Here is a 57,671-nt window from a genome sequence, read left to right as displayed (position 1 = left end):
CTTGCAGCAGTCATCTGTTCACCGCGTCATTATTGTCCTATTTTATCACCATTATCATGTACCAATCGTCGCAATGTGATTATTACGGTTATGCATCAATTGGGGCACATTACTCATGAGCAGATGCGTGATGCGCTTGCAGTAAAACTGGTTGTTAAGGATCTAGATACAACGGTATCAGCGCCCTATCTTAAAGAAACACTTCGGCTTTTTTTAGAAGATTTAGTTGGAAAGCGGGCATTGTATACAGGAGGCTTCCAGGTACAGACAACCATTAATAGGCAGGTGCAGCACCATGCACAAGCGGCATTTGATAAGCAGCTGACATCTTTGCGGTCTGGGGTATTGCCCGGAGTTGATGGTGCGCTTATCTCTTTGGATGTACAGACGGGGGCTATTAAAGCGTTGGTTGGAGGAGCTAATTTTCGAGAATCAAAATGGAATCGTGTTTTGCAAGCACGGCGTCAGATGGGGTCTACGTTTAAACCGCTTGTATATGCTATGGCTGTTCAGAAAGGTGCCAATTTTGCCCAAACGGAAGTTGATGAGCCTATTGCAATAGAAAATTATGGCCCAGTATGGAGGCCAAATAATGTGTATAACACCTTTGATGGCACGATGACATTAGCGCGTGCGCTTTCATACTCTAATAATATTATTACCATTAAAACGCTATTGAAAACAGGGATACAGCCAGTAGTAGACTTGGCAAAACAATGCCGGATAGCGGGGCCAGTGCATCCATATCCATCGATTGCATTGGGATGTGTTGATGCTACGTTACGTGAAGTTGCAGGTATGTTTAATCTCTTTGCCAACGATGGAGTGTATGTTGAACCGCATTATATTAAGTGGGTTAAAGATTGTTGGGGAAATAAAATATATAAAAGTAATCCAGAATGTGAGCGAGTGCTCTCGTCGCGAGTTGTTGGGCAGGTGGCAAAAGCATTAAGTTTAGGGTTAATACGGGCGCGTGATCGGCTTCCAAAAAAATGGGTTGAAGGGCATGCGATTAGCAAAACAGGAACCAGTGATTTTAGAACTTGTTGGTTTGTGGGTTCAACGCCAGAGCTGACAACGGCAGTATATATTGGATATGATGATGGTCGTCACATGGGTAAAGATATGTTTCCGTTACGTACAGCGTTTCCTATTTGGATTGGATTATATAAAGAGTTACCGGCAACGCAAAAGACGTTTGTGTTTGATCCGACGTTAAAAGAAGTGACTATTAACGAGCTTACGGGGCAAATGGTTACCCCAGGTGCGGATGCTCAAGGAATCACTATTTTAGTGTGAAATCGTTTTCTATTCACCTTTTGCCATCATAAACTGTTCGATTTTTGATTCGATCACTCTGAAATTATTAATCTTGTTTTGTGTTATCCATTCTTCTACTTTTTCTTGTGCTATCCCATTTCTTTTAATTGGTAATACTTTACTGTTTTTTATAACATGCAAAGCATGAGCAATTAACAATGTAGGGGTCGGAGTAGGATATTGAATAGTATCAAATCTACTTGCTAATGCGGTATCTTTTATTTCCTCATTACTTGCTACAAAAATAAGCATTGGTGGCAATTTTAAATTAATACCGGTTCCATCCATACCAGAACCAAAATAACTGGTAGATAGCTTTGACTGATTTCCATTAAATACGCGTTTTGCTGGGCTTATCATATCATCTTTATTAAGCCATGTTGCTTCATCCATGAATACAATTGATCCTCGCTTTTTGCCCATCAGTTGATTGCGCAGCACTCGTAGCATAGACCCTGGTTGTCTTTGATTTCCTTCTAACTCATCAGCGGAAGTAATAATTAGATCATTAAAGCGCGTTGTATCGGGTAAGAGCTCTTGGAACCATTGCGCCAGGGTACGTACAAAATGGGTTTTTCCAATACCACCAGGCCCATGGAGATATATATAACGAGGGCATATGTTTGTATCACCTGCAAGAGCAAGTACAAATTTTGCAATATTGATCTTTAGTGCTCGACAACATTCACCATCTGAAGCGTCGTTATAGTGAGCAAAGAAACTGTCGATTCGCTTATGAAGTTCATTGATTACTCCGTTTATTTTGTTGGCGTCCATAGTCATTGGTGCTGACGGCTGATAGGTAGTGAGTCCAAGAGCAAACTCAAGAAAGTTCATGGCATCACGTTGTTCAAATTGATTTTGACGCGCAATGGTAAATTTTTCAATAATAATTGGCCATAATGCTTTTGGAATAAAACATTGGTTTTTGGCAAAAAGATTCTCAAGCGGATTAAGGGGATGAGTTGGTGGAAATGCAAGATGAAAGCCAGAACGAATTACGCCAAGTGAAAGAAATGCAGCATGAGTAAAAGCATTAAAAATGCTAAAACTGCCTCCCATTGAGTCTTTGCTTGTCGCTTTAATAACGGCTGTTGTTGCCGTTGCAATTAATGCCATTAACGTCAGACTTTCGCGTGCGGGCTCCATGATAACCCATTTATGTGCCTTTTTAAGTTTATCAGTACACGCCTTTGTATATTCTTTTTGTAACTTTTTGACCTGTTCAGTATCTAATTTTGGTAGTGAGTCAGTTTTAGTTTGGCCGTCTATACAAACATTATCCTGGCAATTTAACATGACCATAAGATCTTTATACTGTTCATGAAGCTTGGTCTGATCAAATGCATCACGATAATTAATACACAAGGTCGACTTTTCAGGTTCTCCCTGTGCATAGCTTATTAGTGGGGTTAATAGAGCAAGACCTATTAATAGCAAAGAACCAGTTTTGAAATTATTCATTGAAAACCCCTATTTTGAATTAATAATTACCTATTGATAATATTATCAGAGCAGGGATTAATGTAAAACGGAGTGAGGAACGGGTACTGCTAGCGGATAAGAGATAAGTTGTTGGCTGTAGAAAAAGCCAAGAACGTGATATTCTCAAAGCTCAGCGGTATTGGCTTGATTATAAAGGGCAAATGGATGATACGAAAAAAAAGACAATTTAGAGACTTTCAAGATTTATTATTAGAACAGTTACAAGATCCACAAGAGACGGCAGCATATCTTAAAGCTGCACTTGCAGATCCAGACGAGCGTGTGTTCTTATTAGCTTTACGCGATGTATTGCAAGCACAAGGTGGTAATATTGCTGATTTGGCTGAAGAGACGGATTTAAACAAACAAAATTTGTATCGGATGTTATCCAAAAAAGGTAACCCTCGATTTACGTCTTTAATAACAGTGTTGAACGCAATTGGCTTTGAAATGGATATTCATCCAATAAAAAAGTAAGCACTTTGCAACATTGATATGTGACTAGTTAATTTCTGCCGACAGTGTCGGCAGTTTTGCTTTACTGCCGTTTGAGGATTTATCAATTCATTTTTTAGATTTTGAGCGATAACTGCTTTAACGGCAGCAACACTTACCTCCTCAAGTATTCCTTCAGCTTCAAGGAAGCTTTCAAAGCTTGATCCGATATGTTTATTTTTTTTCATAATATTCCCTATAGTTTTTTTGCTCTGTTTATAGCAAGATCAAGCTCGTTAACTATATTTTTTTATGGAATATAAATAACATACGAGATATAGAATGCCTCAGTGATTCGATTGAGTATTTTTGCTCGCATATGTCCGTATCAATTCTGCCACATGAGGCCGTATAGCAACCTCGTGCTGAAACCATTCGCGAAATGTTGTGGGTCCATAGCTATGATTGAAAGCACGTTGAATTGTCAGGATCCTATATATATGCGTCATTGCTACTTGGAATGGGATTGTATCCATGAGGAGCGGATTCAAGTATGCCGTAAATTCTGCTGAGAGATCCCATTGTTTCTTTGCTAATAGGTTGGGATAAATAGGGTGCGGATTTTTGAATATGTTCAGTCTAAAGCTTTCGGTGCTAGCATATTTTTACTCTATTTTGCCAATAAGCTTTGCGATTTGTTCAGCATTGGGAAGTTGATCTTTAAGTTCTTTGGGAAGCTTTTTGACAACTGTATATGATGCAACGCCGATAGGTTTATTTGATTCTTTCAAAGCATATTCTACGGTCATTTTACTTTTTGACTTACATAAAATAATTCCAATCGAAGGGTTTTCTTCGGCCGTTTTTACTTGGGCGTCAACAGCTGCAAGATAGAATTGCATTTTACCGATGTATTCGGGAATAAATTCACCAATTTTGAGTTCAATTATTACAAGGCATCTGAGTATACGGTGATAGAGTAAGATATCTAAGAAATATTCTTTATCATCTACTTCAAGGCGGTATTGTCTTCCTACAAAACTAAAAATGCCACCCATTTCTTTTAAAAAATCTTCTACTCTGGCGACTAAAGAATTTTCAAGCTGGCGTTCACTAAAATCGTCTCCAAGTTCTAAAAAATCAAATGTATATTCATCTTTAACAATAAGTTTTGCGTTATCTTGGATTTGAGCGGGTAGAGTTACATCAAAGTTACTTTGTCCTAAGAATGTTCTTTCGTAAGTTTGATTGGAAATATGATTAATGAGACTATTTTTACTCCATCCGTACTTGCGCACCATGCGCACGTAAAATTCTCGTTCTAGAGGGTCCTTGCACTTACCCAAAATGTAAATATTATTGGTCCAACTAATTTCTGCAACCAGTGGTTGCAGTTTTTCCTTAGAGCTGTACGAGACGTATAGATCGCGCATTTTCCAGAGATTTCTCGCGGAAAACCCCTTGATGCCTGGGAGAGCTTTTTGCAATTCAACAGCAAGCCCCTCTATTACTGAATCACCCCACCCATTTTTCTTTTGTTTTTCTACTATGTCTTTTCCTATACTCCAGTATAAAGATATGAGGTATTTATTAACTGATTTAAGTGCATTAGCTTGAGTGTCCCTGATGCGATCCTTAATCTCTTGTAAAAAATGTGCATACTCATTTGTTTTTTCAATATTCATTTTTTAACCTCTTTGGGTTATGTGTTTATATAACAATGTATTAATCATTGTGTAGAATTCCTGTGGATCACGCTTTATATCCTGCTCCCGCAGTACCGTGCACAGCTCAGGATATTGCAGCGCAATCGCGCGCGCATTGTCTAGTTGATGATCGGTAATAGCGGTTTCAAGAGGAATGATAATAGCAGGTTTTTTAAAATAGACGGTTTCAAATAAACTGCCGGCACCAGCGCGGCAAATAATCAGATCAGCTGCATTGTAGAGTGGTTCGATTTCATTAGTATATGCGCAGATATATGCTTGCATATTATGTTGAGCATAAATCTCGTGCCAGTTGGAAGTATCGGCGGCTCCCGTTTGATGAATGCATTGTACTGCGCGAAGATTTTCAATATGCGCAAGAGATTGTTTGATGATGGTATTGATGGAGACAGAGCCCTGTGATCCGCCAAGAACGAGTATTGTTTTTTTATATGGATCTAGATTGATCATAGTGCATGCCTGTTCGCGTGAAATCTGTTTTTCTGTAAAGCGTATTGGATACGCAGAAACAACCGTTTTTTGTTTTGGAAAATATTGTTTGCACGCATCAAACACAACATGAATTTTTGTTGCAAAACGTGCAAGAAGATGTGCAGAGCGGCCGGGGAGTGCATTGAGTTCCCACAGTTCTAGGGGAATGCGTAAAATCCATGCGGCAAAACAGACGGGTAGCCCGATGTATCCGCCGGTGCTAATCACGAGTGCAGGCTTATGTTTATAGAGCTGATAGAAGCTTGTGAAAAAAGAACGTGTCGCATGATACAGATATTTTGGAATGCGATACCATCGTTTCGGAATGTTATCCATAGGCAGTTGATAATAGGTATCAACAGAATTATCTGCGCTTATAATTGCAGTATCAAGGGGCGTATTGGTTGAAAAAAAGAGTACCCTGCTGGTTGGGTACTCTTTTTTATGTGCATGTGCAAGAGTTAATGCGGGTATGATATGTCCTCCCGATCGACCGGCTACAAAACATATCGTTTGGTTTTGATTCATGATGTTGTTTGGTTCCATTGATTTAAGATAAATTGTGCCTTATTTTTTTCAGATTCGGTTTGTGCTATGGCAGTCGCTTTTTGTATGGTTTCTACTGCTTTTGGACTGTCACCTAATCGATGATAGGTTTTTGCAAGATGTTTTAAGATAGTGAAGTCCTGAGGAGTTTGTTCTGTAATCGATTGTAAGATCTGGAGTGCTTGATCATATTTTTTTTGTTTATAGAGTACCAATGCATAGGTATCGAGAAAGTGGGGGTTGGTACTTTTTTCTAGGACAGTTTTAATCAGTTGTTCTGCCTTGGTAAGGTTTTTACTTTGCGTTGCATAATTATATGCAAGTAAATTAAGGAGCGGCAGGAAGTTTTGTCCCAGGGCATATCCTTGTTCTAATGCAGCCTCTGCTTTGTTAAATTTTTGTTTGCCATAGTACAGGCGTGCTAAGTTAAAGAGCACCTTAGTTTGCAACAGAGGGTCTTGCGTAATCTGTAATATTTTTTCGTGATAGGTGACTGCAGTTTGCAAAATTCCGGCACGACTGCAAAGATCCGCCAAGTATAAGTATGGTTTTATATTGTTAGGATATTGGTGTACGACGGCTTCTAAGACTTTAATTGCTTTTTTGGGCTCAAACCCTGAGGTGCAGAGCAGGCAAAGGGCCATGTACCATTCGTCTTCGCTTGGTTGTTCTAAGATCCATGTTTTAATTGTTTTAGCAGCATCATTGTATTTATTAAGAGCAGAAAGGATTTGGATCTTAAGTAATCGAGCTTGTGGATCGGCAGGTAGTTGCTTCAGGCATTGGTTAATCTGTTGCAGTGCGGTGTCATATTTTTTTTCGTCAAAAGAGGTGAGTGCTAGAGAAAAGTGTGTATTAATCGTTGGTTGTGAAGATTGGTTATTTTTTTGTAAAAAAGTTAGTTGCAATAGATGTTGATGGAGAGCAGGATCGCTTGATTTACTAATTTCTAAAAAATTTGTGTATCCGGTGATTGCTTCTTGTAATGCACCTTTTTGTTCTTGTAATAACGCAAAGAGCAACCATCCTTTATCAAACTGTTTGTGCATATCTAGGCATGCAGTTACTGCCTCTAATGCTTTCTCTTTATTTTGGAGTTGTAAATATATTTGCGCTTTTAAAAAGTGAAAAACGAAGTTATTTGGTCGTTTTGGCGTACTATTAAGAAATGTATCAATGGTGTGTAGAGCGCGGTCTATATCTTTGCGATTTACATACACTAACGCGGTTTGAAAAACAACGGTGGTATTTGTCTTAAATGTTTCATGTAACTTGATAAATCTTTTTTCAGCTTCTTGGTTGTTGCCCGTTTGTTGTAGCGCTTGGGCGAACTGGAGTTGTATATCAACGTCAGTGGTAAAATGGGGATCAAGTTGTGGCATGAGCGCAACAATGCGTTGAAATTGGCCAACACCCGTTAAAAAATCTAAATACCCTTTATACACGTAAATGGGAGGGTTATTTTGTAGAAGTTCTTGGTACCAGGTATTGGTTTGATGAGCATCACGATTAAATAATTGATAGTTCGCCCAAAAATATTGATGCAATTGCGTTGCTGATAAGGGCACAGCGGTCAACTGCACAGAGGGTAATAATAAGACGGTGATTACTGCACAATATCTAGAGCTCATCCGAAAGTTAAATAATTGATTAAATATCCTTAAAAAGGGAGTTTTTGCAATGCAAAAACCTACTAAGGTGCAGGTGGTATTCATTATCGTCGTCACGAGCGAATGCGTGGTGATCCAGGAAATTATGCGCTCAGTATGAGCGCGACTAAATAAATATTTTGTCCTGTTTTTACTAAAATACTCCTTTACTAAGCTGGATCGCCACGCACGCCAATGGCGGCTCGCGACGACGATCGGGAGTTGCTTGTTCTCGTTTCCGTTTATAAATAGTGAGAAATGTTCGAATAAGTTCTTATATATATGCTTCATGTATTCTCCTGATAACAACGAATAAGAAACTGCTCCAGAGCGCTACTTAAATGTGGGTCCTTAATTTTTTGTAATGCATCTTTTTCTGGTGAAGATAGCGTAACTTGTTTTGCATAATGAACAGTTTTTTTTTCTCGTTTAATTGATTTTTTTTTCTGTATACCGATTTGTTTGAAGCGTAGATGTTTTATGTGTGGCGTATCTAGATTTTTATTAATTTTTTTTAAAATAAGGTTAGAAAGCAGATGAAGCTCTTGCATCCAACAAGAATCTTGTACCACTAAAATAATGGTGTCGTCGTAAATAGTTTCAATCGATACATGTGCAGCGAGGTTGCCGATTATATCTGTCCAGTTATTCAGTAGCGCCATTTTCCAATGCTGTTTTGGACATATAAGTAGTTCAACAATAGATTTAATATTTTTTGTCATCTCATCGCATTAGTTATACCATACATCTGTTTGATTAGGATATTCTTAGGTTACTCTATTTCGTAAATTTATAAATATTGAAATTACCATGATTGTAGTAGTAGAGAGGCATATATGCAGAAAGATTTTGAATTGCTTCCCCATACGGCAGATATTAAAATTCGTGTGTATGGAACATCTCTTGAGCAAATTTTTATACATGCATTGATTGGCATGTTTCAATCGATTGGTCCTCAAGCATCAAATTGCAAGATGGTTGCAGATAGGCTTGTGTGCGATGTATTGCCCTATGCGCATACTCTTTCTATAGATTCACCAGATCGAGAAGCATTATTAGTAGATTTTTTATCAGATGCGCTGTATTTATCTGATGTTCACAATCAAGCATATTTAGGCGCAACAATTCATATGTTGACCGACACGCACATTGAAGTCACGGTGTATGGTGTTGCTGTACAGGGATTTGAAGTTGTTGAAATTAAAGCAGTTACTTATCATGATTTATATATCAAACAAACTGCTGATGGATGGCAAGCAGAGATAGTATTTGATATTTAGTGGTGAGTGAAATTATACATTAAAAAGGAATAATTATGGCTGAACGTCCAGTAACAAAATATGATTTAGTACAAGTTGATGAGTATACATGGGATATTCCGCAATCGTTTCGCAGTGATATGCGTGTACCCGCACGGGTATTTACGCATGAGTCTATGCTTGATGACATTTTAGATGATCGCTCTTTGTTGCAATTAACCCATGTGGCAACGCTACCGGGGATCCAAAAATATGCATATGCAATGCCCGACATTCATCAAGGATATGGCTTTCCGATTGGTGGTGTTGCAGGGATGGCAATCGATCAAGGTGGCGTAATTTCTCCCGGCGGTATTGGATACGATATTAATTGTGGCGTTCGTTTGTTGGTTGCCAATAAAAGTTATGAGGAGCTGAAACCGTACATGGAAAAGTTGGCAACGGCGTTATTTGATGCAGTGCCTTCAGGTGTTGGTCGTGGTGGTAATTTAGAGCTGTCCAAAAAGGATTTGGATAATGTCCTAATGCATGGCGCTGAATATATGGTGCAGCAAGGATTTGGCACTAATCGTGATTTAGCGTTTTGCGAAGAAAAAGGGCGCATGCGTGGAGCGGATCCGGATATGGTTTCTGAGTTCGCAAAAAATCGTGGCGCAGATCAATTAGGTACTTTAGGATCCGGTAACCACTTTTTGGAAGTGCAAAGAGTAGATCAGATCTATGATCAAAAAACGGCGCAAGCGTTTGGGTTATCTGAAGGTTCTGTGACGGTGATGATTCATTGCGGCTCTCGCGGTCTTGGTCATCAAATTTGCACCGATTATGTGCGTCTGATGATGAAAGAGGTGAAGAATTTTGGCATCACATTGCCTGATAGGGAATTAGTCTGTGCGCCCTTTGAATCTGCAATTGCTCGTAACTATTTTGCAGCAATGGTTGCAGGTTCCAATTTTGCCTGGGCCAATCGACATCTTATCGCCCACTCAGTGCGCAAGGCATTTAAATCGGTTGTTGGCAGAGATACTGATCTTGACCTTTTGTATGATGTTTCGCATAACATTGGCAAAGTAGAAGATCATATAATCGATGGCGCAAAAACACAGTTAATAATGCATCGCAAGGGAGCAACACGCGCATTTGGTCCAGGGTTTATCGAATTGCCTTCTGATTATAGAGATGTTGGTCAGCCAGTGCTTATTCCCGGTACTATGGGCACAGCGTCATATGTACTTGTGGGAACCGATACAGGTATGAACGTTTCTTTGGGTAGCTCATGTCATGGCGCAGGGAGAAGAATGTCTCGCATGGAAGCGAAAAATAATGTGGCAGGCTCTAATTTACGTCGAGAAATGGAGGCGCTTGGGATCATCATTAAATGCGAATCCAATGCGGGCCTGGCAGAAGAGGCACCAATCGCGTATAAAGATGTGGACAACGTGGTAGCGGTGGTGGATGGCGCTGGAATTGCCAAGAAGGTAGCTCGAATGGTGCCTTTAGCGGTTATTAAAGGGGGATAATAGGTCCTTGTTTTTTTCTTGCATCAGCGTGCCGATATTTCTTATTGCAACTATTGTTGATTTTAATGGTTTCAATCTGCTACTGTTATGGTAATTCTAGTGAGTTGTCATTAAGTGAGGAGTAGCGATGAAATCAAATAAAGTATATCTGGTAATCTGGGCAGCGTTATTGTTGCCATCTATGATTAATACGGCAGAAGAAGAAATAAAACAAACAGCAGCTGAGTTTAAAGCAGACCAGGAACGTTTGCGGCGAGAGCCGGAAATTGCAGAATTTAACCGTCAAACGGAGCAAGAGCTTGCCGCACAAAAAACTGAGAAAAGAGAATTGCAGGAGGCGCTTGAAGCATCAGTAGCTGATCAAGAGAAATCAAAACAGCCTGCTGCATCAGTAGCCGCAGCGGTGGAGGAAAAATCAGGGATTCCAGCTGTTAAAAAGAGTAAAGCGGTCAGATTAGGCAAAGTTGGTAGGAAAATAAAGGAACTTGATATTTTGCCGGATGTATTGTTAAGTATCGTAGAAGACTATATGGATGCACCCCGTGGCTTTTTGGATCCATCAATATTTATTCAATCAACACGCTTACATTTCAATGGTCCGGTGAGCTCAGTAGCGATAAGTCACGATAATAGCTTTATCGTTTCAGGATCTTGGGGGCAATCACCATCGCTACGATGGAATTTCGGGGCTAAGAATGGAACTGCAGCTATTTGGGATGCTAAAACCGGCAATATGAAGCATATACTTAGAGGTCATTCCCAAGCAGTCAATACTGCAGTGATAAGTAATAATGATAGATTTATAGTTACCGGATCTGCTGATAATACTGCGGCTATTTGGGATGTTACAACAGGTAGGCGTCGATATGTGCTGAGAGGGCATGAGCATCCGGTAGATTCAGTAGCGATAAGTAATGATGATACATTTATAGTTACCGGATCTCAAGATCATACTGCAGCTATTTGGGATGCTGCAACAGGTAGGCGGAGATATGTGCTCAAAGGACACACAGCCGGAGTAGCCTCAGTAGCGATAAGCAATGATGGTGCATTTATAGTTACTGGATCTAATGATAATACTGCGGCTATTTGGGATGTTGCAACAGGAAATCGGAAACATGTGCTCGAAGGACACACAAGGGCAGTAAAGTCAGTAGCGATAAGTCATGATGGTGCGTTTATAGTTACCGGATCTTATGATGAAACTGCCGCTGTTTGGGATGTTGCAACAGGAAATCGAAAACATGTGCTCGAAGGAGATAGGAATTCGATACATGCAGTAGCGATAAGTCATGATGATACATTTATAGTTACCGGATTTGATTATGGAGCTGCCGCTATTTGGGATGTTGTAACAGGAGAGCGGAAACATGTGCTCAAAGGAAACTCAAGGACAGAAAGTTCAGTAGTGATAAGCAATGATGATACATTTATAGTTATCGGATCTGATGGAAAGACAACGATTTGGGGTGTTGCAACAGGAGAGCGGAAACATGTGCTTGACGCAGGTTCAGTGACCTCAGTAGCCATAAGCTATGATGATAGCTATATAGTTACGGGAGAAGTCGATGGGCGTCTACTAATTTGGCGGCCAGATTCTCGTGAAGAAATGCTAAAACGCGCTCACCTATTTCAGGAAGCTGCTCGTGCAATGAGATACTTTCCACGTGCGCTGTTAGAGAAAATTGAGAGAGAAATTCCAAAATTACAGTCAGCTGATCGAACCGATCTACCGCAACATGCAATCATATATGGATCTATTGAAGAAGCATTTAACAAGGGAAAGCAAATAGCGATAGAGGAAAGTATGGTGAGTCCGGCAGCGGATTTAGGTCTTGGTGGAATTCCTTACTATTAAAACATCTTTATATAATGATTATGTTGCCCAAATGCGTACACGTGCGCGCGTTTGGGCATTTTCTTATTTGTCTTTCGCCAACCTCCTACGGAAATTGCCAAGAAGGTAGCGCGCATGGTGCCATTAGCGGTTATTAAAGGGGGATAATTGGTGCTTGTTTTTTTCTTACGTCAGTGCGCCAAAATTTCTTATTGTAACTATTGTTGATTTTAATGGTTTTGATTTGCTACTGTTATGGTAATTATAGTTAGTTGTCATTAAGGGGGCAGTAGCGATGAAATTAAATAAAGTATATCTGATAATGTGGGCAACGTTATTGTTGCCATCTATGATTAATGCGGCAGAAGAAGATTCAAAACAAACAGCAGCTGAGTTTGCTGCTTTTCAAGAAGGTCAAGGGCGTTTGCAGCGAGCAAGAGAGCTTGCAGAATTTGAGCGGAAGCAAGAGCAAGGGGCTGTTGCGCGAAGAATTGAGCAAGCGGAGTCAGCACAAGCTATTGAAGCATCAATAGGGCAAGCGCAGCGATCACAACCAGCGTCACCACGACGAGGATCTGCTGCGGCCGCAGCGGTGCAAGAAGCAGCTGCAACATCAGCTGTTAAAAAAAATAAAAAGACAGGGCTGGGGAAAGTTGGCAAGAAGGTATTAGAACATATAAATTTGCCAAAAGAATTAGTGGGTTTAATAGAGGGTTATACAGGCCATGCATTTTTGAATCCATTAATACGGATTGGGTCAACAGAGTTAATCGATAAAGGTGAAGTTCATGCAGTAGCAATAAGTAGTGATGATAGATTTATAGTTACCACACCTTGGGGTAATACTGCAACTGTTTGGGATGCTGCAACTGGTGTGCAACGGCATGAGCTCTATGGGCATAAAGGTCCTCTAACTTCAGTAGCAATAAGTAGCGATAATAGATGTATAGTTACCGGATCTCAAGATAAAACAGCAATTATTTGGGATGCGCAGACAGGCACATTACGGCATAGGCTTGAAGGTCATAAAGAGAGAGTTGCTGCAGTAGCAATAAGCAGCGATAATAGATTTATAGTTACCGGATCTGGAGATAAAACACTGTGTGTATGGGATGCGCAAACAGGCGAGTTACGACATAGGCTTGAAGGCCATAGAGGTGGAGTCGCTGCAGTAGCAATAAGTAGCGATAATAGATTGATAGTTACCGGCTCTTTGGATAAAACAGTGTGTATATGGGATGTGCAGACAGGCGAGTTACGACATAGGCTTGAAGGTCATAAAGAGGGAGTAACTTCAGTAGCAATAAGTAACGATGGTAGTTTTATAGTTACGAGAGCTCAAGATAAAACAGTATATATATGGGATGCGCAGACAGGTAAGTTACGGCATACGCTTGGAGGCGGTACAAATTGGATCATGTCAGTAGCGATAAGTGGTGATGGTAGTTTTGTAGTTACGGGGTCGTGGGATAAAACAGCATGCATATGGGATGTGCAAAGCGGCGATTTGGTACATAGGCTTGAAGGGCATACAAAACCGATCAATTCAGTAGCAATAAGTAGCGATGAGAGATTTGTCGTTACAGGATCCGGTGACAAAACAGCACGAATATGGCGGCCAGATTCTCGTGAGGCAATGTTAGATCGCGCGCAAATGTTGTCTCAAACTGCGGGTGCTATGCCGTATTTTCCATATACGCACTTGGAAGAAATTGAAAGTGGGATTAGAGAGCTACAATCAGCTAGTCCAGAAACTGAGGCACGAGATCTTGAAGATCGATACCAGCGTATTGAAGATGCGTTTAACAGAGGAAGAGGAATAGCTGCAGGAGAGGCTGCGATAGCGCCAGCAGCAGATTTAGGTTTTGGTGGTTTACCATCGAAATATTAAGCGGTTTAGAAAGATGAATAGTATTAAGGGGATAGTAATGAAAGTAAATAAAGTATATGTGTTAATGTGGTTAGGATTACTTTTGTCATCGATAGTAGAATCGGCAAGCCAAGGACCAAAAGAGCCAAACTGGCAGGAGGCACTTCGTGCATCTGCATCGCGTCGTCAGCGTGCTGCATCACCGACAGCAGCGGAAGAGCTGCCTGAAGGGCCAGAAGTAGCAGCAGTGGTGCAAGCGGCAGAGGAAGAATCAAAACAAACAGCAGCTGAGTTTGCTGAGTTTCAAGCCGGTCAGGAACGTTTGCGGCGCGAGCAAGAAATTGAACAATTTAACCGTGCAATGCAGGCTGATCTTGCTGCGCAAAGAACTGAAAACAGGGAGTTGCAAGAGGCTATTGAGGCATCGATAGCTGAAACAGAAAAATCAAGAACGTCTGCTGAGGCATTGGTTGCAGCTGCACAAGAAGAACACAAAGAGCGTGAAGAAAAAAACCCGAAAAAGCCTAAAAAATCAGAATTAGGGCCGGTAGGGCGGGAAGTAGCAATGCATACAGGTTTGCCGAAAGAGTTGGCAAAGATAATAGGACAGTATGCGCCAACAGTCACGTTTTCAAGTGTAAATTCATTCACTCCTGTTAGATCAATACTATTACAGCATCCAAATTTTACACCAAAAATACCACAGGAGCTGCATTGGATATCTTCAAGTTTAGAACAAACTGGTCCGAAGCGAAATCATGTACATTCAGTAGCAATAAGCGCAGACAGCAAGCATGTTGTTACGGGATCTCAAGATGGTATAGCGCGAATATGGGATGCAGAGACGGGGAGATTACAACATATGCTTACTGGTCACACAGCGCTGATATTCGGAGTGGCAATAAGCCGCAACGATACATTTATTGTTACAGGATCAGCAGATAGCAGTGCAATTATTTGGGCTATTAAAACGGGGAAATTGCAACATATATTGACTGGTCATAGTGGCGCAATCAATTCAGTGGCAATTAGTTCTGATAGTAAGCTTATTATTACCGGTTCTTCGGATAAAACAGTGCGAATTTGGGACGCAGCAACTGGAGGACAGATACGTGTACTCACTGGTCATAGCGGCATAATCAGTTCAGTGGCAATTAGTTCTGATAGCAAGTTTATTGCTAGCGGCTCTTGGGATAACACAGTGCGGATTTGGGATGTTGCAACTGGAGCACAGATACGTGTACTCACTGGTCATACAGGTTATGTAGCCTCGGTAGCGATAAGCTCTGATAACAAGTTTATAGTTACGGGATCAGAGGATGGAGCAGTGCGAATTTGGGATGTGGCAACGGGGGCAGAAGTGTATGTAATTACTGGTGATATACCGGTAACCTCTGTAGCAATAAGCTCTGATGGTAAACTCATTGTTATAGGGTATCGGCGTGATGAAGGGGTGTTGGTTTGGGGCACAGCCTCTAAAGTGGTATTACGTAAAATGAGGCATAGTGCGTATAGTGCAATAAACGCTGTGGCTATAGCTGCTCGGAATAGCTTTATTGTTTCAGGGGATTTAGACGGAACAGCCTGCATTTGGCGACCAGATTCATTGGAGGCGATGTTAGAACGAGTGGAAAAAATGAAAGCAATAGCGAAGAAGATGTCTTATTTTCCACATACACAATTAGATGAAATTAATCAGGGAATCCAATATTTAAAATCTGTTGAAGGAACGGCAACTTTAGCAAGCAATCTTGAGAAACGATATAAACAAATTGAAGACGCATTTAACAAGGGAATGGAAATAGCTTTAGGAGAAGCTGCAATAGCACCAGCGGCGGATCTTGGTCTTGGTGGTTTACCGTCGAAATATTAAGCGGTTTAGAAAGATGAATAGTATTAGGGGGATAGTAATGAAAGTAAATAAAATATATCTGTTGCTGTGGTCAGTGTTATTGTTGCCGCTGGCAATAGAATCGGCAAGCCAAGGACCAAAGGAGCCAAACTGGCAGGAGGCACTTCGTGCATCTGCATCGCGTCGTCAGCGTGCTGCATCACAGGATGAGGAAGAGCCGCAAGGGCCAGAAGTAGCAGCAGCGGCTCAAGCAGCAGAGGAAGAAGCAAAAGAAGAAGAAACAAAGGAAACAGAAAACAATTTTGAAGCCTATAAAGCTGCCCAGGAACGTTTGCGGCGAGAAAGAGAGATTGCAGAATTTAATCGTGCAACACAGCAGGATCTTGCGGCACAAAACATTGAGGAAGCAGAATTACAAGAGGCTATTGAGGCATCGGTTGCTGAAGCAGAGAAATCAAGTAGGTCTGCTAAAACATCGGCCGCGACTGCAGCAGCTGCACAAGAAGAAGAGATCAAAGAAGGTGTTGTAAAAAAACAACGCAAAAAAACGAGGATGGGTGAAGTTGGACGAAACGTGGAACTGTTTTTGCCGAAAGAGTTGGCAGGTATAGTGGAAGAATATGCGCAAGGCACCGTTTTTGACCCGTTAATACCTCTTAGATCAATAACATTATTACATCAAACTCCTGTATATGCAGTAACAGTAAGTGCTGATAACAAGTTCATTGTTACAGTAGATTGGAATACCATTGCACTTTGGAATGCTCAGACTAGACAATTGCAACGTACAATTGTAATAGATAATTTGTTATGGCTTGATAGCGGCCTAATATGGGCAGTAGCAATAAGTTCTGACAACAAGTTTATTGTGACAGGATCTAGTGATAAGACTGCGCGGATTTGGGATGTTGAGACTGGTAGGCAACTCCGTGTACTCACTGGCCATACAAGTAGAATAACATCAGTAGCAATAAGTTCTGATAACAAGTTTATTGTGACAGGATCTGAAGATTATACTGCGCGGATTTGGGATGTTGAGACTGGTAGGCAACTCCGTGTACTCACTGGCCATACACATAGCATACAATCGGTAGCAATAAGTTCTGACAACAAGTTTATTGTCACAGGGGCTTGGGATGGTACCGTACTAATTTGGGATGTTGAAACAGGTAAGCAACTCAGTCAAATTGCTGCACGCGATCCAGCAGTAATTAGCTCTGATGGTAAGTTTATTGTCGCAGCATCATCCGGGAGTAATAGTGCAGCTATTTGGGATATTGAGACAGGCGAACAACTACGTGTATTTGAGGGTTATATACATTCTATAACATCAGTAGCAATAAGCTCTGATGATAAGTTTATTGTCACAGGATTTGCTGATGCAACTGTGCGAATTTTGGATGTTGAGACTGGCGCACAATTACATTTGCTTGCTCCTGGTGGACATAGGATGGGTCAAATAGGAATTAGTACTGAAGGTCAATTTATTGTTGCAGCATTTTGGGATAATGCTGTGCGAGTTTGGACACCGGATTCTCGAGAGGCAATGTTGTATCGAGCGCAGGAGATGCGTGCGGCAGCAGAAAGAATGTTATTTTTTCCACAGGCGGAATTGGATGAGATTAATCAGGGGATTCAATATTTAGAATCTGCTGCAGGAATGGCAGCATCACCACGTGAGCTTGAAACACGGTATCAACGTATCGATAATGCATTTAGTAAAGGAAGGCAGGTAGTTGTAGGCGAGGCTGCGATGGCACCAGCGGCGGATCTTGGTCTTGGTGGGATGCCTGGGTATTAATAACCGGAATGTATCATTGTGAGGCAACAAAAAACATTAAAATTTTTCAAAAACTGCGTACTATTAAGTCATAATGCTATTGAGTTTTTATTTGAAAGGTTTTTTATATGTTGGGTAATAAGATTATTGTGATGTTTGCTATTGTCTGTGCAGTATCTTTGCATGCAGCACAGGATAATGGCGCTGAAGAGGTGAGTTTTGTTGCAACATTTAATGGCAAGGCGTTGAGGAGGTTTGAGTCCCTTGCGTGTGTCGGATATGTTGTGTCTGATGGGACCCCCCAAAATAGAGTGGTTGCTTGTATGCGGGAATCAGGAGAGTGTTCAGATACATTGGTGAAGGGGCTTGATCGGCGTGCGATAGGGGATAGTCAATCTGCGAGGAGAGCATTTGATGCATTGGGTACAACATACGAGAATCAATTAGCAGAACACTTAGCAAGAAACCAGGGACGTAATAAGAGAGTAAAACGCCTAGAACAAGATAGAAAAATATTTTAAATAGACATGCATGACAACATCTTTTTATAAAATATCAAAATCTAAAATAGATTATTGATTGTGGTTGGCATGCTGCCCAGATAACAACTTCTTGTTCACTTTCCCAGTCGCAGTCATAGGTAATGGTTCTACGCTGCATATAAATTCTCGCGGGACTTTATATGCAGCGAGATTTTTTTGGCATAGCTGTTTCAGTTCTTGTGTTAAGTTCGGATATATCGCTTTTACTTGTACATAGGCGATTGGGATCTGTCCGGTGTCAGTATCTGCTTGGCCAATGACACCAACGCGGATACTATTTGGATGCAGGAGTATAATGTTCTCAATTTCTGGTGGATAGATATTGAGTCCTTTGTGAATAATTAAATCTTTAATCCGACCGGTGATGTACAAGTTTTCTTCTTCATCTTGATATGCCAGGTCCCCTGTTTTTAACCATCCATCGTGCAGCACTTGTGCAGTCATTTCAGGAGCGTTATAATATCCAAGCATCACGTTATCACCTTTGATGCATAATTCGCCGATAGTTCCTTGCTCTACCTCTTTTCCTTGTTCATCTTGTATACGGCAGGTAATGCCAGCAAGAGGTTTTCCAATTAAACGAGTTGCTGTTGCAATATCATCAGTACAAACGGTAACCACTGGTGAAGCTTCAGTCAGTCCATACCCACTACAAATTTTTCTGCGGTAGAGCAAGCTGAATGCAATACGAATGCGATCGGGCAACGCATCTCCTCCAGAGACAAAAAGTCTAACCGTAGGAAATGATACGGTACGGAGTAAACAGAGCAGTCCATATACTGCCGGTACGCCGACAAAAAATGTGGGGTTGTGTGACAGTCCTGCGCTAATTGCGCGGCGATCTATTTTTGGTACAACAATAACAATTATATTTAAAAAGAAGGGAATCCAAATGCTTGAGCTTTGCGCAAAGCTGTGAAATAGCGGTAATAACCCAAACATGCGATCCTGATCGGTAACTGAAATGCGCACTGCGCTTTGCGCGACGTTGGTCATGATATTGCGCGAGCTTAACATAATTCCCTTAGGAGTTCCGGTCGTGCCAGATGTGTAGAGCAAAACGGCAAGTTCATCGGCATCAAGCTGATGATGAATGGATGGATCGGGTTCTTCTGTGGTGTTATTTTGTATTAATTCTTGTTCAGCAATCAGGCAGTGTATTGCTTGCAGAAGTGATGGTTCAAGACGTTCTTGAATATGGGATGATATAACTATGCAATGTGGGGTGCAATCTTGTAAAACGTGTGTGACTTCCTGGCTTTGTAAAAAGGTGTTGAGCGGAACAGCAACAGCGCCGATTTGTAATATGCCAAAATAGGCGATATAAAATTCGATGGAGTTTTCGATCATAATAAGTATGCGATCACGTGGTTTTACGCCACGACCGATTAACGTTTTGCTGAATAGTAATGCATGGCGATAGAGCTCGGCGTAAGTAATAGAACGATCTTCATAAAGGAGTGCGGTCTTATGTGGATTGCGTTCTGTTGCATGTTGTAATAATTGTCCAACAGAGAGCAATCGATTGTTGGTATGCATTTGGCTATACCAGTAATTAAAGCGTTCTTGTTCGGACTGCTTTTCGTGGTTTTTATTCATTAATGAGCTCCTTTAAAGATATTTTTCAAGTTAGGACTATTACTGTATACTTGTATCAAAAAATAACCAAGTTCTACAAAGGTGTGGCACTATGCAAGGACTTTCACGTGGCGTATTAATTGTTGTTGAAGGTATTGATGGAGTTGGTAAAAGTACATTAACGCACAATATTACCCATACGCTGTTGTCTAAACAGCTGCCAGTGGTTACCACTCGTGAGCCGGGAATTACTGAACTTGGAAAGCTAATACGTAAAATGGTGCAAGATAAAACAGTTCCTATCTGTGCAAAAGCAGAGTACCTCTTATTTGCAAGTAATCGTGCACAGCATTTTGAAGAATTGGTGATTCCCAATTTACATGAAAAAAAGATTGTGCTTTCTGACCGTATGGCGGATTCATCATTAGTGTATCAGGGATTTGGTCGAGGGCTTGATCTGGGTGCGTTAAAAACAATTAATGCGTGGTGTATGAATGATATTGTTCCTGACATTACAATTTACCTGCAGCTTGACCCAGCTGTGGCTGTAGATCGATTACGCCAGCGAGGGGCTGTATTATCCTCATTTGAAAAAGAGAAGGCATCATTTACGCAAAAGTTAGCGGTTGGGTTTGAAACGATATTTGCGGATCGAGATGATGTACTACGGCTTGATGGTATGCGCTCTCCGGAACAATTAACTGAGCAAGCAGTGAATCATATCATGAGCTGGATTGAAAATAATGGGTTGTGTGTGTGATGCGTAGTGAAAATATGAAGGCACCCCTTGCGGATATATATACAATCGCTCCAGCAACATTATGGGTTGGATCTCATGAAGCTGCAATGGAACAGTTAATTGTCTATTTACAGACTGTTTTTTGTGTACATAAAGGGTGCGGAGTATGCCATATCTGTTTGCAGATTAATGATCAGCAACATCATAGTATTACGTGGCTTGCTCCAGAAAAGCAGTACACCCTTGAACAAATAGATCTTATCTTTAAAACAATTGTATTTGCTTTGGGCGATGGGCAACATCATTTTTTTGTGATTCAAAAAGCTGACTTTTTAACTCCTGCATGCGCCAATAGATTATTAAAATCGATGGAAGAGCCGCCGGCGGGTTACCATTTTATATTACTTGCTGAGCGACAGGAGCAACTATTGCCTACCGTCCGCTCACGGTGCATTATTCGGTTGTTGCAGTCAACCACTTCAGAGACGGTATACCAACCGTTGTTGGTTAGCTTCACTCAGATCGGAGTAGAGCGTGCAGCAGAATTTTTAAAATTAATTGATCAATCCAAAATTAATGAACGAGAGACCTTGCAATTGCTTGACCAGCTGCTTGCGTATTGGCTTGAGCGTAGTAAAGATGGATTAATAGCAAAAGATAAAAAGCAGTATGATTATGCGCAGCGGATGCTTACTGTTTTAAAAAATGGGTACGCATTGCTTCCGATGGCTGGTGGCAGTAAGATTTTTTGGAAAAATTTGTATATGCATTGCTTGGGGTGATCCGTCGTTATGACGGTTCTTTTGTTGATCGAGAAATGTGGGATTTTTTTAAGGCGTTGCGATATATCCTAATTACTTCTAAGACACCATTCGGGTCGTTATTTGTTATGCATTCTTGAATTGCTTTGCTGATGAAGTTTTCATCTGTTAATTTGGCGAGGGGATTGTACAGAGTTAGACCAGGGTATTTTTTGATTTTAGCCATGAAAAGAGCGTATAGGATAGGCGGGCTTATGTCAACGCATGATCCTTGGTTTTCGATTTCTAATGGAAATGTTCTTTCTGGGCTAGCCATAAGACTTTAAAAATGAAGTTGCTTTTTTCAGACGGTTACGCTATCATACAATCAATTATTAATTAGATAACCTCCATTTCCCCTATCCATGACGTTCTGTCTGGGTGGGGGTAAATTTTTAACCATATGAGCACAAAGCCCCTCCAACGTATATATCCGTATAAATCTGATGGTCGTTATTACAACTATCAAAATGAAAAGATTGAGGGATACCTCTTTCACATGATTTATGAGTATTTGCGATATATAAAGTTAGTAAAACGTAAGACCCCAACAGATCTTATGGAATGGGTTTCTAAGCCGCTTCTCACCTACCATTATAAAGCTGAACCTGAAATTGTTTGGATTGGGCATTCCTCATTTTTAATACAGATCGGAGGGATCAATATCCTCACAGATCCTATTTTTGGCGGTAGTACGATTTTTTATAGAAGAATATTACCGGCAGGCGTTTCGTTGGAGCAGCTGCCTCCTATCCATTTCATTTTAATTTCCCATAATCATATGGATCATATGGATGCCGCAGCATTGGAATGGTTGCGAGATCAGCATCCAGGAGCGACATTTTTGGTACCTGAAGGGGATAAAAAATGGTTTGATGCTCGTGGATTCGCTCATGTGGTAGAGCATGGCTGGTGGCAAAAATATGGCGCTAGTAAGGTGGGACGATTTGCAGAGAACATACAGTTTACCTTTTTGCCAGCGGTGCATTGGTCGCAACGATCGCTTTTTGATAAAAACTGTTCCTTGTGGGGCAGTTGGTTAATCGAAAAGGATGGATATACCATCTATTTTGCAGGAGACACTGCTTATTCGGAGCATTTTGCGCTCATTGCTCAAGAATGTGCTCCTATTGATATTGCACTGATGCCGATTGCACCGTGTGAACCGAGAAAATGGATGGCTAAAACTCATATGGGTGTGCAAGAATCGGTCCAGGCATTTCTTGATCTTGGCGCTCGGCATTTTGTTCCGATGCATTGGGGAACATTTGCTTTTGGGGAAGATGAATTTGATGCGCCGCTTTTTTTATTAAAAGATTGGTGGTACCACCAGAGAGCCCATCTTGCGGGCAAGCAAATGCATATTGTCAAAGTTGGCGAATCGCGAACATTCGGTTTGCAAAAGCAGCTTGAAGTCGCCTCTATTACTATTTTTCCTGAGAAAACAGTTTAACATTTTTGTTATTAATCTTTTTAAATCATGCTTTCGCCGCGCGTCGATAATCCAATAAGAAAAATTTATATATAAAATATTGATTGATCGGTTGCAAACCTGTTATTATCGTAAGGTGTAACTATGGCATGTAAAAAGGCATGTGGCTAGTTGTTAGGCGAGAGGAAGCAAATGAAGTGGTTTGGCAGTATATTTTTTATGATTATATCATCTCAGATGCATGCATATATTTATGAAATAAAGATTTTAAAAACGGTGTCACCGGCTACACAGTTGCCGCACTATGTCATTGGGCTGAGTGATTTTCATGATAAACAGCACGGCATAATTAAGAATCAGCAGGCTGATATCGATCGTTTTTTATTGGGATGTAATCGAAATGATTTGTTGGTAGTTACAGAAGATCTCAGTTCACCAGGAGCCGGGGGGCGTAGCAGGTGTGGTAATTTTTGTATTGATTCGCGGGGTGGTATTCTCGGTGGTCTGGCAAAAAAATGTAAACAATTATCAGTTCCGGTGGAAAACGTGGAGTACCGCTATTGTAGGGTTGCTGCATTTGGTCCAATTTTTAATAATATCCAGCATAATATGTATACATTTCCTTCAGCGACGGAAATTACCGTTGCATCATTGATGCAGGAAATTGGCGCGGTGATGAAAGAAATTCAGGCATTTAAAGATGGTCGCTATTTATCAAAAGTGTATAAAGAAAGCCTGGGTAGAATGCACGTGCAATTAAAACAGTTGTCTGTTGAGCATGGTCAGCAAGCGTGTGTAGCAGATATTTTAGATTCGTGTACAACAGTAAAAAAACGATTGGAATATTTAAAGCATTGGTTGACGTTTGATAGTGAGTTGCTCGATTTGAAAATGCTTCATGCGGTGGTAAATGCCAAACAAGCACGCGTTATTTTAGCAGTTGCAGGTGGCGCTCATATTAGCAAGATGAGTCAGGTATTGCAGGATATGGGATATGAGATGGTGCATCAAAAAGCGGCTTCATTTGCTCAATCAGATGATGCGGTGCATTATTCAGTAGAATTACGAGATGGTTCTGATCGTGTGCAAGTCCGACCAGAACCAGTCAATCTTAATTTTTTACAGCAGTTTATTGGTAAATGAGAAAAAGAGGATGCTATATCTTAGGGGGTTATAGCATTCTCTTTTTAATCCTTGGTAAGCTTTTTTGCTATTGCCGCGAGTGCTTTGAGTCTAGCATTTTCTGCGTCATAACCAATGAATGCCGCTCGCTTCTTCGCGGAAAGTGTCAGTCTTGCAAACCGACATGATATTCCTGCTGCCTCTTGTCCGATTATCTTGAGCATTTCTGCTGAGTGTTCTGTCAAATCTCTTGTTATCCTGGCTTTTAAATCGAGTGATAATGCTTCCTCTAGATGCCTTCTGTATCTTGGCTCTACAATATTTGCAGTTGCGACCACTTTTTTTGTGGCCTCTTGTACCTTAGGGTCTTTTGCGATGGTATCGATCACTTTTTTAGTGAAACCAATAAATTGTATGCCGCCATAAATGCAACCACCCGTTAATACTGCAGCAACAACAATTTTTCCTTTATGTCTACTCAACCATGAAGATTGTTCGTTTTTTGTTTGTAGAACCGATTGAGATGGCATTTCCGTCTGAATGTGAGTTGGCAATGCGGTTAATCCTGCAATTAAAAATAATGTAACTTTTATCGTTTTCACGATGATTCCTCTGTTTTTATGATATGTCTACAAAAATTATGCTTATGCATGGTTTACGATTTAGAGCTTATCCGAAAATTAGTTGGTGGATTAATGTATTGCAAAATATTGCAATGGTTGGAGATTGTAGGAAGCTGTTGACTCCCGATCGTCTTCGCGAGCGTATGCGTGGCGATCCAGGCAATTTTGTTCGCTCAGTATGAGCGCTGCAAAATAGATCATTCTTAATTGTATTCACCTAATATTCCTTTATTAATCTGGATCGCCACGCACGCCAATGGCGGCTCGCGACGACGACCGTGGGATTCTTGCTCTGGTTAGCTTTCAAATATGGCGAGAATTTTCGGATAAGCTCTTATTTACTCGCCGTTAATCGGAGTCCGAGGGTTTCTGCTGCTCTAGAGACGTTTTCTCTTTTTTCGTCAATAAATCGTGCAGCTGATCTTGTTTTTTTGCGCAATTCGTTTTTGGCTTGCTCTGCAGTATGACTTTGTCCGGACAGTCTTTTAAAAAGTATGTTTAGTTCTGCGCCCACATCTTCTATTGTATCTCCCACGTACATAACAGCATTGGTCACTTCTTTTTTTCGTGCGAATCGTTCTATTGCTTGTTTAGCATCCGCAGCATCTTTATTGATTGCTAGAGTCACTTTATCTTCTGGATATAGTTGCGTGTATAGATAGGTCCCATAGGTCCCAACAACTGCCGTGGCAAAGATGGTACGTATTCTGAGCCCATGTATGTGGCTGGGTAAGATCAGTAATCCGGTAATTAAAAATAATATAATTTTGTATGATTTCACAATGAGTCCCATAAAATTTAGAAATAATTAATTTTTAGTGCGATATGTGTTTCAAATTGCTGTATATAATTGTGATGCATGTGATGAAATATTTCAATTGATTTATGAAAGATAATGAAAAAATAAAAAAGGGACGCGTGTTGCATCCCTTTTTTATCGTAAATGTGAGGTATATAAAATTTGTTTATTTCAGTGGAATTGATCCAGACCCAATTGCCGATGGCACAAGCATATCCTTGAAGCTAACCCATGCAGCACGTAATGCTAGCGGGTTGAAAATTCTTTGTTGTGTGGTATTTGTTTCTAGAGTAGCACCATATTTTTCTAAGACATCAATTAATAGTTCTTGTGCTTTTGCCCCAGCTTTTTTTGCTGCATCAAGTTCTAGGTGCAGACCATCAGCTTGAGTGTCAAGAACAGTAACCGTTGCGGTCACGTTTTTTATGGTTAGCTCTTTTTTCCATACAGTATAAAGAATTGCTACAAGCATTGGTGGTGTAATAATATTTTTTAAAAGCGATATAGTTTTTATTGTTAGTTTAACGCCCGTATTAGCTATGTTATATAGTCTTGTTGGTCCGATTTTTGAGATTATTTTGTACAGGGTATATGCAGTTACGACGCTACCAATTGGCTTTGAATATCGAGGGTTTTCTTTTGCCCATGTATATCCAGCATCGAGTCCTTTAGAGCCCCATTTGCTGGTAAATTGTAATGTTTTTGCCCCAAGATCTAGGCCCGTGTTTTTTACTGCAGTAAGGGCTGCAGCGGAATATGATTTGGCGGTATCAAACATTTGCTGCGCCATTGGACGTGTCATTTGTGTTCCAAATAGCGATGCTATGAATAAACCTATGCCTACGAACGAATACTTTCTTACCTTTTCCATAATAACCCCCTGGTTTTTATTTCTATCCATTTAATAACAAGTATAGCATTGGCCAATTGTGTGTCAAATGGAAATGTTTTCGTGTGTAAAAGGGGGCTTTTAGCTAGCAGAATAGGGGTAATTAGTCGTAAAATCCCTTGGTTAGGTATGCTCGGCCAGAATCGCCAAAAATCATGACCGCAACGGCATCTTTATCCAGTTTGCTCGCATATTGAGAGGCGGCATAGGCAACAGCGCCGCTGCTAGGGCCAACTAAAATTCCGTTGCGACGGGCAAGAGTTTTGAGCATAGCAAACGCATTATCATCGCTGACTTCAAGGAATTCATCGACAATTGAATAATCAAGAACTGCGTTATTATCCCAGTCGATCCCTATGCCTTCAATTTTATATGGCTTTGGGTTGCCCTTGGTTGCTCTAAAAGATACGTCAGAATCGATCGCAAGAATTTTTATATCGGGATTTTTTTCTTTGAGGTATTTCCCTACACCGCTTATGGTTCCGCCTGTACCAGCACCGGCAAAAAAATGAGTAATACGGCCATGAGTTTGATTCCAGATTTCGGGTGCTAAAGTATGATAGACCCCTTCAGCGTTAAGCGGATCAAAATATTGGTTAGGCATAAATGAATTAGGAGTATTTTTGTGTAATTTAACTGCAATTGCGTGATAGTTTTCTGGATCATCAATAAATTTTGTTGGAGCGCATACGATAACTTCTGCGCCATAAGCTTTCATGGTATTTAGCTTTTCAAGGCTACACTTTGCAGTAGTGGTGATAATAACCTTGTATCCTTTTACTGCGCCGATCATAGCCAGAGAGATACCGTGGTTACCTGATGATGCGTCAATAAGAGTGCCACCCGGTTTTAAGATGTCTTTTTTTTCCGCTTCTTCAATCATATAAAGATCAGTTCTGTCTTTTATGCTACCGCCTGGATTTAAGTATTCAAGCTTTGCGTAAAGATTAGTAGCAGAGTTGTTAGCATCAAAATTAACACTGATAAGGGGTGTGTTGCCTATTGCATTTAGAAGATTCATACCTATGATTCCTAGAAGATATGTGTGACGCAATTACCGTTCAATCGTCATGTAAGTGTAATGATATATTGTGCAAAATAAAAGACTCAATAAAAGATTTTGTAATTGATATAAAGATTTCTCGGGTCGCACTCACATTAATTTAGTATTGATACAGTAATGTAATACCTAAGATTGAGCCAAGCAGAATTGGCCAAAAAAGAAGCGCTAGTACCAGATGATGTTTTTCAGAAACGATTTTGAATGCCCGTAAGAGCACAAACAGCGTCACAATGAATAGTGCGATATAAAGAATAAAGTAGAATGTTTCAAAATAGACAAGGCCATAGGGAGGTACTCCTTCTCTAAAGCGTATTTGTGCAATTATGGTACTAAAAAATAGTGACGCAGCGGCACTCAGTATGTTTCTCTCTGTGCTAATGAGCAGCATAATGAAGAGTAAAAGGGCGATTACAATTACGGGAATAAGGTCGATAACAAGTATTTTATTTAAGCTTCTTTTTGCGGTTATATTAAAATGAAGCTCTGGCGTTTCTGATTTCGTAATCCGTTTATAAAGGCCGAATGGTCCATATGCATAAAGCCCAAAGGAAGTCCTATAACTACTAGTTTTATACCCAAAGAAACTATTTTGAATGTCATAGCCGGCTAGGGTGATAGAGGGACGTAGTCCGGGCTTTGATCCAATATTGATGATGTTATATGCATCAAAATCTGGAATTAATGTGACATTTTTTTCAAAATCTTTATGCCATAGCTGTATCTGGAAGCTTTTAACGTCAAATGGGTATTTTTGGTAGCGAGCATCTTGATAGAGCGTTGTATTTACGCGCCAAAGAATTGTTTCTAATTCTCCCTCTGTATTGCGATGTATTTCTTCTATATCGTTGTCTTTTGTTGCCTGAGGGAAGATAAATCCTTGAGATAAATTTTTGTGTAACTCTTTATGGTATTGTTGCCATACATACCCGATAATTTGTAATTGATTGGGGCCGATTAGTTGTATGGTGGTGATGAAAATCCCAGTAGGCACATAATTATTTTGGGTAGTTCCTATTGATTTATGTGTATGTAATTGAGCAAGAGAAAGTGTAGAATTTGATTTTTTTTGAATATTGTCTTTTTGGGTAAGGAATTTGTTTAGCTGCTGTTTATCAGTGATTGGGGTGACAGGGTCTTTATAGAATGGATATTTGTTTATGATGCTCCAGATGAGGGCAATGCTTGTTAGTAAGCATACTGTGCTGTATGCGGATGAAAATAAGAGGACATGTATAGTATGGTTGGTATAAAATAAAACGGAGATGATTAAAAAGAGAAAAGAGGTGAGGAAGATCATGCAGATCCGTATTAATCCTTGACGCATCAAATCATCATCCAGAGGAATTTCCTTTTTATCAAATACACCACATAATGCACCTTTAATAATAGGTATTGGGGCAGCTATAAGCCAAGACTCATCGCCAGTAACCGTGTTGTTAAAAGAGGTAGAATCGGCTTTGCCTCGGATCGCATGGCGAATTATTTCAGCGGTTGCTTCATTTGCAGTCTCTTTTGCAAAATCATCAATGGAGGTTCGTGAGTATAATAATTTTTCGCGAGGATGAGTGAGGATAATTTCATTGTTAGCTACTGAAAACCAGTAACCATTTTGACCAAGCAACAGTGTGGTTAAGATATGTTGTAAATGGTTCATTGATTGTGTCACGTACACAATACCACCGATCTTTTTGCTGTTATCGTGGGGGTCTGTTACATAAAATGGTGTTGCAACTCCGATGACGTCCTCTCCAGTTGCAAAGTCGGTAAAAGGTCCAAAAAAAGTTTGTTCTTTTGTAAGTAATGCTTTAAACCATTCTTGTTCGTAATATATATAGCCGGACATCTTACTCAGGTCTACTGCTGTGTTTACGCCCTCTTTCTCAACGTAATAGGGAGCATATGCATTATTATTTGTTTTTGTATTATCGGGTAGATATGCAACACCAAAACCGAAAATATCAGCAGGTTTTTTTTTTAATATTGCTTCGATTTCTGATGGTGTTAGTGGTGTTGCGCTGAGCTTTTCTGCAAGGGATGCAGTTTGTGGGATAAGAAGCTGCAGAAGGTTATCAAGTTGTTGTGCACAGATAGTAGTTTTGTCATGCGCCTGGATGAACGCTTGATCGATGATATGATTTTTATAACGGCTTTGCTTGATAAGAAAAAAAACTCCTGCAGCGAAGCTAATAAGAAATAGTATAAAAGATATTAAGGTCGCAACACGTTTTTTGGGCGATATCGGCATTGGCATCATTACTTTCTCCATAACATACGTAGTGACTTTTTCGTTCTGATTAATGCTTTAGTATTGATACAGTAATGTAATGCCTAATACTGATCCCAGCAAAATTGGCCAAAAAAGAAGTGCTAGTAGCAGATGGTCTTTTTCAGAAACAATTTTGAATGATCGTAAGAGCACAAATAGCGTGACAATGAGTAGTGCGATATAAAGAATAAAGTAGAATGTTTCAAAATAGACAAGGCCATAGGGAGGTATCCCTTCTCTAAAGCGTATTTGTGCAATTATGGTACTAAAAAATAGTGATCCAGCAGCACTGAGTATATTTTTTTCTGTGCTAATAAGCAGCATAATGAAGAGTATTAAAGCGATTATAATTACTGGAATCAGATCTACAACGAGCGTTTTATTTAAACTTCTTTTTGCGGTTATATTAAAATAAAGTTCTGGCATTTCTGATTTAGTAATTCGTTTATAGAGGCCGAATGGGCCATGCGCATAAAGCCCAAAAGAAGTTCTATAATTGTTAGTTTTATACCCAAAGAAACTATTTTGAATGTCATAGCCGGGTAAAGTGATAGAAGGGCGCAATCCGGGCATTGATCCAATATTGATGATGTTATATGCATCAAAATCTGGAATTAATGTGATGTTTTTTTCAAAATCTTTATGCCATAGCTGTATCTGGAAGCTTTTAACGTCAAATGGGTATTTTTGGTAACGAGTGTCTTGATAGAGCGTTGTATTTACGCGCCAAAGAATTGATTCTAAGTCACCTTCCGTGTTGCGATGTATTTCTTCTGTATCATTGTCTTTTGTTGCTTGAGGAAAGATAAATCCTTGCGATAAATTTTTGTGTAACTCTTTATGATATTGTTGCCATACGTATCCAATAATTTGTAATTGATTGGGGCCAAGTAATTGTATGGTATTGATGAAAATTCCAGTAGGGACATAATTATTTTGGGCAGTTCCTACTGATTTATATGTATGCAATTGATTAAGAAGAAGTGAGGTGGCGGCATGTTCTGTTTGGGTGAGATATTTACTCAATTGCTGTTTATCAGTAATTGGTGTGACCGGATCTTTATAAAATGGATATTGGTTTATGATGCTCCAGATGAGGGCAATACTGGTTAATAAGCATAATGTGCTGTATGCGGATGAAATTACGAAAATATATATAGTGTGATTGGTATGAAATAAAAACGAGATGACTAAAAAGAGAAAAGAGGCGAGGAAGATTAAGCAGATTCTCATCAATCCTTTACGCATCAAATCATTATCGAGTGGGATTTCCTTTTTATCAAATACGCCACATAATGCACCTTTAATAGCAGGGATTGGGGCAGCTATAAGCCAAGATTCATCACCGGTAACGGTGTTGTTAAAAGATGTAGAATCAGCTTTGCCTTGGATAGCATGACGGATTATTTCAGCAGTTTCTGCGTTTTGCGTTTCTTCTGCAAAGGCGTCAATGGTAGTCCTTGAGTATAATAATTTTTCACGAGGATGGGTGAGGATAATTTCATTGTTAGCTACTGAAAACCAGTAACCATTTTGACCAAGAAACAGTGTGGTTAAGATATGTTGTAAATGGTTCATTGATTGTGTCACGTACACAATACCACCAATTTTTTTGCTGTTATCGTGAGCGTCTGTTACATAAAATGGTGTTGCAACTCCGATGACGTCCTCTCCGGTAACAGAATCGGTAAATGGGCCAAAAAAAGTTTGTTCTTTTGTAAGTAATGCTTTAAACCATTCTTGTTCGTAATATATATATCCGGGGATCTTGCTCAAATCTTCTGCTGTGTTTACACCCTGTTTCTCAACGTAATAGGGAGCATATGCATTATTATTTGTTTTTGTATTATCGGGTAGATATGCAACACCAAAACCGAAAATATCAGTAGGTTTTTTTTTTAATATTGTTTCGATTTCTGATGGTGTTAGCGATGTTGTGCTGAGTTTTTCTGCAAGGGATGCAGTTTGTGGGATAAGAAGCTGCAGAAGATCATCAAGTTGTTGTGCGCAGATAGTCGTTTTATCATGGGCCTGGATGAACGCTTGATCGATGATATGGTTTTTATAACGGCTTTGTTTTACAAGAAAGAAAACTCCTGCGGCGAAGCTGGCAATAAACAGTATAAAAGATATAAAGGTACAGACCTTTTTTTTAGATGATATTGGCATCATTACATTATCCATATTATTTTCTCCATGGCATACGAGAGTCTCTTTTTATTCATCAATGACACATTTTACTGCGGATGTCTATTGTATGATGAGGAGTTTGTTTAAATGATCATGGTGTAAGGTTTATGACTGATTACAATTAGTTGATGGATAACTGTACGGAGGTCGCGGGTGCGAAATGAGTGGACAGATCTGGCTATATAAAAACGAGTCGGGAATATGCGAAACCTCTGAAATAATCGACTTATTCATGATTTTCGGGGGTGCGGTTGCATGGTAATTGCATCCCTGTTTTATTCTAATTGTTGAAACAAGTGGGGTGTTGTTGATATGCTTGTGATGACAGTATGAATAATTTATATGGTGTTAACGAGAAAGGAATGAGAATGAATGATGTTAAAAGAATCAGTACGCGTGTGCTGTTGGCGGGATTGCTGTTGGTTTCAGGCGGGCAGTTATTTGCAGTGCCTATGCAGACACCAAAAAATAAAGAAGAGGCTATGAAGCTTATTGATACGGTTGATGCTGTAATGGGGAAAAATCATAATCTTTATCTAAGGATAGGTGATGATAAAGAGATAGAGAAAATGTGGACTATGCTATTTAAGCACATAGAAGTTTATATTGAAAAAAATACGGGCACAAAGTTGTTATATAAATTTAGAGAGCTTAGAGCAATTAGCATGAATACTTTTGATTATCTCAGTCGGACATATGCACAGTTTATTGCGCCGCATATTGTTATGCAAGCAGATAAGGCAAAAGGTATTGTTGCTACCGATAGAGACACAATTAGTCGCAGGGTAAAGCTGAATGGAACTATCTTGGATCAGATGTACCGTCAGGCAATACAGCCGTTTCAACGTGAAGTAGGGATGGATGACACTCCATTACCTGGATCGAAAATACATCCTGGGTCTAAAGTCATTTTTGGATCAAAAAAAATTAATGAGATTATTGAAAGTTTAGATATTATTCGTAAAGAATATAGAAGTGAACGCTTTACCAGCTATAAAAAAGGAGATGCTGTAGAGGTACTTATATTTTTAGCTAAGCGTATTAATGACCATATTATACGATGTATTAAAACTGATTACATGTTCTTAAATGAAATGGTAAAGACCTATTGGTAGGTGATCTTTGTTATGGTTATCGTAAAAAAAAGACTGGTTAGAAATAGTCGGCCTTAAAATATCGACTTATTCATGATATATAGGGGATGCGGTTACAGTAGTAATTGTATCCCTTTTTATTTTTGACTTTGTTGATTATCCATCTTTAGTCAACTGTCACAATATTCGTTCTATACAATACAGAAGATAGCTATGATGAGTGCAAAAATTGCGCCCGTGTCAATAAGCCCTTGTGCAATGATACTCATGCGAGAAATAGCATGATAATGAGCAGGATAGAGGGCGATATTGCGGCATGCGGTTGCGGCAGTATATCCAGAACTGATTCCAGGACCAAAAGTACCAAGTCCAATACAGAGTGCTGCGCTTAGTAATGAAAGCGCGACGGGCATATTATCACCTACTGTCTGTGTGGCTATTAACACTGAGATGATAACGGAAAAAATGATAGGGGCTTCGATGATTGCTTCACTGATAAAGGTAAAAGAGAATATTTGATTATACGTTTTTCGATTAAGTCCAATACTGTCGCAGGCAATTTTTGCAAATTGTGCCATGCCAATGGATGGGCCAATGGTACCGAGCCCAATGCAGAGTCCGCTTGCTATATATTGTATGCCTTCTGCATAGGTGGTGACGGATGCAATATTTGCTTTAATGATATATGCAATTAAAAAACCAAATAAAATTGGTGTTTGTATCAATGATTGTGTAATGAGCATGAAGCGTAAAATTTTTTGAGCAAAAAATGGTTGGCGTGCTGTTGCAACGCAGGCAGCTTGTGCTGGAAATGCAGATACTATGCCTATGCATAATCCAGGCAAGCATAATGCGAGTAATATTCCCAGTTCAGCAATCGCTGAATAGATGGTGATATGTTCAGGTGAATCAAATAATAATATAAGGGCCATAGAAAGCCCCATAATATTAGTAGTGTCAATGAGCGCAATGCCGAGTGTTGCTAATTTTGTTAATTCGCCATGCGCAGATGGTTGTCTATTTATTCCTTCTAATGCAGCTACTCCGGTAAGGCTTTCACCAATACTTGCACTGAGCGCGTTAATCGAAACAACCGATGCAATAGTGGTATAGTGGATAAATTGTGCCATTGATTCCATTATGCATCACTTTCATTTGAATGTGCGCCGTGTTCCAACGCGATTGATAAATAGGTTAGTGTTAGCATGGCAAAAACAAATGCTTGTAAAAAACCTTCAAAAATGCCAAAGAAAATATGAATCGGAAGATTGAGCCCTAAGCCATCGAATAGTGTTTGACTGAACCAATGGCTGCGAGTTGCTTTAAAAAAGATTGCAGTTATGGTAGCGCCGCCAAAAATATTCCCAAAGAGTCGAAATGATATTGAGATAATTGATGCTATTTTTCCAATCAAATGCAGTGGAAGCATAAAAAAGGGATCAAGGTATTCAGTTTTTATATAACCCCAGGTTCCCATTTTTTGTATTGCGCATATTTGAATGTACCCAAATGATATCAGTCCAAGAGCAAGCGTTGTATTCAGGTCTTTCGTTGGTTCTTCCATGCCAGGCACTAGGGTGAGTACGCTTGTTATAAAAATGAAAAGAAAGAGTGAAGTTATAAATGAAAAATGTTGAAAGGATGCAGCACCTAATGCTTGCGTACACATTTCAGAAAACCACATAACAAGTTGTATAAGCATATGGCGCGCGACTGGGTACTTTTTATTAATAAATATTCGGACCGGTAGGCAACATACAAATAAAATTCCTAAAATGATCCAAGTATAGACGACCGTTTCTTTATTGATATTAAAGAAAGGATGGGTCAAACCAAATAGAGCAAATGGTTGCCAATGTTCGACGGAAAAAAGATCAAGGTTTTCCATTAGGGTTGGTCTTTGCATTAATCACTATAAGCCAAAATGCACAAAGAAACGATATAATCAAAATTATAAGACTAATTTGATTGGATCGCAATAGATAAATGAAAAAAAACGCGAGAAATGCAAAGCGAATGAGAGATAGGAGGATTGCTTCAAGGATGATACGGCTTGTTTTTTTTGATACAGAGAAGACTCTTCTTCTCTGATATAAGAAGAAGAGTCCATATAATGTTCCGCTTGCGCAACCGATAAGTATAGATCTAATCATATGTTGTTAATCTGTATGTATGTGGTAAGAGCTATAATTTTTTAACACCTTTATACTTCCAGTATTCAGTAACGATTGATGGAGAACCAGTAACGATCACAAGGCCGTGTCGTTCATCAACCGATTTGCATGCAGCTTCAAACCCATCTTTGAAGTTATTGTATGCTTTTGCTTTTATTTTCATGCTTTTTGTATCATTCGTTACTTTTTCAACATCCCATGGGGTTCCACCGGAATGGCCAGGAAGTGCTTGAATTGGACAAAGCATTACGTTGCCAGATGTTTTTTTGAAGAAGTATCGTAATAATTTAAGAAATTCAGTTAAATCGATGTCATTGTTGTTGCAGCCAATTAATAGGGTAAGACCTTTTAATGGGCGTTTGTAATGAAGTAAGCGGATACCGAGTAATAAGTTTTTAAAAGCATCGAGGTTGCTTGCGGTATCAAGAAGGATAGTTGGCTTTTCTTTATCAAGTATTTGGAAACGATTTGCAAGGAGTTGTTGCTCTTCTTTCCAAAATTGCTCAACTGTTTTCTTTGGGTTCAAATCGCCTTGGCGTTTTGCTTCTAGTGTTGGGCGACCGCGACGACCTTTTTGCTTAGTAAGAAGTGTGCCTGCAACTACAACTGCATTTTTATTAGCAAAATCGTTAACGTAGATTGATGAAATACGTTCAGCAAGCGCTGCACAACGTCCATGTAATTGCTCATATGGGTACTCTAACGGGGCGAGTTTTCTGATAGGCATATCCCACTGGCCACCTTTTTCTTTTACTACATCAAGCATGATCTGTAAGTTTAATTTACTTTGATCGGCTGAAACAACATGTGTTCCTTTTTTGACCGTGCTTAAAAGTTTTTGGATGCGCACTTCAACTTCTTGGCTTGCAGGAAGCGCATTGTCAAGAGTAACGCGTGTAACAGCGGTGATTCTAGGATGGAATAAAGAGATAAGCGGGTGATCCGTTGATTCAAAAAGTATGACATCGACATCGTTTTTCTTGAAATATAACAATGCCATGATTGTAAGAATTTCATAAGAATTTGGCGTTATTTCAAGAGCTTCGGCAGTATTAATAACTTCATTTGCTATTTCGGTAAATAGCTTGCTTGAAATCGATTCGCCTTGTAGATTAAAGCGCTCATTATAAAGAAGGATATGTGGAGAAGCGAAGGCGCCAACTTTAAGTCCTTCTTCTTTCAGTAGTTGAATGGCGAAATGAATAGTTAGACTTTTACCATTTGTTCCATTTACGACAATGATATTTTGTTTTTGTGAAAGTGATTCAAAAGCGGTGTCGAGTTTTTTTATGCAAGATAATGAGAGGTCGGAACTGTTTGTTGTCCAATTATTATCAAGAAACTCAACTATCTCGTTATAGCTCCGTTGCTTGCCCAGCGTTATGGGCGCTTTGCTGGTTTGCTTGGTTGTATTTTTCATGAAAACTCCAAAAAATGTTATAAATAGAATCAATAGCAATAATTGTTGTTTTACGTTAAAAATTCAGTAAGAAAAGGGAGTAAAACGTAATTATTGTATACTGTATGAAGTAAGGGTATAAGCAGATGTCAAAAATGTCAAACAAGAAATTATATGGTGGAATCGTAGATAATTTTTGGAATGCATGAAAACTGCCAAAATCCCTTTGTTTGCTATGTATGGATGATATTTTCTTTGGTTTTTGATTTCAAGCTGAAAAGTTGTTTGTAAAAATAAAAGGTTGCTGTGTGAAAAGTATAGACAAAAAATATCTACATTGGTTTCAAGAAGGAACATTAGATAAATTGCGACAAGAGTTGTCGGCTAGTGCGGCGGTGGTTACTTCGACTGATACGGTATTGGGGTTGTTAGCCCCGATTTCTCAGCAAGGCTACTTGGCGTTAAATCAGATTAAGCAACGGTCAGAAAAGCCCTATTTAATATTGATTGGTTCTAAAGATAAAATAGCGCATTTTGTGGATATGCCGCTGGCAGGTGATGTACAAAGGCTTATTGATAGTTGCTGGCCTGGGCCGCTTACCTTGTTGTTTAAAGCAAGGCCAGATGCGCCAGATTATGTTAAGGGGCTGCAAGGGACGATTGCACTGCGCCTTCCTCAGCATGCGGGGCTCTTGTCGTTGCTGGCCCTGTATGACGGCCTGTTTTCCACGAGCGCCAATAGCGCCGGAGGGGCAGTACCGACTAACGCCGCAGGCCTCGAGCAGAGTATTGTGGGGGCAGTGCCATATGTGGTCACAGATATTTCAGATGATAAGGGGGATCAGCCTTCAACTATTTTGGATTGCACCGGTCCAATGATACGTTTAGTGCGTCAAGGTGCCTATCCAGTTTCGATGCTTGAACAAAAATACGGCATAACAATTTTTCGATAATGTGCATTTTTTAATAAAAGCAAAAGTTGTTTATATTGCGCATAGAAATAGTTGTCATCCGTAAATTGTTGCCATATCAGATAATGGTTGGGTATGGTGATTGTAGGATAATTCTTAAAAGAAAGGGTGTGGCGTGAAGAAATACATGGATAGGGCGTTAGGATTTACTTTGATTGAGTTGATGATGGTTATTGCGATTCTTGCGCTTCTTGCAATGATTGCAGTACCAACGGGTATGCGGTTTTTGGCAAAATCAAAACGAGCAGAGGCGTATGTGAACTTACATTCGATCTATGCAGCGCAAAAAGCATATTTTGCTGAACATGGTAAATATTCTGATGTGTTGAATGGAAGCGGAGGAGTTGGATGGCAGCCAGAGGGATACGCTGGCGGTGGTGCAAATGAGAAATTTTATTACACCTACGGCATATCTTCAGGACATGAAGGGCAGAACTATTTTACTGGTAAATTAGGAGCTCAAGCGACATTCCTTGGACAAGGGTTTGTAAGCGATAAAGAGTTTCTAATTCTTGCAGCAGCTGATATTGATGGTGATGGAAGATTGGATATCCTCTCGGTAGATCATAACAATAACATTGTTGTTGTGCAGGATGACATAGAACAATAATGACGTTTTTTAAATGGTCATAGAAAAAAGCGGACTTTCAAAAGTTCGCTTTTTTTGTTTTTGCGTGATCTGAAAAAGTTCATTGTTTAATAGAGGTGCCATATCGATGATGCGAGCGATGTTTGCAATAGGACAGAGGTGATCGCCCCTAGCGCGAGAAAAGGACCGAAGGGTATTTTTAGAGATCTATCGCTTTTGGTTATAATCATGTAGAGCAATCCGAGAATTGATCCGATGATTGAGCCTATTGTTAGGCTCATCCAGCATCCATAAAGACCGGTAAATGAACCGATGAATGCTAATAGTTCAAAATCTCCTTCCCCGATTCCTTCTTTCTTTGTACACCACCAAAATATTTGTGCAACGATGTAGAGGGATAGGTAACCAAAAAGAGCGCCCAGTAGGCTATCTAAGGTAGATATAGGTAGTGCATTAAAAAAGCTAAATAGTAGACCAAGCGGGATTAAAAATAGGGTGACGAAACGGGATATAAGCATCGTTTCTAAGTCAGAGCGGATCGTGACTATCAAAGCAGAGAAAAAAATATAATATGCGATTAAAAATTGGTGTGAGATGAGTATATATGCTGCGGTAAACAATACACCGGTAAACAGCTCAATGAGTGGGTATAGAATAGAAATTGGTTGATGGCACGTACGACATTTTCCTCGTAGCATAAGCCATGAGATAACGGGAATAAGATCATACCATGCAATTTCTGTTTTACAGTGCGGACAGGCAGATCGTGGCCACACTATATTTTCATTATGCAGTAAGCGATATGCAACGACATTTAAAAATGACCCCCAACATACAAAGAAGGGGAAAAGCATCATGATACAGGTTCTTCTGTTGGTTCTGGTTCTTCTGTTTTAATTTTTTCTAATAGTTCTTCCAGCCGTTGAACTTTATCAAATTGGCGGTCGAATTTAAAAAGAAGATCAGGAACTCGACGAGCGTCTATAGAATCTGCAAGCGCTTTGCGCAATGATGGTTTATAGAGGATTAATATTTTTTTAAGTTCATCAAAGGCTTCTTTGCCTGCAGCTGTATAAATATTGATGGAGCACATCCCTTTATCAGGGGATAAGGTTACGCTGTTCACAAACAAGCCATCAAGACGAGAATCATCGCGAGTTATTTGTGCAAACAACCGAGATATCTCTCGATACATCTGAGTTTCTTTTTGGGCCTGCTTAATAGTTTTAACCCGTGGATTTTTGTCCATTTGCTTTAATATGCTCCACCCATGAGGGGATTAATTAGAAAAGATTTTGTGTAGAGATGCGCATTAAATTTTGTTTGATCGCGCGCACTAAACGTTTTCTGCGTTTTTGTGTTGGTGATTCGAAGTATACAGTGCGCTTCATATCGCGTACTACGCCTTCACGTTCAACTTTCTTTTTAAGTTGTCTGATAGCTTTTTCAACGTTCATTCCAACGGGTACTTCTACGTGTGCTTTTTTCTTATACATAATAGAGTCAATGCCTTTTATTACGTTTAAACAGTTTATATTACGTCACTAATAAGAAAGATATTAGGGTATTTTTGTCATATTGTCCATCACTTTATGCCTGTTTGTGGCTATTGGAGTGGTTAATATACAGCATTAAATGATAGCATTACTGTGGTTGTTCGATAAGTCCTAATTGATGGTAATGGAGTTTGCCATAGGAATCCTAATGAGATATTTGGAGAAATATCATAATTGAATCCTATATTTGCAAGTTGGCTCTTCCAGTTGGATAAGAGCTCAAGCTTATGAGGTACAAAGGCTGGGTCACATACTTTTAGTCTGATATGGTCTTCTTGGTGTTCTACTAAAATATATTGGAAGTAAAATGAGAGATCGCCCAGGAAGTGATACGCATTCATTTTGAGCCCGAAATGCCAGTTATCTCCTGGTTGTATGTTCACGCTTGTGCAGAATGGGTAGATACCACTTTGGAAGCAACTTGTAGGCATTGGGTATCTGCAGACATCACGACTGAAAAAGTGTGTATACCCAAATTCAGCGCCAATTTCGATGGTTTCGAAAAACAGGATATTCAGACCAGTTGATCCACCGAGTGCAAAATGGTCATTGTTGCCAAATGATAGGGCAGCAAACTGATGAAAGTCTCGTTTTTTTCCCAAAGGGATACTTGCTTCAATATGCACGAATGGAATAAGTAGAAAACTTTCCCATGAGTCACGGTTTAGGTTTATTGCATAAGGATGGCGCCAGTAGATACCGCCGCGAAGGTCTTCAATAGAGAATTTATGAAATTTAGTGATATCAAGACAAATTTCAGCGGCAACATTTTTAAGATTATTCATGAGCGTTTCATTGAGTGTGCACGTGTCAACAGTTCGACAGCCATTGATGTTTTGGGGAGAGACCGCACCTGTTGTTGCGCCTCGGTTTTCAAAACTTATTGTTTGGCAGATGTCAGCAAGTCCTGTGTTGAATGAAACTCCAAAATCATGAGAGAGTTGACCTTTAAAATCAAAACGCACGCCACGCTTACGGTATTTCATTGATACATCAAAAAAACCAATTTTTTCCATTTTATCGATAAAAAGTGGATCAGTGAGTGGTCCCTTACCGATAAAATCAGGAAATAAGCAATCTTTTGCAGTTTGTAGTACTGAAGGAAGTGGACAGCATCCAGGAGTATTACCAAACAGTAAACCGATCATACTCCAGCGACCGTTTATGTTACCGAGACATGTTTCCTCTACTAAGTCTGATTGGCAAAAGGGAGTTACAGGGGTAACGTCACCGGGGAAGGCAGTTTGTGGGATAGTGGTACGATTTGCATTTTGTGCGAATGGAGAAATGGAGAATCCAAACCATTCATTCCAATCAGTATCTAATATGTAATCTTGTAGGCGTAACCGCTCTCTCGTATTGAGAAAGGTATGTGGGTCAAGCGAGGTGTATATCGGATATGTATCATTACGTGAATATGAGGAAATAGAGCCAACTATTACGTGATGACTTGTTAATAAGAGTAGTAATAAAAGGGTGATCTTGTTATTAGTGGAAGGGGTAATTAGCATTTTTAATCCTTTTTTCTTTCCGTCGTCCTATCATTACCTTATAGCACCGTTGCGGTAATAAGGTCAATTGCTCATTTAATTTGGTTTGTTCTTTATGCCCTTCAATCGAAATGATAAAAGCTGTTTTATGGCAAGGTGTAATATAGTTTTATTATTTTGGCTAGATTTTTTATTATCATCGATATCCTTATCCTAGGAAAACCTGTGTGAATTGCATTTTTTTGCAACATGCCAGTAATGACGATATAGTATATCGTATAATCTTTGCATATAAAGGTGTATTTCACAAGGATGTATTACTATGAGTTATTGTTCTTATTATCAAGCGACTATTAAACGCAAAGAATGTTGGTTTTTTGTAGCAATTCTTCATAGCTATGATCATCTTTGTTTTGATCGCACGTTGGATATAGATCAAAGTATTTTTGAATTTTTTGTTCCAGCATCTAATGAGCAGAATTTTCTTGCCGTAATGCAAGAATTTGAGGCGATAGGGATCGTTTCAAATTTTAAAAAATTACCTAATCGACTTGCGATTCCAGATTCTGATGTGTGGGACAAGATTAATAAAGAGAACGAATCATCCGTTACTCGTTAACAGGTTAAAGCGTTTTTTTGTCTCTTTTATTCCAAGCATTTGTATTAATTCTTGAATCCCAATACCGTTTGGTTTACCGGTTAAAATGAGCCGCAGCGCAGAAAACAGTAGTTTCATGGGGAGTTGTTGTTCTTTTGCAGCAGCTTTTAGATTGTTTAAGCAAAGAGTAATATCGGTCATTGGTTCTATATTCTGTTTGAGCAAAGCAAGAATTTTTGTCAGATGTTCGTTTGGTATTATTGCCTCTAGATCTGCATGAGTAACGGTTGGAGGGGTAAAATAAAAGGCGATTTCGTTATCAATTTCATCGAGCGTATGAATATCAGTTTTAATGGTTTGAATGAGTGGAGTTAATGTAGCATCATCCATGTTTGCAATAGCTGGAAACTGTTTTTCTAAAAAGGGGCGGGCAAGGGCGGTAAGCTCTTCATGAGGATATTGGGCAATCCACTTGTGATTTATCCAACGTAGCTTTTCTACATCATATCGTATAAAACTTGAGCTGTGGATGGTATCAAAATGAACAGATTGTATCAGTTCTTTTTGCGTCATAATTTCGTTGATAAATGATCCACCACCGATAATTGCCAGGTAGTTGCAAATTGCTTCTGGAAGAAATCCGGAATTACGCAGATCATTAAGTGAAAATCCAAAATCTCGTTTAGAGAGTTTTTTTCCTTCGATATTGCATATCATCGGTAAATGCCAGTATACCGGGAGCGGAATTTCAAATGCCATATACAGAGCCACTTGTCCTGCAGTATTGCTCAAATGATCGTTACCGCGAAAGATGTGTGTGATTTCCATAGCGATATCGTCAACGCAGTTAGCAAACATAAATGTGACGCTTCCATCTTGGCGCGTCAAAGGGAAATCGGAAAAGTTATTAAAATCAAATGTTGTTGGGCCATGTCCAAGATCGGTAATAGTAACGGATTGTTGTTGATTTAACTTCATGCGCCAAATAAATGGAGTTTGTGCAGCAACCTTTGCAGCTATTTCAGAAGGAGATAGTTTTAAGCAGGCGCGATCATAACGAGGTGGTTGTTTGAGTGCGATTTGTCGCAATCGTTTTTTTTCTAGTTCTTCTTGGGTGCAAAAGCAGCGGTAAATAGATTCATTTTTTTGCAGGAACTGTAATTTTTCGTTATAGAGCGCTGTTCGTTCCGATTGAAAGTAAGAACCATAATCTTTATGAGCAGCAGGTTTCCCCGGGCCTTCATCAAATGATAGCTGTAGCCATGCAAGGTCGGTTAGAATCTGTTTTGCTCCTGGATCGAAATTTCGTGTCTGGTCTGTATCTTCAATGCGTACAATGAATGAGCCATCTGTTTGTTGAGCAAAAAGATAGTTCATAAGGGCAGCTCGGACATTCCCTAAATGCATAAGTCCGGTTGGGGATGGGGCAAATCGTGTACGAATGGTTGGTTTACTCATTGGGTATACATTCCTAAATAGATAATAAAAAATGATGAATTTAATTGTACTTATGAACCAAATGCAAGTCTAGTGTTTCAGTTTTTGACAGAAGAGATCATGATTTGATAGCTTTTGATGCGAGTTGTGGAAAAGGTGTAGGATTAATAAGGAGCTGGTAATGAATAAATGTCTTAAGATTACATTTTCAGGTGATATTGCGCCGGAAGATTTGCGTACTTTTATACAAAAGCATGCGCATGATCTGTCATTAGAAGGTACTGTTCAGTTGGCGCAAGAGAATCAATATAGGATTTTTGTTTGTGGCGCCAAAGACGCCGTGGATACATTTGTGGATATTTTGCATAAAGGATCTGCAAAAATAATGTTGGAAGATATAGAGATAGAGCCATTTGTGCGGACAAAAGATTATCGTGGTGTTTTTCGAGTGATTGAATAAGATGATAGCCGTCTGGGCCCAATAGCAATAATTAAAGGCGACATTGTGGTTGGTAATGCCGCCTTATATTTTTTGTAAGTAAGTCCATTTCTATTCTTTTTCTTCGGATAGTTTTTTCTTCTTCTTGTTCTTTTTTTTCTTTTTTTGTTCGCGTTTCGCGGCAGGCAATTCTTCTTCATTTGGCATTTCTTCTCCCCAAGTTTGTGCCTGCAGGAGTCTGATGAAATCTTCGTCCTCTTGCGTTGCTGCGGCCTCTCCCTGCTCAGCGACTGCAAACGCTTTTTCTTGTTGGGCAGCCTTTTTCTTTGTTCCAAAGATAACATCTTTTAGATATTTGATGACTGCAGAACGTGGTTTACCTGTGGCGTCGATCTGAAGCGCAACTTGCAAGGCATTTTTTCCATCAGGGATCCGAAGAGTTGTGACATCAATATCTGCATTGTCATAAAAGTTTTTTAAGGTGGCAATCACATCAACAGGTGCATCTGCGACGGCATCAAGAAATGGGTTCCATCCATATTGGTCTATTTTTGTAAGAGTGACTGTTAGTGTCGCGGGCTTCATTGTTGCTAAAACGGCAAATGCGGCATGCCATCGACTTCTTTCCTGCTCTGCGGATGAATCAACGGCAGCCTGACCCTGCGAGGGGGCAGAGGCCTGACGCTTGGACTCAAATAAGCTTATTCTTTTAACCTCTTGCTCTAGTAATTCAGGGGCTAAACCCTGTTCAAGAAGCATTTGTTCCAGTGGATTAATAATAAGGCGTGGCGCCTTGGCATGCTTCTGTTGTAGCCGTTGTTGCATTAAAAGTTTTCGCTGTTGTGGATTAGCTCCAAAAAGGGGAGCGGGTAGGATGTACAGGGCAAAGGTTAGTAATAATATTTTTGAGCTTTTTGTGTTCATGGTGCCTCCAAATTGTACTTATTATAAAAAGGTTCTTCTGTATGATTCTATTTGTATTGTGCCACATGAAAGGCGCTAAAATCAAGGGTTTTGTACAGGGCTTAGGTTTGTGCTCAAATCCATTCAAGAAGTTTGAGGTGCCGATAGCTGTGAAATAGAGAGGAATGGCAGATCATTATGAATGTTTTGTCCAAACACCCTGATTTTGTTATTCTTTCTAAAGATATTTTTCGATAAATTTTGTCAATTTTGGATCCTGCCTTGCGTATATTTGCGATTATTTTTTTGATGTTTCAGTTTAGTGTTATTGCCTCTGCTCGTTTAATGGGCTGCGCGGCTATTGAGCTTAAGGTTACAGCAGAGCAAGATGGTATAGGGCAAAGAGTAGCAACGCTTTTTCCAGAGCCATTTTATTTGCAAAATATTACCTACACATCAGATGTGTATTTTCAAGAAGCAGAGTTTCGGTATTTGGTGGATATGCGTCCGGGAGAGTTAGTTGCTGCGCGTGATATTGAGCGCGCTATTACGCATTTGTTTAAAAAAAGTAAATTCGAAGAAGTTGTGTTGACCTGCGCCCCCCACGGTAATGGTATGAGTATCCATATGACTCTTATTGGCTTCTGGACAATTTCTAAATTAAAATTGCATGGCATGTTATTGGGGAAAGAGGGATATAGAAAATATTATGCTCTTGATATAGGTGAGCGATTTGATCAAACAAAGCATGACCATTCTATTGCGAAAATTAAAGAGGCCTTTTTAGTGCAAGGATATTGCAATGCAATAATAGAAAGCAAAATTGTGCGGGATGATGCCACTAAAACGATGGTAGTGCATCTTTTTTTGCATAAAGGAGTATCGTTTTTGGTGGGAGACGTTACGTTGCAGGTGGAACAAGGAGCACCGGGTGATGCGTCCGATAGTAGTCAATTACAAGCGAAGTTATATAAACGATTTTTTAAAAAAATGGTACGAGCTCGGTATAACAAGCAACTATTGAATGAGCAGATACGTGCGCTCAAGCGGTATTTGTTTAATAAAGGTTTTATTCACGTCATAGTTGATCTGCATGAAAAGATTGGTGCACATAATAAACATATAGATTTAACGTTTACCGTGAAATTACAGAAGAAAAAAGAGTTTGTTTTTCTGGGTAATCGTTTTTTTTCTTCTGATCAGTTGCTCGATCATATATCTCTATTTGGGCGTTCTGTTTGGTTGCTTCCTGCCGCATTATTACAACAAGATATTCTGGAGCTGTATCGTAAGCGCGGGTTTTGGGACGCTGCAATTGAAGTACGAGAAGAGAAAGAGCGTTGCTTTTTCATTATCAATGAAGGGATGCGGGTAGAGGTAAAATCCGTCCTGTTGCAAGGAATACATCATACCGATGTAGTTCAGTTGAGTAAAAAATATTTTTCGTCGTTTATTAAAAAAAAAGAATATGACATGGCATTGTTAGATGCGTGTTGTAATGAGTTAGTTGCATGGTATGTATCACAGGGCTTTTTGGAGGCGAAGGTTTCTCATATTTCTTGTGTAAAAAAAGTACATGCGCATGAGATTGTAGTAACCCTTCATGAGGGAGAGCGTAGTTATATTACATCTATAGATATACCCGGATATGAATATTTAGAGCAAAATCCATTTTTTGTAGATCTATTTCAATCGGATCAGGGAGTGCCCTTTAGTACGGATTTATTGTTGGCGCAACGGACATGGCTTTTGCAGTATTGTCATGCGCAGGGATATGCAGATATTGCTATTACGCCAGAGATAAAACGGGATGCAACGCAAATTCATATTGTTTGGAATATTAAAAAAACATCTGAGAAAGAATACTTTGGCAAAACGGTTATCGTGGGCAGTGCAACATTTCCGTTTGAATACATCATGCGTGAGTTGCGATATGCAGAAGGAGATGTGCTAGATCGTAAACAACTGAAAGAATCGATGTTGCGGCTAAAGGAGCTAGAAATTTTTGATTCAATACAGTTATATCCACAGCGAACTGCTGTCGATGATGAGCCTAAAACCGTTATATTAAAAATTCAAAAAGATGATCCATTTGAGTTGCGAGTACGTGTTGGTTTTGCTGCGCAGCAGATGAGTAAATCATTGCGTAACGCGGGGTTGACGTATCGCGCCGGAGGTTCTTTTTTAATAAAAAATCCATTTAATTATGCCGATCAATTATTGTTTAAGGCGGATGCTACGCGTTCGCAACGAGCTACGTTATTGCAGTATCGTAGGCCGTGGATTTTTAATATACCAATTCGAACGGTATTTCAGTTATATAGTAATAGATATGAGCAGCCAGGTCTTTTTGGTACCGTGAAAAATTTGTATCAAGTGACGCAGCAAGGATTTTTATTGGGTGGCGTTGATAGGCGTCAGTGTTTGGAGTCGAGTGTTAATATAGGTGTTGAATGGGTAAAAACGACGGTTTGCCAGCATGAATGCTCTTCGGTTTGTTTAACTGAAAATTTGGCGCATGCAATTCAATTTACCCCTCGATTATTAAATAAAAATATTCCCTATTTTTTGATAGAACCTACGTTGTTTATAGATTGCTTAGATAATCGATTAGATCCAAGATGGGGAAGTAGCACATTGCTGTCATGTAAAAGTATGATTCCCATGGATGGAAAGTATATGGACAGTTATTTTGTACGATTTCTTATGGAGCAGTCGCTTGTTCGTTCATGGCGTTCTTTGGTAGTTGCATGTCGTTTGCGTGTTGGACATATCTTTCATCAAGAGCTTGAAAATATTATGCCGATTGAGCGGTTTTATTTGGGCGGTGCCAATTCAATACGATCGTATGAAACAGATCGGTGTCCTCCTTTGGGATTGTATGTTGATGACACGGGTTGCCCTCAATTTGTTCCGCGTGGTGGTAAAACCATGGTTAATATGAACTTTGAACTGCGGTTTCCCATTTATAAAACATTACGCGGTGTGGTGTTCCAGGATTTAGGAGGCCTGAGCAGTTCGTGGTTTAGAGACCAAGAGCGCTTTTTGGTAGCAGGAACCGGCTTTGGTTTGCGATATACAACGCCAATTGGGCCAGTACGTTTTGACTTTGCATGGAAGTGGAGAAAGTCTCATCCAACCGAGTTGCCGTATGCATGGTTTGTTACCTTAGGACATGCGTTTTAGTGGAAAAAATGGTACATTATTTCTTGTCTTTATGATGCAGATATCATTCACATTTATTTATGTAGGGGTAAAAATGAATTTTAAACATATGGCGTTGATGCTGTTGTTGTTGCCGGTTGTTAGTTATGGTAACGAGATTGAAAGTCGCATAAAAGAACTGAAAGAAGCTCAAGTTGCAAAATCTAAGGAATTGATAGAAGTGCTTGCTATGGTTGAAGAACGGTCTGCGGATTATTGGCATTGGAGAGATATGATTGCAAAGTACCACAAGAGCAGAACAGAGGAAGATGTGGATCAGCTTTATATCGAATTTACAAAGCATTTCTATTCTGGAAACAGGATCGAGCAATTTATTGCAGGGATAAATAAAAAAACAAAAATTACTGTATTGGTTTATATTATGCGGGGTATAGTTCTTCAATTTTTGTATCAAGAGACGATACTTCGATACGATACTTTGGTAAATGATCTTACCGCTATTAATCTAAAAGTAGCTGCTTTGAAAGAAGGTAAGGTGCATGCTATTAATTGATAAAAGCCGAAAAGGGATGATCGTGCTGTTTGTTTCTCTCGGATCTTTTTTGTTAAACGCTCAGAATAAAGATGATGGGATAGGAGAAGCCGCTGCTAGGGAGGTGAGGACAGCAGGGGTTGAAAGTAGCAAAAACATTAAAGAGGGCTTAACAGAAATAGGACATAACATACAAAAAGCAGCTGAAATTATTGAAAGGGTGACGAAGGATTCTTTACCACAGATAGAGGCAACTTCATCAAACTTGGGGAGAAACTTTGGGCTGGGTGTGGTTGAATATATCGGTGAGGGTATTACAGGCGCTAAGACAGCTATTGTTGCTGGTATAAAAGCTACAGGTTCAGGGACGTCGGCAGGTGCAATGAAAGGTTTTACCTTTTTAAAAGCGACTGGTGCGAAAATTTTGGCTGTTAAAGCTACCCCTTATATAGTAGGAGCGGGAGTGGTGGGAGGTGCTGCGTATGGATCATATAAATTGTACCGGCATGTTGTCCCGACTGAGGAAGAAACAGAACGGAGGGAGCGGCAGAAAAGGCTTTTAATTGCGGAAGCTCAAGAAGAGCAAGAGCGAAAAAAACGCCAAAACAAGATTTTAATTGCCGAAGCGGAGGCTAGATTGGCGAGAGCTCAAACGATATTGGCCCAGGAAAGAGAAAAGATGGCACAAGCAGAGATTAAAGCAATAGAAGCGTCTATCTTGCTAAGAGCAAAACAATGTGAACATCAAAAAACGTTATTATCAAATAATTGAGCATGTTAAATTTTAACATATATCATTCATACTAGAGGTAAAAAATGAATTTTAAGCATATAGCATTAGTGTTATTTACGCTATTGCCAATGATGAGTATTTGCAATCAGGTTGAAAATCGGATTAAAGAGCTAAAAGAGGCCCAGGTTGCTAAGTCGCAAGATATATTAGAGACAATTGCTTTGGGTATTGAAAGAGCGAAAATTTATTTAAAAGAACGAAAGGTAGTTTTAGAGTTTTGGGAGTTGGGGAAAGAAGATTTGTTTAATGATTTTTTAGATGAACTTATAGAGGCTTTTTATTCTGGGAGGGATATTGAAGTTCTGATTGAGAGAAGTCTACTAAACAATGACACTAGGGCAGATTTAAAATTTTTGTTGATAGAGGTCGCTGTTGCAAAGTTTTTATATAGGCAGTCGCTCTCTCATTACGAGAAATTAGTCAATGAATTGACAGATGTTAATATTGAGTTGCATCGATTGCAGAAGGAAGCCATATAGATTTGATTATGAAGAATTAGGTTTTTTGTAATCATCGTCTCTTGTTTTTATCTTTATGATGCAGATATCATTCACATTTATTTATGTAGGGATAAAAAATGAATTTTAAGAATATGGCATTGATGCTATTACTATTGCCTGTAGCAAGTTTTGGCAATAAGATTCAGAAGCGCTTCGAAGAGCTTAGAAATGCTCAGGTTGCTAAGTCGCAGGAAGTATTAGAGGCGAGCAATTTAGTTGCTCAAAGAGCTGAGATTTATTTAACCAAAAGAAAAGCAGTTTTAAAATTTTGGGAGTCAAAAAAAGAAGGTTTACTTGATCCATTTTTAATTGAATTCACAAGGGCCTTTTATTGCGGTGGAGATATTGACGTTCTTATTGAGAAAAGTCCAGTGAATAAGGAAGATATTGAGGCGTTAAAATTTGCTCTTATGGGTACTGCTGCCGCAATATTTTTATATACAGAGGCGGTTTTTCAATATCGTACACGAGTCACTGAGTTAACTACTATCAATATAGAGTTAAATCGCTTAGAAGAGTAGCAAGCTCGCGTTTCAATTCCTGTAAATTGCGTGATTACAATGTTTGATTTATATGAAAAAAAGAGTATTGTTAAAATTTTAATTAATACATGAAATTTATGGGGCTAGAGAATGGAAAATAATTTTGAAAAAAATCAGCAACATCATGGTCATGATCACGGGTATGATGAGCATCACGATCATACTCTTATCGGTGAATTAGTCTGTCATTTGCCATATGCAGTTTTTTCGGTGGCAATTGGTTTAGCAGTGCTCAGTTTTTTAACCTATTTTACGATTGTAAGATCTATAGATGATGCATCGGTGCGCAACGGAGCAGGGGTCCTGTTTCATAGTTTTCACTTTATGCATATTCTATTTGCGTCTACGGGAACTTTAATCACCTATTTCCGATTTTCAAAAAACATGCTACAAGGCTTACTCGTTGGCATTATTTCATCAACAGTTTTCTGTACATTGTCGGATGCGGTAATTCCGTATTTGGCGGGTGAAGTTTTGGGAGTGAATATGTCCTTCCATTGGTGTTTCTTAACAGAGATGCATAATATTTTACCATTCTTATTCATTGGTCTTTTAAATGGAGTTGTGATGAGTCGTCATCACCCATCCAAGCAGGGCATGCTTTCTGTGCTTTCTCATTTTTTCCATATTTTAATTAGTTCATTCGCTTCGATTTTTTATCTTGTTTGGGGTGGATTTACTTGCTGGTATGCGAGCATTGGAATGGTATTCCTCTTTTTAATTATTGCAGTGGTGATTCCTTGTACATTGTCAGACGTCGTTATTCCTATGTTGTTTGCGAGAACTGGAACAAATCATGAGAAGCATTAAAATCGATCGAGTCAGTAAATTTTTTAATGGTGAACCGATTCTAAAAGAGTTGAGTCTCACTATTCCGAGTGGTAAGTTTTTTGCTATTCTTGGCCCCAGCGGCAGTGGCAAAACAACATTGTTACGACTTATTGCGGGTCTTGAGACGGCAGATTCAGGGCGGCTGTTTATCGGTAATCAAGATATTACTGATGTGCCGATCAATGAACGCAGAGTGAATACGGTGTTTCAAAATTATGCACTGTTTCCGCATATGAATGTGTTTGATAATGTTGCATATGCGCTTACGATAAAAAATGTGCCAAAGGATATTGTTGAGCGTCGTGTGGTGAAAATTTTGAAAACGGTACATTTAGAGCGGTATATTTATAAATCTATCCAACAGCTTTCTGGTGGGCAACAGCAACGAGTTGCTCTTGCTCGTGCAATCATTAATGAGCCGGATGTATTATTGTTAGACGAGCCATTAGCTGCGCTTGATTTAAAATTGCGTGAACAGATGTTGATAGAATTAATCGAGCTGCAAGATACGTTAAAAACAACGTTTGTGTATGTTACGCATGACCAATTTGAGGCGTTAACCGTTGCAGATTACATGGCGATTATGAACAAAAATGGTGAGATTGAACAGGTTGGTACTCCAAAAGAGATTTATGAATTTCCAACATCCACGTTTGTAGCGCAATTTGTTGGTGGTGCCAATATTTTATACGGCACAGTGAGATTGAGCTCTGGTGAGGCGGCTATACATATTCCTGAACTTGGTAGTTTGCCGATTTCATTAGATAGGAATAGTAATATGGCACATGAAGGTGCTTCGGTTGCGATGAGTATTCGTTCTGAAAAAATTGATATTAGTAAGACACCATTGACTGGGTTTTCTAATCATTTGCAAGGTACAGTTGAATCAATTGTATATCATGGCCGTTCGACGCAATATAACGTGCGTCTTTCACCGCAACATTTGGTGCAAGTGTTTGAGCAAAATGAAGAACATTTTGTTACCGAAACTATTGACTATGATGATCGAGTTCATTTGTATTGGCAAAAAGAAAATGTAGTGATGCTTGAAAAATAATGAGGGACTACGTATGAAAATGCGTGAACTATTTAATCAAGAATTTGCTTTTTTTATGTCGGTTCCCGCATTGCTGTGGCAGGTTGTCTTTTTTTACATACCTTTGGCGATTATTCTTTTTTCTGGGTTCGTAAAACAAGATGCGCATACGTTTTTTAGTAGTCTTACTCTGGAACATTTTAGTTCTTTTTTTGATCCTATTTATAGCGCAATTATTGCTCGATCCTTTCTTTTGGCATTAGTGAATGCATCATTATCTGTTTTGCTTGCTTATCCAGTTGCATATTATGTGGCCGGTGCAGCAGATCGTGTAAAAAATATTTTATTGTTTTTGTTGATACTTCCTTTTTGGACTAATTTTTTAGTACAGGTATATGCATGGTTTTTTGTTTTGGAGAAGCATGGACTGATCAATTCGGTACTTATGAAAATCGGTCTTATTTCACAACCGTTAATGCTACTTAATAATACGTTTGGCATATATATTGTTATGTTGTATTGCTACTTTCCCTTTGCGGTCATGCCAATATATTCAGTTTTGGAAAAGTTAGATAAACGGATGCTTGAAGCATCATATGATCTTGGTGCTACCTCATGGCAAACATTTCATCGTGTGATTTTACCGCTCTCATTTTCGGGAGTGAGTATTAGTTTTTTCTTAGTATTTATAGCCTCATTTGGTGAATTTGTTATTCCATCATTATTGGGTGGTGGTAAGCAGATGTACATTGGTACATTAATAACCCATTATTTTTTGGTTTCTCGTAATTATCATCTTGGGTCTGCATTTACCTTATTAACGGTATTAGTTTTGTTAGTAGGGGCAGCGTTACTTTATAGTTTTATTGGGCGTATCATAAAGAGATCAGGAGGCGCATAGCATATGGTACATCGATCGTCATTAGCACAATATTGTACATTATTGATTGTTGGGATTATGTATCTTTTTTTATATATACCCATTATCGTGTTGATGGTTTTTTCATTTAATAGCTCGGTGTTTCCTTATGTGTGGAAAGGGGCCACATTAGAATGGTATGCAGAATTATGGCGGTCATCGCAAGTGTGGGATGCATTGTATAATTCATTGTTGGTTGCCTGCATGACGGTTGTATTGAGTGTTGTTATGGGAGTATCATTTGTTTTATATGCGACCCGTAATTTTATGATGCGTGCTATGGTTGTTTTTTACGGTACGCTCGCAGCACCTGAAATTGTATTGGCAGTTGGGTTACTCAGTTTTTTTTCGTTATGTTCAATTGCTCCTGGTTTTATGACCCTTGTCGCAGCACATACTTTGCTTGGTTTAGGATATGTGGTACCAATTGTGTATGGCAGATATAGTGAGTTAAATTATGCATTGATTGAAGCTTCATTTGATTTAGGAGCAACTCGTTCTCAAACATATTGGCGCATTATTATTCCGCTCTTAAAGCCCTCGATTCTTGCTGCAGGATTACTTGTTTTTATTATTTCGCTTAATGATTTTGTCATATCCTTCTTTTGCTCAGGATCAGAAACTCAAACATTACCAATGTATATTTTTTCAATGATTCGATCAGGCACTACTCCCGTAGTGAATGTTCTTTCTACTGTGTTGATGGTGGTTAGTGGGTTATTAGTTTTATTATTCTTTTCGTTGCAAGTTAAAAAAACGGAAATATTGTCATGAAAAGATTGTATGGAGTTGTATATATTCGTACGTTGATTGTATTGTTTTGGGCATTGGTTCTTTTTTTATTTTTGATGTTGCCAGCTTTTTCACGTTTTTTTTATGAAAAAAAAAGTATAAGTATTTTGATTTGGCCTATGATTCTTGATACTACGGTATTGCGACAATTTGAAGCAGAAACTGGTATTAAGGTGTATGTGAATTATTATGAAAGTAATCCTGAATTGTATAGTAAGTTAACGAGCATTAAAGAGCATGGGTATGATTTAATCTCCCCGACAGATTATATGGTAGAGCTGTTAATTCAAGAAAAAATTGTACAAAAAATAGATGTATCAAAACTATCATTTATAGATGATATACGACCGGAATTCCGTAATTTATATTTTGACCCACGCAATGAATACTCTATTCCTTATTATGTTGGAGTTTTCGGATTAGGCATTAATAAACAGGTTATAAATCGTGATTTAGAGGGATTAGATTGGGATTTTGTTTTTGATACAAAACAAATTTCATATCCAATTTGTATGCCAGATGATCCGCGGCAAGTAGCTATGTTAGCGTCAAAATATATATTTGGCACTATAGATGCATTACGTAGTCCAGAAGCGATACAGCAAGTCCGTGATTTATTGATCGAACAGAAAAAATTTGTACAAGTATATTCAGAGGCTCGAGCAGATGAGTTGCTTGCATCAGGAAGTTGCCCAGTGGTAGTAGGTATAAGTTCTGATGTGTGGAAAGTGATGCGTGAAGATGAAAATATCACATTTGTTGTACCAAAGAGTGGCACCTTTGCATCATTAGAATTACTTACCATACCGCAATCAACAAAAAAAACAGATTTAGTCTATCAGTTATTAAACTTTTTATATCGCGCTGAAGTTCTGAAGCATAATAGTATCCGATATGGTTTTTGTCCTCCTTTGGTAACTGTTCCAGTTGAATCAAAAAATGTTTTATGTATCACTAGTGAACAGATGAGTAGCATGAGTTTTTTTAAAAATGTACTGTCAAATGATGAAATACAGGATTTATGGATATCTGTTTTATCATACTGAGATAAGTTGACATTACTTATAAAAAGATTTACAAAGTATTCAATAGTTATTAGATATATAAAAAAGGATGAAAGTAGGTCTTTTTTACCGCCTTTTTTATTAAACTTCCCGTGAATAATCAATGAAAAATGTGAGATGATATTTGGGTTTTTACTGTATAAAAGAAGGAGAATGAGTAGTAGATGAAATGTCCTAAATGGGGTTTATGTTTAGGTATCAGGAAGCAGTTTTAAATGAGTGGTTTAACTTGTATAAAAAGGGGCAGATAGCTATGAAGGATACCATACAAAATTATGCTGCGCAGATTTTTTTTGTATTGCTATGTTTGCAAATACCATTTGATGTATTAGCTTGTGATGATGTGGCGTTCGCAGATGTCGACGTTTATAATATGGATATTACAAAGGCAGATGTGACCTCTTGTGCATCAAAAAAAAATGCTTTAACGCAAGCAAATAATCTTATAAAAGCGTCGGGGATTCCCGGTATTTTAAAAGAACATTTTGCTAATGATTTGTGTTTAGCTGGTAGCGTCGATCAAATAGCGCAAAATGTAGTGCGGCTATTGCAAGATGCAGGATATATTTCAACGACGGTGGTTGATACATCACGAGTAGTGAATCTTGTCGCGCAAAATGTAAGCCAGATTATGCAAAATTTGACAACATTTGCAGCAGATATGGAAGCTACTTCGGGAGTAGGTAATAATACGGCAAGTATGGCAACAATCATGGCAGGAAACCTGTCACAGCTGTTGCAAGATGCAGGCTATATTTCAACTACGGTAATTGATGTATCGGTAGTGGTTAATTTGATTTCACAAAATTTGACTAATTTTATAGCTACCATGGATGTTACTTCTGGGGTGGTTGTAAATATTTCAGTATATGCGCAAGAGATAGCGCAAAATGTGGTGTGCTTGCTACAGGATGCAGGATATATCTCAAGTACGGTAACGAATATTTCAGAAGTTGTAGGATTAGTTTCATATAACTTAACAAATCTAACGCAAGATTTTACAGAAACGTCATCTGTGGTTGCACAGACCGCAGTCTGTGTGACGGAGACATCCGAAAATATTGTACATATCTTACAAGATGTTGGGTATCTTTCAAGTAATGTAACAGATATTTCAGAGGTTATAAGATGTGTTTCGCAGGCTTTGACAGCTCTTGTAGATAGTACGGCAGTAATGTCACAGACCGTTGTCGGCACTGCTGATTGTGTCCAGGTTGTTGCACAAAATGTGGCACGAGTGCTTAGAGATCTTGGATGTTTATCAAATAGTGTGACGGATATGTCAGCGATTGTAACAGTTATTGGACAATCTTTAGCGCAAGTTGCAGATAATATGGTAGGAACAACAGAGGTTGTTTGTACAACAAGTAGTAATGTGATACTAACGGCAGAACGAGTAGCATGTGTACTCAGAGATCTTGGTTATTTATCAAATGATGTAACGGATATGGCGCAAGTTGTTGAAGCTATTTCGCAGGTAGTAACAGGTCTTGTAGAAAGCATGTCAGAAACATCAGGTAAAGTTGCAGATACATTAGAGGTTGTTGATTGCATTCAGCAGGATGTTACCTGTCTTGTGCAGGGGCAGAGTGATATTTCACAGCAGTTGGTTTGCTTGTCTGAAGATGTGACAAGTGTATCAACAGCAGTGGAAGATCTTTCGCAAAGTGTGACCAGCCTTTCTCAAGATGTGATACAAGTTTCTCAAGAGATAGCAGATCTTTCGCAAGATTGTGCATGCTTATCAAATGATTTTATTCAGACCTGGACGACGCTATCCAGTGATTTTATTCAGACATGGACGACATTGTCTGATGATTTTTTACAAACATGGACGGTAATTGGTGATGTGGATGATTCTTCGGTAGAATTGGATGCATTTTGCACTGTAGAAGATATAGATAAAGCGGATATGAGTGTTGTTGCATGGTGCAAAACAATTGTACGGGCGTTATGGAGATTGCATAGCCGGGAATGTGTGTAAAATTAAGTGATATAAAGAGAGTAGTTATATTGTGATGGGAAAAAGATGTATAATAAAAAATTGTTTATAAGGGTTGCACTACTGTTTAATGTGGTATGTGCAACAAGCGCCTTGGCTGAGCAAGAAGTTGCATCTAGTAGATTTTATGAGCCAACAGGCTCACGAGGTCAAACATGGATTGAAGAAGCACTTTGTCAACTTGGACAGAAAATTGATGATATTGATGTTTGTTGTGAAGATCCATGTGCCTCTACGCCAGTTACAGAAGCGGTAATACTGACAGAAAGCGGTATTTATTGCCTTGCTAATGACATAACAGGGACAATGATTATTGCAGGATCAAGCATTACATTGAACTTAAACGGACATATAATATTTTCAGGTTCTGATGGAATTGCGATTGCATCAACTGCATCAGATGTTCGTATTAGAAATGGTTTTTTAAAAGGATCTGGATCAGATCGAGCTATCTTTATCAATGGTGCAACTGACGTGCGCATAGAAGATGTAAGTTGTGAAAGCTGGGACATAGGTATTTACGCACTGGATGCTACTACCGTTTCGGCTGATCGAGTTATGTGTAATGAGAATTGTACAGCAGGTATGTTATTTGAAAATAGTACTCCAGTTTTAGTTCGTAATAGTACGTTTAATGATAATCAGATAGGCGGATTTGCGACAGGCGACAGTAGTGTTGGATTTATTAATTGTTCTGCGTCAGGGCAGGTTTCTTCAGATTGCTTAAGACAGCGTCCTATTGATGATCTGTCTGCAATTGATCTTTTTAGAACAAAAAAACTAACGCGAACATGCATACAAAGCAACGAGCAAGTTGGGTTTTATTGTGCTGGTGCAACGGTATTATACCGCGATTGTTCGGCTTCGAACAATTTTATAGGTTTTTTGAGTGAGGGAGGTCAAACTGATTTCTTTAATTCCGTTGCTGAAAGTAACTGTCTAGGGTTTGTGCTTGAGAGCGATCGGCATACTTTAACAAATTGTTTAGCAGAAAATAACGTTGAAGCTGGATTTGCATCAGAGCCTTATTTGGGTGAAGTTATTTTCCGTGAAT

Annotated in this window: 53 protein-coding genes (2 of these 53 cut by a window edge); 31 read left to right on the top strand and 22 right to left on the bottom strand. The window is 39.2% G+C overall.

Annotated features, from left to right (window positions below; genetic code table 11):
- A protein-coding gene (locus VGT41_02455) for a transglycosylase domain-containing protein (protein HEV2601136.1) crosses the window boundary here: on the top strand, positions 1-1,299 show its 3' portion. It extends 600 nt beyond the left edge of the window; 1,299 of the gene's 1,899 nt are visible here — the last part of the coding sequence; its start codon lies off the left edge, out of view; its stop codon occupies positions 1,297-1,299.
- A gap of 9 nt (positions 1,300-1,308) precedes the next feature.
- Here VGT41_02455 and VGT41_02450 read toward each other — a convergent pair whose 3' ends face one another.
- Complete coding sequence (locus VGT41_02450) at positions 1,309-2,784, bottom strand: AAA family ATPase (GenBank protein ID HEV2601135.1); 1,476 nt, start codon at positions 2,782-2,784, stop codon at positions 1,309-1,311.
- A 186-nt stretch (positions 2,785-2,970) separates the two neighbouring features.
- Between VGT41_02450 and VGT41_02445 the strand changes: the two genes are divergently transcribed.
- The gene (locus tag VGT41_02445; GenBank protein HEV2601134.1) at positions 2,971-3,282 is read left to right on the top strand and encodes an addiction module antidote protein; all 312 of its coding nucleotides are present in this window, start codon (positions 2,971-2,973) and stop codon (positions 3,280-3,282) included.
- Here VGT41_02445 and VGT41_02440 read toward each other — a convergent pair.
- The 5 genes from VGT41_02440 to VGT41_02420 form a co-directional block, all read right to left on the bottom strand.
- Positions 3,264-3,488: a hypothetical protein gene (locus VGT41_02440; protein ID HEV2601133.1), complete on the bottom strand. Its 225-nt coding sequence runs from the start codon at positions 3,486-3,488 to the stop codon at positions 3,264-3,266. The two genes, VGT41_02445 and VGT41_02440, sit on opposite strands and share 19 nt — an antisense overlap.
- A gap of 417 nt (positions 3,489-3,905) precedes the next feature.
- Positions 3,906-4,925, bottom strand: coding sequence for a PDDEXK nuclease domain-containing protein (locus VGT41_02435; GenBank protein ID HEV2601132.1), 1,020 nt, complete (start codon positions 4,923-4,925; stop codon positions 3,906-3,908).
- Positions 4,926-4,928: 3 nt separating this feature from the next.
- Positions 4,929-5,966, bottom strand: coding sequence for a UDP-N-acetylglucosamine--N-acetylmuramyl-(pentapeptide) pyrophosphoryl-undecaprenol N-acetylglucosamine transferase (locus VGT41_02430; GenBank protein ID HEV2601131.1), 1,038 nt, complete (start codon positions 5,964-5,966; stop codon positions 4,929-4,931).
- Positions 5,963-7,924 (bottom strand): tetratricopeptide repeat protein, encoded by a 1,962-nt coding sequence (locus VGT41_02425; GenBank protein ID HEV2601130.1) that lies wholly within the window; start codon positions 7,922-7,924, stop codon positions 5,963-5,965. Before VGT41_02425 ends, VGT41_02430 begins: the two co-directional genes overlap by 4 nt.
- The gene (locus VGT41_02420; protein ID HEV2601129.1) at positions 7,921-8,355 is read right to left on the bottom strand and encodes a DciA family protein; all 435 of its coding nucleotides are present in this window, start codon (positions 8,353-8,355) and stop codon (positions 7,921-7,923) included. The genes VGT41_02425 and VGT41_02420 overlap by 4 nt, the downstream gene beginning before the upstream one ends.
- Before the next feature lie 114 nt (positions 8,356-8,469).
- Between VGT41_02420 and VGT41_02415 the strand changes: the two genes are divergently transcribed.
- The 7 genes from VGT41_02415 to VGT41_02385 all read left to right on the top strand — a co-directional run bounded on the left by VGT41_02415 (position 8,470) and on the right by VGT41_02385 (position 18,269).
- On the top strand, positions 8,470-8,913 hold the full coding sequence (locus tag VGT41_02415; GenBank protein HEV2601128.1) for an archease: 444 nt from the start codon (positions 8,470-8,472) through the stop codon (positions 8,911-8,913).
- Between the two features lie 35 nt (positions 8,914-8,948).
- Positions 8,949-10,409 (top strand): RtcB family protein, encoded by a 1,461-nt coding sequence (locus VGT41_02410; protein HEV2601127.1) that lies wholly within the window; start codon positions 8,949-8,951, stop codon positions 10,407-10,409.
- A gap of 127 nt (positions 10,410-10,536) precedes the next feature.
- On the top strand, positions 10,537-12,267 hold the full coding sequence (locus VGT41_02405) for a hypothetical protein (protein HEV2601126.1): 1,731 nt from the start codon (positions 10,537-10,539) through the stop codon (positions 12,265-12,267).
- 274 nt (positions 12,268-12,541) lie between these two features.
- Positions 12,542-14,137 carry a WD40 repeat domain-containing protein gene (locus tag VGT41_02400; protein HEV2601125.1) on the top strand — a complete coding sequence of 532 codons (1,596 nt, stop codon included), beginning with the start codon at positions 12,542-12,544 and terminating at the stop codon, positions 14,135-14,137.
- A 37-nt stretch (positions 14,138-14,174) separates the two neighbouring features.
- Positions 14,175-15,989 (top strand): hypothetical protein, encoded by a 1,815-nt coding sequence (locus VGT41_02395; protein ID HEV2601124.1) that lies wholly within the window; start codon positions 14,175-14,177, stop codon positions 15,987-15,989.
- Between the two features lie 37 nt (positions 15,990-16,026).
- Positions 16,027-17,769: a WD40 repeat domain-containing protein gene (locus tag VGT41_02390; GenBank protein HEV2601123.1), complete on the top strand. Its 1,743-nt coding sequence runs from the start codon at positions 16,027-16,029 to the stop codon at positions 17,767-17,769.
- A gap of 107 nt (positions 17,770-17,876) precedes the next feature.
- Complete coding sequence (locus VGT41_02385) at positions 17,877-18,269, top strand: hypothetical protein (protein HEV2601122.1); 393 nt, start codon at positions 17,877-17,879, stop codon at positions 18,267-18,269.
- 51 nt (positions 18,270-18,320) lie between these two features.
- Here the strand turns inward: VGT41_02385 and VGT41_02380 are convergent, their stop codons facing one another.
- Positions 18,321-19,889, bottom strand: a complete 1,569-nt coding sequence (locus VGT41_02380) for an AMP-binding protein (GenBank protein ID HEV2601121.1) — start codon at positions 19,887-19,889, stop codon at positions 18,321-18,323.
- Positions 19,890-19,980: 91 nt separating this feature from the next.
- On the opposite strand from VGT41_02380, the gene tmk reads away from it, so the two are divergent.
- The 4 genes from tmk to VGT41_02360 all read left to right on the top strand — a co-directional run bounded on the left by tmk (position 19,981) and on the right by VGT41_02360 (position 23,982).
- Positions 19,981-20,628 (top strand): dTMP kinase, encoded by a 648-nt coding sequence (gene tmk / locus VGT41_02375; GenBank protein HEV2601120.1) that lies wholly within the window; start codon positions 19,981-19,983, stop codon positions 20,626-20,628.
- Positions 20,628-21,389, top strand: a complete 762-nt coding sequence (locus VGT41_02370; protein ID HEV2601119.1) for a hypothetical protein — start codon at positions 20,628-20,630, stop codon at positions 21,387-21,389. Before tmk ends, VGT41_02370 begins: the two co-directional genes overlap by 1 nt.
- Before the next feature lie 421 nt (positions 21,390-21,810).
- The gene (locus VGT41_02365; GenBank protein ID HEV2601118.1) at positions 21,811-22,860 is read left to right on the top strand and encodes an MBL fold metallo-hydrolase; all 1,050 of its coding nucleotides are present in this window, start codon (positions 21,811-21,813) and stop codon (positions 22,858-22,860) included.
- A 171-nt stretch (positions 22,861-23,031) separates the two neighbouring features.
- Positions 23,032-23,982: a hypothetical protein gene (locus VGT41_02360; GenBank protein ID HEV2601117.1), complete on the top strand. Its 951-nt coding sequence runs from the start codon at positions 23,032-23,034 to the stop codon at positions 23,980-23,982.
- Positions 23,983-24,026: 44 nt separating this feature from the next.
- Here the strand turns inward: VGT41_02360 and VGT41_02355 are convergent, their stop codons facing one another.
- Positions 24,027-24,563, bottom strand: coding sequence for a hypothetical protein (locus tag VGT41_02355; protein ID HEV2601116.1), 537 nt, complete (start codon positions 24,561-24,563; stop codon positions 24,027-24,029).
- Between the two features lie 23 nt (positions 24,564-24,586).
- Here VGT41_02355 and VGT41_02350 point away from each other — a divergent pair, with 23 nt between their 5' ends.
- Entirely contained in the window at positions 24,587-24,766 is a 180-nt protein-coding gene (locus VGT41_02350; GenBank protein ID HEV2601115.1) for a hypothetical protein, read from the top strand.
- 152 nt (positions 24,767-24,918) lie between these two features.
- Here the strand turns inward: VGT41_02350 and VGT41_02345 are convergent, their stop codons facing one another.
- The 5 genes from VGT41_02345 to VGT41_02325 all read right to left on the bottom strand — a co-directional run bounded on the left by VGT41_02345 (position 24,919) and on the right by VGT41_02325 (position 31,785).
- Positions 24,919-25,365 (bottom strand): hypothetical protein, encoded by a 447-nt coding sequence (locus VGT41_02345; protein HEV2601114.1) that lies wholly within the window; start codon positions 25,363-25,365, stop codon positions 24,919-24,921.
- 184 nt (positions 25,366-25,549) lie between these two features.
- Positions 25,550-26,254, bottom strand: a complete 705-nt coding sequence (locus VGT41_02340; protein ID HEV2601113.1) for a hypothetical protein — start codon at positions 26,252-26,254, stop codon at positions 25,550-25,552.
- A gap of 121 nt (positions 26,255-26,375) precedes the next feature.
- A complete protein-coding gene (locus VGT41_02335) occupies positions 26,376-27,293 on the bottom strand; it encodes a cysteine synthase family protein (protein HEV2601112.1) in 918 nt (305 codons plus the stop codon).
- 142 nt (positions 27,294-27,435) lie between these two features.
- Positions 27,436-29,589, bottom strand: coding sequence for a hypothetical protein (locus VGT41_02330; protein HEV2601111.1), 2,154 nt, complete (start codon positions 29,587-29,589; stop codon positions 27,436-27,438).
- Positions 29,590-29,637: 48 nt separating this feature from the next.
- A complete protein-coding gene (locus VGT41_02325) occupies positions 29,638-31,785 on the bottom strand; it encodes a hypothetical protein (protein HEV2601110.1) in 2,148 nt (715 codons plus the stop codon).
- Positions 31,786-32,159: 374 nt separating this feature from the next.
- Here VGT41_02325 and VGT41_02320 point away from each other — a divergent pair, with 374 nt between their 5' ends.
- Positions 32,160-32,906, top strand: a complete 747-nt coding sequence (locus tag VGT41_02320) for a hypothetical protein (protein ID HEV2601109.1) — start codon at positions 32,160-32,162, stop codon at positions 32,904-32,906.
- Between the two features lie 170 nt (positions 32,907-33,076).
- On the opposite strand, the gene VGT41_02315 is transcribed toward VGT41_02320, so the two are convergent.
- From VGT41_02315 to VGT41_02305, 3 genes are all read right to left on the bottom strand, one after another.
- A complete protein-coding gene (locus tag VGT41_02315) occupies positions 33,077-34,024 on the bottom strand; it encodes a hypothetical protein (GenBank protein ID HEV2601108.1) in 948 nt (315 codons plus the stop codon).
- Positions 34,024-34,791: a FoF1 ATP synthase subunit a gene (locus tag VGT41_02310; GenBank protein ID HEV2601107.1), complete on the bottom strand. Its 768-nt coding sequence runs from the start codon at positions 34,789-34,791 to the stop codon at positions 34,024-34,026. The genes VGT41_02315 and VGT41_02310 overlap by 1 nt, the downstream gene beginning before the upstream one ends.
- 278 nt (positions 34,792-35,069) lie before the next feature.
- Positions 35,070-36,479: a hypothetical protein gene (locus VGT41_02305; protein ID HEV2601106.1), complete on the bottom strand. Its 1,410-nt coding sequence runs from the start codon at positions 36,477-36,479 to the stop codon at positions 35,070-35,072.
- Positions 36,480-36,766: 287 nt separating this feature from the next.
- On the opposite strand from VGT41_02305, the gene VGT41_02300 reads away from it, so the two are divergent.
- Together VGT41_02300 and VGT41_02295 are read left to right on the top strand one after the other, a co-directional pair.
- On the top strand, positions 36,767-37,411 hold the full coding sequence (locus VGT41_02300; protein HEV2601105.1) for an L-threonylcarbamoyladenylate synthase: 645 nt from the start codon (positions 36,767-36,769) through the stop codon (positions 37,409-37,411).
- Between the two features lie 133 nt (positions 37,412-37,544).
- Positions 37,545-38,039 (top strand): prepilin-type N-terminal cleavage/methylation domain-containing protein, encoded by a 495-nt coding sequence (locus VGT41_02295; GenBank protein HEV2601104.1) that lies wholly within the window; start codon positions 37,545-37,547, stop codon positions 38,037-38,039.
- A gap of 86 nt (positions 38,040-38,125) precedes the next feature.
- Here the strand turns inward: VGT41_02295 and VGT41_02290 are convergent, their stop codons facing one another.
- The 4 genes from VGT41_02290 to VGT41_02275 form a co-directional block, all read right to left on the bottom strand.
- On the bottom strand, positions 38,126-38,875 hold the full coding sequence (locus VGT41_02290) for a prepilin peptidase (protein HEV2601103.1): 750 nt from the start codon (positions 38,873-38,875) through the stop codon (positions 38,126-38,128).
- A complete protein-coding gene (locus tag VGT41_02285) occupies positions 38,872-39,267 on the bottom strand; it encodes a ribosome-binding factor A (GenBank protein HEV2601102.1) in 396 nt (131 codons plus the stop codon). The genes VGT41_02290 and VGT41_02285 overlap by 4 nt, the downstream gene beginning before the upstream one ends.
- A gap of 34 nt (positions 39,268-39,301) precedes the next feature.
- Positions 39,302-39,514: a 30S ribosomal protein S21 gene (gene rpsU, locus VGT41_02280; protein HEV2601101.1), complete on the bottom strand. Its 213-nt coding sequence runs from the start codon at positions 39,512-39,514 to the stop codon at positions 39,302-39,304.
- A gap of 122 nt (positions 39,515-39,636) precedes the next feature.
- Positions 39,637-41,085, bottom strand: coding sequence for a hypothetical protein (locus tag VGT41_02275; protein HEV2601100.1), 1,449 nt, complete (start codon positions 41,083-41,085; stop codon positions 39,637-39,639).
- Between the two features lie 301 nt (positions 41,086-41,386).
- Between VGT41_02275 and VGT41_02270 the strand changes: the two genes are divergently transcribed.
- Positions 41,387-41,683, top strand: coding sequence for a hypothetical protein (locus tag VGT41_02270; protein HEV2601099.1), 297 nt, complete (start codon positions 41,387-41,389; stop codon positions 41,681-41,683).
- Here the strand turns inward: VGT41_02270 and gltX are convergent.
- Positions 41,666-43,120, bottom strand: a complete 1,455-nt coding sequence (gene gltX, locus VGT41_02265; protein ID HEV2601098.1) for a glutamate--tRNA ligase — start codon at positions 43,118-43,120, stop codon at positions 41,666-41,668. The two genes, VGT41_02270 and gltX, sit on opposite strands and share 18 nt — an antisense overlap.
- A 160-nt stretch (positions 43,121-43,280) precedes the next feature.
- Here gltX and VGT41_02260 point away from each other — a divergent pair, with 160 nt between their 5' ends.
- The gene (locus tag VGT41_02260; protein HEV2601097.1) at positions 43,281-43,559 is read left to right on the top strand and encodes an acylphosphatase; all 279 of its coding nucleotides are present in this window, start codon (positions 43,281-43,283) and stop codon (positions 43,557-43,559) included.
- A gap of 90 nt (positions 43,560-43,649) precedes the next feature.
- Here the strand turns inward: VGT41_02260 and VGT41_02255 are convergent, their stop codons facing one another.
- Positions 43,650-44,462, bottom strand: coding sequence for a hypothetical protein (locus VGT41_02255; GenBank protein ID HEV2601096.1), 813 nt, complete (start codon positions 44,460-44,462; stop codon positions 43,650-43,652).
- Between the two features lie 261 nt (positions 44,463-44,723).
- Here VGT41_02255 and VGT41_02250 point away from each other — a divergent pair, with 261 nt between their 5' ends.
- From VGT41_02250 to VGT41_02195, 12 genes are all read left to right on the top strand, one after another.
- The gene (locus VGT41_02250) at positions 44,724-47,627 is read left to right on the top strand and encodes a BamA/TamA family outer membrane protein (GenBank protein HEV2601095.1); all 2,904 of its coding nucleotides are present in this window, start codon (positions 44,724-44,726) and stop codon (positions 47,625-47,627) included.
- 73 nt (positions 47,628-47,700) lie between these two features.
- Complete coding sequence (locus VGT41_02245; GenBank protein ID HEV2601094.1) at positions 47,701-48,159, top strand: hypothetical protein; 459 nt, start codon at positions 47,701-47,703, stop codon at positions 48,157-48,159.
- Positions 48,146-48,910: a hypothetical protein gene (locus tag VGT41_02240; protein ID HEV2601093.1), complete on the top strand. Its 765-nt coding sequence runs from the start codon at positions 48,146-48,148 to the stop codon at positions 48,908-48,910. Before VGT41_02245 ends, VGT41_02240 begins: the two co-directional genes overlap by 14 nt.
- Positions 48,911-48,954: 44 nt before the next feature.
- Positions 48,955-49,410 (top strand): hypothetical protein, encoded by a 456-nt coding sequence (locus tag VGT41_02235; GenBank protein ID HEV2601092.1) that lies wholly within the window; start codon positions 48,955-48,957, stop codon positions 49,408-49,410.
- A gap of 98 nt (positions 49,411-49,508) precedes the next feature.
- Positions 49,509-49,952 carry a hypothetical protein gene (locus VGT41_02230; GenBank protein HEV2601091.1) on the top strand — a complete coding sequence of 148 codons (444 nt, stop codon included), beginning with the start codon at positions 49,509-49,511 and terminating at the stop codon, positions 49,950-49,952.
- 111 nt (positions 49,953-50,063) lie between these two features.
- The gene (locus VGT41_02225; GenBank protein ID HEV2601090.1) at positions 50,064-50,783 is read left to right on the top strand and encodes a hypothetical protein; all 720 of its coding nucleotides are present in this window, start codon (positions 50,064-50,066) and stop codon (positions 50,781-50,783) included.
- On the top strand, positions 50,770-51,861 hold the full coding sequence (locus VGT41_02220; protein ID HEV2601089.1) for an ABC transporter ATP-binding protein: 1,092 nt from the start codon (positions 50,770-50,772) through the stop codon (positions 51,859-51,861). Before VGT41_02225 ends, VGT41_02220 begins: the two co-directional genes overlap by 14 nt.
- 13 nt (positions 51,862-51,874) lie before the next feature.
- On the top strand, positions 51,875-52,741 hold the full coding sequence (locus VGT41_02215) for an ABC transporter permease (protein HEV2601088.1): 867 nt from the start codon (positions 51,875-51,877) through the stop codon (positions 52,739-52,741).
- A gap of 3 nt (positions 52,742-52,744) precedes the next feature.
- The gene (locus tag VGT41_02210) at positions 52,745-53,533 is read left to right on the top strand and encodes an ABC transporter permease (protein ID HEV2601087.1); all 789 of its coding nucleotides are present in this window, start codon (positions 52,745-52,747) and stop codon (positions 53,531-53,533) included.
- A complete protein-coding gene (locus VGT41_02205; GenBank protein HEV2601086.1) occupies positions 53,530-54,597 on the top strand; it encodes a spermidine/putrescine ABC transporter substrate-binding protein in 1,068 nt (355 codons plus the stop codon). The genes VGT41_02210 and VGT41_02205 overlap by 4 nt, the downstream gene beginning before the upstream one ends.
- Before the next feature lie 271 nt (positions 54,598-54,868).
- Positions 54,869-56,599, top strand: a complete 1,731-nt coding sequence (locus VGT41_02200; GenBank protein HEV2601085.1) for a methyl-accepting chemotaxis protein — start codon at positions 54,869-54,871, stop codon at positions 56,597-56,599.
- A 45-nt stretch (positions 56,600-56,644) separates the two neighbouring features.
- Positions 56,645-57,671, top strand: the 5' portion of a protein-coding gene (locus tag VGT41_02195; protein ID HEV2601084.1) for a right-handed parallel beta-helix repeat-containing protein. The gene runs 1,208 nt beyond the window's last position; 1,027 of the gene's 2,235 nt are visible here — the first part of the coding sequence; its start codon is at positions 56,645-56,647; its stop codon lies beyond the right edge, outside the window.

The organism is Candidatus Babeliales bacterium (assembly GCA_035944115.1).
Taxonomy (GTDB): domain Bacteria; phylum Babelota; class Babeliae; order Babelales; family Vermiphilaceae; genus DASZBJ01.
Note: the sequence above shows the minus strand (reverse complement) of the source record. Positions and strands in the feature narration are given on the sequence as shown.

Excerpts from the sequence above, each read along its gene's own strand:
- VGT41_02365 (HEV2601118.1), top strand. The coding sequence starts at position 21,811 with ATGAGCACAAAGCCCCTCCAACGTATATATCCGTATAAATCTGATGGT.
- VGT41_02360 (HEV2601117.1), top strand. The coding sequence starts at position 23,032 with ATGAAGTGGTTTGGCAGTATATTTTTTATGATTATATCATCTCAGATG.
- VGT41_02285 (HEV2601102.1), bottom strand. The coding sequence starts at position 39,267 with ATGGACAAAAATCCACGGGTTAAAACTATTAAGCAGGCCCAAAAAGAA.
- VGT41_02235 (HEV2601092.1), top strand. The coding sequence starts at position 48,955 with ATGAATTTTAAGCATATAGCATTAGTGTTATTTACGCTATTGCCAATG.
- VGT41_02290 (HEV2601103.1), bottom strand. The coding sequence starts at position 38,875 with ATGATGCTTTTCCCCTTCTTTGTATGTTGGGGGTCATTTTTAAATGTC.
- VGT41_02260 (HEV2601097.1), top strand. The coding sequence starts at position 43,281 with ATGAATAAATGTCTTAAGATTACATTTTCAGGTGATATTGCGCCGGAA.
- VGT41_02215 (HEV2601088.1), top strand. The coding sequence starts at position 51,875 with ATGAAAATGCGTGAACTATTTAATCAAGAATTTGCTTTTTTTATGTCG.
- VGT41_02230 (HEV2601091.1), top strand. The coding sequence starts at position 49,509 with ATGAATTTTAAGAATATGGCATTGATGCTATTACTATTGCCTGTAGCA.
- VGT41_02320 (HEV2601109.1), top strand. The coding sequence starts at position 32,160 with ATGAATGATGTTAAAAGAATCAGTACGCGTGTGCTGTTGGCGGGATTG.
- VGT41_02310 (HEV2601107.1), bottom strand. The coding sequence starts at position 34,791 with ATGCAAAGACCAACCCTAATGGAAAACCTTGATCTTTTTTCCGTCGAA.
- VGT41_02370 (HEV2601119.1), top strand. The coding sequence starts at position 20,628 with ATGCGTAGTGAAAATATGAAGGCACCCCTTGCGGATATATATACAATC.
- gltX (HEV2601098.1), bottom strand. The coding sequence starts at position 43,120 with ATGAGTAAACCAACCATTCGTACACGATTTGCCCCATCCCCAACCGGA.
- VGT41_02210 (HEV2601087.1), top strand. The coding sequence starts at position 52,745 with ATGGTACATCGATCGTCATTAGCACAATATTGTACATTATTGATTGTT.
- VGT41_02335 (HEV2601112.1), bottom strand. The coding sequence starts at position 27,293 with ATGAATCTTCTAAATGCAATAGGCAACACACCCCTTATCAGTGTTAAT.
- VGT41_02440 (HEV2601133.1), bottom strand. The coding sequence starts at position 3,488 with ATGAAAAAAAATAAACATATCGGATCAAGCTTTGAAAGCTTCCTTGAA.
- VGT41_02225 (HEV2601090.1), top strand. The coding sequence starts at position 50,064 with ATGGAAAATAATTTTGAAAAAAATCAGCAACATCATGGTCATGATCAC.
- VGT41_02395 (HEV2601124.1), top strand. The coding sequence starts at position 14,175 with ATGAAAGTAAATAAAGTATATGTGTTAATGTGGTTAGGATTACTTTTG.
- VGT41_02340 (HEV2601113.1), bottom strand. The coding sequence starts at position 26,254 with ATGGAAAAGGTAAGAAAGTATTCGTTCGTAGGCATAGGTTTATTCATA.
- VGT41_02410 (HEV2601127.1), top strand. The coding sequence starts at position 8,949 with ATGGCTGAACGTCCAGTAACAAAATATGATTTAGTACAAGTTGATGAG.
- VGT41_02255 (HEV2601096.1), bottom strand. The coding sequence starts at position 44,462 with ATGAACACAAAAAGCTCAAAAATATTATTACTAACCTTTGCCCTGTAC.
- VGT41_02205 (HEV2601086.1), top strand. The coding sequence starts at position 53,530 with ATGAAAAGATTGTATGGAGTTGTATATATTCGTACGTTGATTGTATTG.
- VGT41_02240 (HEV2601093.1), top strand. The coding sequence starts at position 48,146 with ATGCTATTAATTGATAAAAGCCGAAAAGGGATGATCGTGCTGTTTGTT.
- VGT41_02420 (HEV2601129.1), bottom strand. The coding sequence starts at position 8,355 with ATGACAAAAAATATTAAATCTATTGTTGAACTACTTATATGTCCAAAA.
- VGT41_02325 (HEV2601110.1), bottom strand. The coding sequence starts at position 31,785 with ATGGATAATGTAATGATGCCAATATCATCTAAAAAAAAGGTCTGTACC.
- VGT41_02430 (HEV2601131.1), bottom strand. The coding sequence starts at position 5,966 with ATGAATCAAAACCAAACGATATGTTTTGTAGCCGGTCGATCGGGAGGA.
- VGT41_02305 (HEV2601106.1), bottom strand. The coding sequence starts at position 36,479 with ATGAAAAATACAACCAAGCAAACCAGCAAAGCGCCCATAACGCTGGGC.
- VGT41_02275 (HEV2601100.1), bottom strand. The coding sequence starts at position 41,085 with ATGCTAATTACCCCTTCCACTAATAACAAGATCACCCTTTTATTACTA.
- VGT41_02435 (HEV2601132.1), bottom strand. The coding sequence starts at position 4,925 with ATGAATATTGAAAAAACAAATGAGTATGCACATTTTTTACAAGAGATT.
- VGT41_02350 (HEV2601115.1), top strand. The coding sequence starts at position 24,587 with ATGTCTACAAAAATTATGCTTATGCATGGTTTACGATTTAGAGCTTAT.
- VGT41_02445 (HEV2601134.1), top strand. The coding sequence starts at position 2,971 with ATGATACGAAAAAAAAGACAATTTAGAGACTTTCAAGATTTATTATTA.
- VGT41_02380 (HEV2601121.1), bottom strand. The coding sequence starts at position 19,889 with ATGAATAAAAACCACGAAAAGCAGTCCGAACAAGAACGCTTTAATTAC.
- VGT41_02405 (HEV2601126.1), top strand. The coding sequence starts at position 10,537 with ATGAAATCAAATAAAGTATATCTGGTAATCTGGGCAGCGTTATTGTTG.
- VGT41_02220 (HEV2601089.1), top strand. The coding sequence starts at position 50,770 with ATGAGAAGCATTAAAATCGATCGAGTCAGTAAATTTTTTAATGGTGAA.
- tmk (HEV2601120.1), top strand. The coding sequence starts at position 19,981 with ATGCAAGGACTTTCACGTGGCGTATTAATTGTTGTTGAAGGTATTGAT.
- VGT41_02200 (HEV2601085.1), top strand. The coding sequence starts at position 54,869 with ATGAAGGATACCATACAAAATTATGCTGCGCAGATTTTTTTTGTATTG.
- VGT41_02415 (HEV2601128.1), top strand. The coding sequence starts at position 8,470 with ATGCAGAAAGATTTTGAATTGCTTCCCCATACGGCAGATATTAAAATT.
- VGT41_02425 (HEV2601130.1), bottom strand. The coding sequence starts at position 7,924 with ATGAAGCATATATATAAGAACTTATTCGAACATTTCTCACTATTTATA.
- VGT41_02330 (HEV2601111.1), bottom strand. The coding sequence starts at position 29,589 with ATGATGCCAATGCCGATATCGCCCAAAAAACGTGTTGCGACCTTAATA.
- VGT41_02400 (HEV2601125.1), top strand. The coding sequence starts at position 12,542 with ATGAAATTAAATAAAGTATATCTGATAATGTGGGCAACGTTATTGTTG.
- VGT41_02245 (HEV2601094.1), top strand. The coding sequence starts at position 47,701 with ATGAATTTTAAACATATGGCGTTGATGCTGTTGTTGTTGCCGGTTGTT.
- VGT41_02390 (HEV2601123.1), top strand. The coding sequence starts at position 16,027 with ATGAAAGTAAATAAAATATATCTGTTGCTGTGGTCAGTGTTATTGTTG.
- VGT41_02315 (HEV2601108.1), bottom strand. The coding sequence starts at position 34,024 with ATGGAATCAATGGCACAATTTATCCACTATACCACTATTGCATCGGTT.
- rpsU (HEV2601101.1), bottom strand. The coding sequence starts at position 39,514 with ATGTATAAGAAAAAAGCACACGTAGAAGTACCCGTTGGAATGAACGTT.
- VGT41_02385 (HEV2601122.1), top strand. The coding sequence starts at position 17,877 with ATGTTGGGTAATAAGATTATTGTGATGTTTGCTATTGTCTGTGCAGTA.
- VGT41_02270 (HEV2601099.1), top strand. The coding sequence starts at position 41,387 with ATGAGTTATTGTTCTTATTATCAAGCGACTATTAAACGCAAAGAATGT.
- VGT41_02450 (HEV2601135.1), bottom strand. The coding sequence starts at position 2,784 with ATGAATAATTTCAAAACTGGTTCTTTGCTATTAATAGGTCTTGCTCTA.